The 55,664-nt window shown below is 62.1% G+C and carries 56 protein-coding genes and 1 riboswitch (2 of these 57 running past the window's edge); of the genes, 34 read left to right on the plus strand and 22 right to left on the minus strand.

Features of this window, described 5'->3' with window-relative positions:
* From dhaL to AF337_RS08775, 8 genes are all read right to left on the minus strand, one after another.
* On the minus strand, positions 1-434 hold the 5' portion of the coding sequence (dhaL, locus tag AF337_RS08740; protein ID WP_049731829.1) for a dihydroxyacetone kinase subunit DhaL. The gene continues 187 nt to the left of window position 1, outside the view; only the first 434 of its 621 coding nucleotides appear in the window; the start codon lies at positions 432-434; the stop codon falls past the left edge of the window.
* 47 nt (positions 435-481) lie between these two features.
* Complete coding sequence (locus tag AF337_RS08745; protein ID WP_049731830.1) at positions 482-2,122, minus strand: dihydroxyacetone kinase subunit DhaK; 1,641 nt, start codon at positions 2,120-2,122, stop codon at positions 482-484.
* Positions 2,123-2,175: 53 nt separating this feature from the next.
* A complete protein-coding gene (locus tag AF337_RS08750) occupies positions 2,176-3,204 on the minus strand; it encodes an ABC transporter ATP-binding protein (RefSeq protein WP_049731831.1) in 1,029 nt (342 codons plus the stop codon).
* Entirely contained in the window at positions 3,197-4,294 is a 1,098-nt protein-coding gene (locus tag AF337_RS08755; protein WP_049731832.1) for an ABC transporter ATP-binding protein, read from the minus strand. The genes AF337_RS08750 and AF337_RS08755 overlap by 8 nt, the downstream gene beginning before the upstream one ends.
* Before the next feature lie 3 nt (positions 4,295-4,297).
* Positions 4,298-4,510 (minus strand): hypothetical protein, encoded by a 213-nt coding sequence (locus AF337_RS08760; protein WP_049731833.1) that lies wholly within the window; start codon positions 4,508-4,510, stop codon positions 4,298-4,300.
* Positions 4,507-5,460 (minus strand): carbohydrate ABC transporter permease, encoded by a 954-nt coding sequence (locus tag AF337_RS08765; protein ID WP_049731834.1) that lies wholly within the window; start codon positions 5,458-5,460, stop codon positions 4,507-4,509. The genes AF337_RS08760 and AF337_RS08765 overlap by 4 nt, the downstream gene beginning before the upstream one ends.
* Positions 5,457-6,425: a carbohydrate ABC transporter permease gene (locus AF337_RS08770; RefSeq protein ID WP_049731835.1), complete on the minus strand. Its 969-nt coding sequence runs from the start codon at positions 6,423-6,425 to the stop codon at positions 5,457-5,459. The genes AF337_RS08765 and AF337_RS08770 overlap by 4 nt, the downstream gene beginning before the upstream one ends.
* 119 nt (positions 6,426-6,544) lie before the next feature.
* Positions 6,545-7,870 (minus strand): ABC transporter substrate-binding protein, encoded by a 1,326-nt coding sequence (locus AF337_RS08775; RefSeq protein ID WP_012484181.1) that lies wholly within the window; start codon positions 7,868-7,870, stop codon positions 6,545-6,547.
* 533 nt (positions 7,871-8,403) lie between these two features.
* Between AF337_RS08775 and AF337_RS08780 the strand changes: the two genes are divergently transcribed.
* The 5 genes from AF337_RS08780 to AF337_RS08800 all read left to right on the plus strand — a co-directional run bounded on the left by AF337_RS08780 (position 8,404) and on the right by AF337_RS08800 (position 14,793).
* A complete protein-coding gene (locus tag AF337_RS08780; RefSeq protein ID WP_049731836.1) occupies positions 8,404-9,849 on the plus strand; it encodes an MFS transporter in 1,446 nt (481 codons plus the stop codon).
* A gap of 231 nt (positions 9,850-10,080) precedes the next feature.
* A complete protein-coding gene (locus tag AF337_RS08785) occupies positions 10,081-11,145 on the plus strand; it encodes a histidine kinase dimerization/phosphoacceptor domain -containing protein (RefSeq protein ID WP_049731837.1) in 1,065 nt (354 codons plus the stop codon).
* An 83-nt stretch (positions 11,146-11,228) separates the two neighbouring features.
* Positions 11,229-11,780 (plus strand): DUF924 family protein, encoded by a 552-nt coding sequence (locus AF337_RS08790; RefSeq protein ID WP_049731838.1) that lies wholly within the window; start codon positions 11,229-11,231, stop codon positions 11,778-11,780.
* Positions 11,781-11,870: 90 nt separating this feature from the next.
* On the plus strand, positions 11,871-14,414 hold the full coding sequence (locus AF337_RS08795) for a mechanosensitive ion channel family protein (protein WP_049731839.1): 2,544 nt from the start codon (positions 11,871-11,873) through the stop codon (positions 14,412-14,414).
* A 112-nt stretch (positions 14,415-14,526) separates the two neighbouring features.
* On the plus strand, positions 14,527-14,793 hold the full coding sequence (locus AF337_RS08800; RefSeq protein ID WP_049731840.1) for a hypothetical protein: 267 nt from the start codon (positions 14,527-14,529) through the stop codon (positions 14,791-14,793).
* A 6-nt stretch (positions 14,794-14,799) separates the two neighbouring features.
* Here AF337_RS08800 and arsC read toward each other — a convergent pair whose 3' ends face one another.
* The 4 genes from arsC to AF337_RS08820 are packed head-to-tail and all read right to left on the minus strand — an operon-like array spanning position 14,800 to position 17,115.
* A complete protein-coding gene (arsC, locus tag AF337_RS08805) occupies positions 14,800-15,222 on the minus strand; it encodes an arsenate reductase (glutaredoxin) (protein WP_049731841.1) in 423 nt (140 codons plus the stop codon).
* Between the two features lie 2 nt (positions 15,223-15,224).
* A complete protein-coding gene (arsB, locus tag AF337_RS08810; protein WP_049731842.1) occupies positions 15,225-16,298 on the minus strand; it encodes an ACR3 family arsenite efflux transporter in 1,074 nt (357 codons plus the stop codon).
* Positions 16,299-16,303: 5 nt separating this feature from the next.
* Entirely contained in the window at positions 16,304-16,762 is a 459-nt protein-coding gene (gene arsN2 / locus AF337_RS08815; protein WP_049731843.1) for an arsenic resistance N-acetyltransferase ArsN2, read from the minus strand.
* Positions 16,759-17,115 (minus strand): ArsR/SmtB family transcription factor, encoded by a 357-nt coding sequence (locus tag AF337_RS08820; RefSeq protein ID WP_049731844.1) that lies wholly within the window; start codon positions 17,113-17,115, stop codon positions 16,759-16,761. Before AF337_RS08820 ends, arsN2 begins: the two co-directional genes overlap by 4 nt.
* 42 nt (positions 17,116-17,157) lie before the next feature.
* On the opposite strand from AF337_RS08820, the gene AF337_RS08825 reads away from it, so the two are divergent.
* From AF337_RS08825 to AF337_RS08835, 3 genes are all read left to right on the plus strand, one after another.
* Positions 17,158-17,682, plus strand: a complete 525-nt coding sequence (locus AF337_RS08825) for a DUF6428 family protein (protein ID WP_049731845.1) — start codon at positions 17,158-17,160, stop codon at positions 17,680-17,682.
* A 118-nt stretch (positions 17,683-17,800) separates the two neighbouring features.
* Positions 17,801-18,304: a DinB family protein gene (locus tag AF337_RS08830; RefSeq protein WP_049731846.1), complete on the plus strand. Its 504-nt coding sequence runs from the start codon at positions 17,801-17,803 to the stop codon at positions 18,302-18,304.
* A 20-nt stretch (positions 18,305-18,324) separates the two neighbouring features.
* Positions 18,325-18,993, plus strand: coding sequence for a TetR/AcrR family transcriptional regulator (locus AF337_RS08835; RefSeq protein WP_049731847.1), 669 nt, complete (start codon positions 18,325-18,327; stop codon positions 18,991-18,993).
* Here AF337_RS08835 and AF337_RS08840 read toward each other — a convergent pair.
* Positions 18,922-19,905, minus strand: coding sequence for a hypothetical protein (locus tag AF337_RS08840; protein WP_049731848.1), 984 nt, complete (start codon positions 19,903-19,905; stop codon positions 18,922-18,924). The two genes, AF337_RS08835 and AF337_RS08840, sit on opposite strands and share 72 nt — an antisense overlap.
* Positions 19,906-20,156: 251 nt before the next feature.
* On the opposite strand from AF337_RS08840, the gene AF337_RS08845 reads away from it, so the two are divergent.
* Positions 20,157-20,987, plus strand: a complete 831-nt coding sequence (locus tag AF337_RS08845; RefSeq protein WP_049731849.1) for a response regulator — start codon at positions 20,157-20,159, stop codon at positions 20,985-20,987.
* A 186-nt stretch (positions 20,988-21,173) separates the two neighbouring features.
* Entirely contained in the window at positions 21,174-22,505 is a 1,332-nt protein-coding gene (locus AF337_RS08850; RefSeq protein ID WP_049731850.1) for a diguanylate cyclase, read from the plus strand.
* Positions 22,506-22,560: 55 nt separating this feature from the next.
* On the opposite strand, the gene AF337_RS46475 is transcribed toward AF337_RS08850, so the two are convergent.
* Complete coding sequence (locus tag AF337_RS46475; protein ID WP_049732036.1) at positions 22,561-23,583, minus strand: GlxA family transcriptional regulator; 1,023 nt, start codon at positions 23,581-23,583, stop codon at positions 22,561-22,563.
* Between the two features lie 411 nt (positions 23,584-23,994).
* Between AF337_RS46475 and AF337_RS08860 the strand changes: the two genes are divergently transcribed.
* Positions 23,995-26,787: a DEAD/DEAH box helicase family protein gene (locus AF337_RS08860; protein ID WP_049731851.1), complete on the plus strand. Its 2,793-nt coding sequence runs from the start codon at positions 23,995-23,997 to the stop codon at positions 26,785-26,787.
* A gap of 93 nt (positions 26,788-26,880) precedes the next feature.
* Here AF337_RS08860 and AF337_RS08865 read toward each other — a convergent pair whose 3' ends face one another.
* A complete protein-coding gene (locus tag AF337_RS08865) occupies positions 26,881-27,081 on the minus strand; it encodes a hypothetical protein (RefSeq protein WP_049731852.1) in 201 nt (66 codons plus the stop codon).
* Between the two features lie 278 nt (positions 27,082-27,359).
* Here AF337_RS08865 and AF337_RS08870 point away from each other — a divergent pair, with 278 nt between their 5' ends.
* From AF337_RS08870 to AF337_RS08880, 3 genes are read left to right on the plus strand one after another with little or no spacing between them, the layout of a single operon-like run.
* On the plus strand, positions 27,360-27,593 hold the full coding sequence (locus AF337_RS08870) for a DUF2171 domain-containing protein (protein WP_049731853.1): 234 nt from the start codon (positions 27,360-27,362) through the stop codon (positions 27,591-27,593).
* Positions 27,594-27,646: 53 nt separating this feature from the next.
* Positions 27,647-27,856 carry a hypervirulence associated TUDOR domain-containing protein gene (locus tag AF337_RS08875; protein WP_049731854.1) on the plus strand — a complete coding sequence of 70 codons (210 nt, stop codon included), beginning with the start codon at positions 27,647-27,649 and terminating at the stop codon, positions 27,854-27,856.
* 32 nt (positions 27,857-27,888) lie between these two features.
* Positions 27,889-28,074: a DUF3008 family protein gene (locus AF337_RS08880; RefSeq protein WP_049732037.1), complete on the plus strand. Its 186-nt coding sequence runs from the start codon at positions 27,889-27,891 to the stop codon at positions 28,072-28,074.
* A gap of 35 nt (positions 28,075-28,109) precedes the next feature.
* Here AF337_RS08880 and AF337_RS08885 read toward each other — a convergent pair whose 3' ends face one another.
* Positions 28,110-28,829 carry an MgtC/SapB family protein gene (locus tag AF337_RS08885; RefSeq protein WP_049731855.1) on the minus strand — a complete coding sequence of 240 codons (720 nt, stop codon included), beginning with the start codon at positions 28,827-28,829 and terminating at the stop codon, positions 28,110-28,112.
* A gap of 234 nt (positions 28,830-29,063) precedes the next feature.
* Here AF337_RS08885 and greA point away from each other — a divergent pair, with 234 nt between their 5' ends.
* Positions 29,064-29,546, plus strand: coding sequence for a transcription elongation factor GreA (gene greA / locus AF337_RS08890; protein ID WP_049731856.1), 483 nt, complete (start codon positions 29,064-29,066; stop codon positions 29,544-29,546).
* Positions 29,547-29,671: 125 nt separating this feature from the next.
* Positions 29,672-29,944: a hypothetical protein gene (locus AF337_RS46245; protein ID WP_425287884.1), complete on the plus strand. Its 273-nt coding sequence runs from the start codon at positions 29,672-29,674 to the stop codon at positions 29,942-29,944.
* 40 nt (positions 29,945-29,984) lie between these two features.
* Here the strand turns inward: AF337_RS46245 and AF337_RS08900 are convergent, their stop codons facing one another.
* Complete coding sequence (locus tag AF337_RS08900; protein WP_049731857.1) at positions 29,985-30,878, minus strand: LysR family transcriptional regulator ArgP; 894 nt, start codon at positions 30,876-30,878, stop codon at positions 29,985-29,987.
* A 101-nt stretch (positions 30,879-30,979) separates the two neighbouring features.
* On the opposite strand from AF337_RS08900, the gene AF337_RS08905 reads away from it, so the two are divergent.
* Positions 30,980-31,588, plus strand: coding sequence for a LysE/ArgO family amino acid transporter (locus AF337_RS08905; protein ID WP_049731858.1), 609 nt, complete (start codon positions 30,980-30,982; stop codon positions 31,586-31,588).
* Between the two features lie 44 nt (positions 31,589-31,632).
* On the opposite strand, the gene AF337_RS08910 is transcribed toward AF337_RS08905, so the two are convergent.
* The gene (locus AF337_RS08910) at positions 31,633-31,917 is read right to left on the minus strand and encodes a hypothetical protein (RefSeq protein WP_049731859.1); all 285 of its coding nucleotides are present in this window, start codon (positions 31,915-31,917) and stop codon (positions 31,633-31,635) included.
* Positions 31,918-31,992: 75 nt separating this feature from the next.
* On the opposite strand from AF337_RS08910, the gene AF337_RS08915 reads away from it, so the two are divergent.
* Both AF337_RS08915 and AF337_RS08920 read left to right on the plus strand, forming a co-directional pair.
* Positions 31,993-32,934 carry a LysR family transcriptional regulator gene (locus AF337_RS08915; RefSeq protein WP_184343505.1) on the plus strand — a complete coding sequence of 314 codons (942 nt, stop codon included), beginning with the start codon at positions 31,993-31,995 and terminating at the stop codon, positions 32,932-32,934.
* A 99-nt stretch (positions 32,935-33,033) separates the two neighbouring features.
* Entirely contained in the window at positions 33,034-33,189 is a 156-nt protein-coding gene (locus AF337_RS08920; protein ID WP_003540537.1) for an entericidin domain-containing protein, read from the plus strand.
* A gap of 76 nt (positions 33,190-33,265) precedes the next feature.
* On the opposite strand, the gene AF337_RS08925 is transcribed toward AF337_RS08920, so the two are convergent.
* Together AF337_RS08925 and AF337_RS08930 are read right to left on the minus strand one after the other, a co-directional pair.
* Positions 33,266-33,616 carry a hypothetical protein gene (locus AF337_RS08925; RefSeq protein ID WP_049731861.1) on the minus strand — a complete coding sequence of 117 codons (351 nt, stop codon included), beginning with the start codon at positions 33,614-33,616 and terminating at the stop codon, positions 33,266-33,268.
* Between the two features lie 34 nt (positions 33,617-33,650).
* Positions 33,651-34,652: a glycine betaine ABC transporter substrate-binding protein gene (locus tag AF337_RS08930; protein ID WP_184343503.1), complete on the minus strand. Its 1,002-nt coding sequence runs from the start codon at positions 34,650-34,652 to the stop codon at positions 33,651-33,653.
* A gap of 733 nt (positions 34,653-35,385) precedes the next feature.
* On the opposite strand from AF337_RS08930, the gene AF337_RS08935 reads away from it, so the two are divergent.
* From AF337_RS08935 to AF337_RS08945, 3 genes are all read left to right on the plus strand, one after another.
* Positions 35,386-36,840, plus strand: coding sequence for a cobyric acid synthase (locus tag AF337_RS08935; protein ID WP_049731862.1), 1,455 nt, complete (start codon positions 35,386-35,388; stop codon positions 36,838-36,840).
* Positions 36,841-37,059: 219 nt separating this feature from the next.
* The gene (locus AF337_RS08940) at positions 37,060-37,830 is read left to right on the plus strand and encodes an SDR family oxidoreductase (protein WP_049731863.1); all 771 of its coding nucleotides are present in this window, start codon (positions 37,060-37,062) and stop codon (positions 37,828-37,830) included.
* 217 nt (positions 37,831-38,047) lie between these two features.
* Positions 38,048-39,133 (plus strand): adenylate/guanylate cyclase domain-containing protein, encoded by a 1,086-nt coding sequence (locus AF337_RS08945; RefSeq protein WP_049731864.1) that lies wholly within the window; start codon positions 38,048-38,050, stop codon positions 39,131-39,133.
* A gap of 20 nt (positions 39,134-39,153) precedes the next feature.
* Here AF337_RS08945 and AF337_RS08950 read toward each other — a convergent pair whose 3' ends face one another.
* On the minus strand, positions 39,154-40,944 hold the full coding sequence (locus tag AF337_RS08950) for a chloride channel protein (RefSeq protein ID WP_049731865.1): 1,791 nt from the start codon (positions 40,942-40,944) through the stop codon (positions 39,154-39,156).
* Between the two features lie 227 nt (positions 40,945-41,171).
* A riboswitch (cobalamin riboswitch) is annotated at positions 41,172-41,568 on the plus strand.
* A 302-nt stretch (positions 41,569-41,870) separates the two neighbouring features.
* On the opposite strand from AF337_RS08950, the gene cobU reads away from it, so the two are divergent.
* From cobU to cobO, 4 genes are read left to right on the plus strand one after another with little or no spacing between them, the layout of a single operon-like run.
* Positions 41,871-42,395: a bifunctional adenosylcobinamide kinase/adenosylcobinamide-phosphate guanylyltransferase gene (gene cobU / locus AF337_RS08955; RefSeq protein WP_049731866.1), complete on the plus strand. Its 525-nt coding sequence runs from the start codon at positions 41,871-41,873 to the stop codon at positions 42,393-42,395.
* A gap of 4 nt (positions 42,396-42,399) precedes the next feature.
* Positions 42,400-43,449, plus strand: coding sequence for a cobalamin biosynthesis protein CobW (gene cobW, locus AF337_RS08960; RefSeq protein WP_049731867.1), 1,050 nt, complete (start codon positions 42,400-42,402; stop codon positions 43,447-43,449).
* Between the two features lie 4 nt (positions 43,450-43,453).
* Entirely contained in the window at positions 43,454-47,479 is a 4,026-nt protein-coding gene (gene cobN, locus AF337_RS08965) for a cobaltochelatase subunit CobN (RefSeq protein ID WP_049731868.1), read from the plus strand.
* Complete coding sequence (cobO, locus tag AF337_RS08970; protein ID WP_049731869.1) at positions 47,476-48,111, plus strand: cob(I)yrinic acid a,c-diamide adenosyltransferase; 636 nt, start codon at positions 47,476-47,478, stop codon at positions 48,109-48,111. The genes cobN and cobO overlap by 4 nt, the downstream gene beginning before the upstream one ends.
* A gap of 37 nt (positions 48,112-48,148) precedes the next feature.
* Here cobO and AF337_RS08975 read toward each other — a convergent pair whose 3' ends face one another.
* Positions 48,149-48,934 (minus strand): TSUP family transporter, encoded by a 786-nt coding sequence (locus tag AF337_RS08975; RefSeq protein ID WP_049731870.1) that lies wholly within the window; start codon positions 48,932-48,934, stop codon positions 48,149-48,151.
* Between the two features lie 148 nt (positions 48,935-49,082).
* On the opposite strand from AF337_RS08975, the gene AF337_RS08980 reads away from it, so the two are divergent.
* The 8 genes from AF337_RS08980 to AF337_RS09015 all read left to right on the plus strand — a co-directional run.
* Positions 49,083-49,502: a cobalamin biosynthesis protein gene (locus AF337_RS08980; RefSeq protein WP_049731871.1), complete on the plus strand. Its 420-nt coding sequence runs from the start codon at positions 49,083-49,085 to the stop codon at positions 49,500-49,502.
* Positions 49,503-49,571: 69 nt separating this feature from the next.
* Positions 49,572-50,522, plus strand: coding sequence for a nucleoside hydrolase (locus AF337_RS08985; RefSeq protein WP_049731872.1), 951 nt, complete (start codon positions 49,572-49,574; stop codon positions 50,520-50,522).
* A gap of 189 nt (positions 50,523-50,711) precedes the next feature.
* Positions 50,712-51,551, plus strand: a complete 840-nt coding sequence (cobA, locus tag AF337_RS08990; protein ID WP_049731873.1) for a uroporphyrinogen-III C-methyltransferase — start codon at positions 50,712-50,714, stop codon at positions 51,549-51,551.
* Positions 51,548-52,855 carry a cobyrinic acid a,c-diamide synthase CobB gene (locus AF337_RS08995; RefSeq protein WP_049731874.1) on the plus strand — a complete coding sequence of 436 codons (1,308 nt, stop codon included), beginning with the start codon at positions 51,548-51,550 and terminating at the stop codon, positions 52,853-52,855. The genes cobA and AF337_RS08995 overlap by 4 nt, the downstream gene beginning before the upstream one ends.
* The gene (gene cobD, locus AF337_RS09000; RefSeq protein ID WP_049731875.1) at positions 52,852-53,874 is read left to right on the plus strand and encodes a threonine-phosphate decarboxylase CobD; all 1,023 of its coding nucleotides are present in this window, start codon (positions 52,852-52,854) and stop codon (positions 53,872-53,874) included. Before AF337_RS08995 ends, cobD begins: the two co-directional genes overlap by 4 nt.
* Complete coding sequence (cbiB, locus tag AF337_RS09005) at positions 53,871-54,851, plus strand: adenosylcobinamide-phosphate synthase CbiB (protein WP_049731876.1); 981 nt, start codon at positions 53,871-53,873, stop codon at positions 54,849-54,851. The genes cobD and cbiB overlap by 4 nt, the downstream gene beginning before the upstream one ends.
* Before the next feature lie 93 nt (positions 54,852-54,944).
* Positions 54,945-55,145, plus strand: a complete 201-nt coding sequence (locus AF337_RS09010) for an ECs_2282 family putative zinc-binding protein (RefSeq protein WP_049731877.1) — start codon at positions 54,945-54,947, stop codon at positions 55,143-55,145.
* Between the two features lie 148 nt (positions 55,146-55,293).
* On the plus strand, positions 55,294-55,664 hold the 5' portion of the coding sequence (locus tag AF337_RS09015; protein ID WP_049731878.1) for a L,D-transpeptidase. It continues 58 nt past the right edge of the window; 371 of the gene's 429 nt are visible here — the first part of the coding sequence; it begins with the start codon at positions 55,294-55,296; its stop codon lies beyond the right edge, outside the window.

The raw sequence follows: 55,664 nt of genomic DNA on the forward strand, positions 1-55,664 counted from the left end.
GACCGCTTCTCCAGCGCGGCATGCACAGGATAGAGCACGTCGAGCAATGTCTTATCGCCGGCATGCGCCCGCCCGCGCCTTGCGACGGCATCGATCGCCTGTTTCAGTACCAGCGAAAAATCGGCCTTTTCCTCGCTTTTGCGCAGCTCACGGCCGATCTCCATCAGCAGCGTGCCGTAGAGCGGGCCGGCCGCACCGCCGACATTCATCACCAGCGTCAGCCCGATCTTTTCCACGGCGTCGGGGAAGGGCAGGCTGGACAGGCTTTCGCCTTCGGCGCTCACCGCCTCGCAGCCGCGTCGCATGTTGGTTCCGTGATCGCCATCGCCGATGGCCCGATCGAGCGCGCAGAGATGATCGGTGTTTTCCGCGATCGTCGCGCGGCACACCTCGATCAATCCCGCAACAAGCATCGGTTCCGCCTGCACTGTCATCCTCCCTATCGCCGCATCTGCCGCACGGCTCACAAACTTTACTCCGGTCAGGCGAAGCTTGCCACCACGCCGAACGCGCCGGCAACCGCGACGGCACCGGGATCGGCAACGCCCACCAGATCTCGTTCGCCGACATAGGAGGCGCGTCCGGCGCCTGCCTTCGTCATCGCCTTGGTCGACTCCGCACCTGCTGCTGCGGCGCTCGCCGCTGCGGCGACATCGCCGGAGGCGAGCGCCTGCAGGGCAGGCGACAGCGCATCGACCATCGTCCGGTCGCCGACTGCGGCGCCGCCATAGAACGTCATCCTGTCGAGTCCGGCAAGGAGTGCGGCGGCGAGGTCGGCTTTGTCAGCCATGGCCTTTGCCGCAGCGGTGAAGAAGATCGACAGCAGCACGCCGCTCGATCCGCCCATGCTGGTGCCGAGGATATCGCCGAGCGAGGCAAGTGTCGCCGCCGGCCGGTCGAGCGGCAGCGTGTCGAGGCGGGCAAGCACACTGCGGGCGCCTGTCGCCACCGTCGAGCCGGTATCACCGTCGCCGACGCGGCCGTCCAGCCGATTGAGTTCGCTTTCCTGCGAGATAAGATGCTCGCAGAGCGCCGTGATCAGGCGGCGGTTGCGGGCGTTCTCCCCGGCCACAACAGCGCCGTTCAATTCGGCCGCCGTCCTCGGTGCGGCGATGATCCGGATCTCGTGGCGTTCGACGGCCGGCATCCAGGCATGCGGCTCGACCGCTGCCATCAGCGCCGCCTCGCGAGCGCCATCCAGCCCGATCAGCGACAGCGAGAAACCGTTCATGTTGAGCGCGGTCATCATCGGCCCCGGGCCGATGATCATCCGGACGTGGCGGCCAAGCGGCGAGGACAGCACGGCATTGGCAATCACAGCCATTTCGAGCGGCGGCACCGCGCCGAGATTGTTGATGAGGAGGGCATGGCTTGCCCCCTCGCGCAGCGCGGGCGACAGGCGGGCCACCATGGTGGCGACGATATCGGCGACCGGCTGCAGCGTGATGCGCTCGACGCCGGGCTCGCCGTGGATGCCGAGGCCGAGTTCGCCTTCGCCCTCGCCGAGGCGGTCCTCATGCGCCTGGCCGGGCACGCTGCAGGTGGAGAGAGACACGCCGAGCGAGACGATGTCGCCGGCAGCAGCTGCGGCGTGGGCGGCGACCGTCTTCAGGTCGTCGCCCCTTTCGGCGTGATAGCCCGATATCTTATGAACGAACAGCGTGCCCGCGACGCCGCGCGGCTGGTTGATGCCGGGAATGGCGATGTCGTCGGCGACGATGACCATCTCGACGTCGAAGCCCTCGGCGCGCGCCTTTTCGGCGGCAAGGCCGAAATTCAGGCGGTCGCCGGTATAGTTCTTGACGATCAGCAGCGCGCCCTTCGGGCCGGTCACGGCGCGGATCGCCGTCAGCACGGCATCGACGCTCGGCGAGGCGAAGATTTCGCCGGATACGGCTGCTGTCAGCATGCCCTTGCCGACGAAGCCGGCATGAGAAGGCTCATGGCCTGCGCCGCCGCCTGAGATGATCGCCACCTTCGATTGGTCCCAGTCTGCGCGCAGGATCACCTTGATGTCGGGAAAGCTGTCGAGGCGGGCGAGACGATCGCTGCCGCTCGTCAGAAGCAGACCGTCCAGAGCTTCGGTAACGATGCTTTCCCTGCGGTTGAAGAAGTGTTTCATCGATTGAGACCCGTCTGTTTGTTTTTCATGCCGTTGTCATGCCTGTTTGGCGGTCAGGACAGGCGCTGTCCAGCCGCATCGAAATAAAGCGGATCGCGCAGCGTCAGGCTGATCCGGTCGCCCGGCGCGATCGACCGATATGGATCTGCAAGTGTGACGAGCTTGTGATCGCGCGCAGGCTGCCTGGGATCGGCAACCCTGATGTGCAGATGGTTCTGGTCGCCGAGATGCTCGATCCAGTCGATCTCGGCATTGGCATCCTTGCCGACGATGATGTCGAGATGCTCGGTGCGGGCGCCGACCGTCTTCGTGCCGGCCGGCGGCTTGCCGCCCGGAAGCAGGTCCGCCGGCAGAAGGTTGATATGCGGCTGGCCCAGACGGGCGGCGACATGCAGGTTGGCGGGATTGCTGTAAATCTCGCGCGGCGTTCCCACTTGCATCAACCGCCCCTCGGCAACGATGCCGATGCGGTCGGCCATGGTCATGGCTTCCACCTGGTCGTGGGTGACATAGAGCAGCGTCGAGCCCAATTCCTTCTGGATGCGCTTCAGCTCCAGGCGCAGTTCGGCGCGCAGCTTGGCGTCGAGCGAGGAGAGCGGCTCGTCCATCAGATAGATCGCCGGCCGGCGCACCAGCGCCCGGCCGATGGCGACACGCTGCATCTCGCCGCCGGAAAGCCTGGTCGAGCGGTTCTCCAGCTTGTGGTCGATCCGGACCATACGCGCGACCTCGCGCACGCGCCGGTCGATCTCCTCCGCGCTCAGCTTGCGGACCGGCGCCTTCAGCGGGAAGGCGAGGTTTTCGTAAACCGTCATGTGCGGATAGAGCGAATATTGCTGGAAGACGAAGGCGACGTCGCGCTCGGCGGGCGCTTCGGCGGCGACATCGCGGCCGCCGATCTCGATGCGGCCGCCATCCGGCTTTTCGAGGCCGGCGATCAGCCGCAGCGTCGTGGTCTTGCCGGCGCCCGTGGGACCTAGCAGCACGACGAACTCGCCATCGCGGATCGACAGATCGAGATCGGCCAAGGCCTGGGTACCGCCGAAGCGCTTGTTGAGGTTTCTGAGGACGACATCAGCCATGCCGGGTCTCCTGATAGAGCTGGGATGGGACCGCGCGGCCCGACGTGCAGTCGAAGAGCGCGAGTTTTTCCGGGTTGAATTCGAGGCCGACGGTCTCGCCGATCCGGAAGCTGCGATTGGCGGGAACGCGGGCCTTGATCAGGCCGCCCCGGGTTTCCACGGCCACGACCTGGTTGGTGCCGAGATATTCGCTGCCATAGACGGCGCCGCGCAGCCGCGAGGCGTCGCTGAAGCGGATATGCTCCGGCCGCACGCCGAGCGCCAGCGCGCTTTCGGCCATGTCCTGATGGATCTCGGGAACGGCGACATCGACGCCGTCGAGCAGGATGGAGCAGTCACCGCTTTTCAGGCCCGAGGTGAAGCGCATGAAGTTCATCGGCGGCGAACCGATGAAATCGGCGACATACATGGTCGCCGGCTTGGCGTAGATTTCCTGCGGCGTGCCGAACTGCTCGATGACGCCATGGTTCATGACGGCGATCTTGTCGGCCATCGCCATCGCCTCGTGCTGGTCGTGGGTGACGTAGACTGTCGTGGCATGGATGCGGTTGTGCAGTTCGCGCAGTTCATGGACCATGATCTCGCGGAACTCGGCGTCCAGCGTGCCGAGCGGCTCGTCCATCAGGAAGCATTTCGGCCGCCGGACAATGGCGCGGCCGAGTGCCACGCGCTGCCGGTCGCCGCCGGCGAGGCCCGATACCGACCGGTCGAGAATATGATCGATCTGCAGCAGCCGAGCGGTCTCTTCGACGCGCTGACGGATTTCGGCCTTGGCCATGCCCTGCGACAGCAAGGGGAAGCCGATATTCCTGCGCACGTTCATATGCGGGTAGAGCGCGAAGAGCTGGAAGACGAAGGCGATGTCGCGGGCGCTGGCGCGGTTGAAGGTGACGTCCTCGCCGTCGAGATAGATCTTGCCGCTGCTCGGCAGCTCGAGGCCGGCGATCATGCGAAGCGTGGTGGTCTTGCCACAGCCCGAAGGCCCGAGCAGCGCCAGGAACTCGCCGTCATGAACAGTGAAGTTCGAATCCTGGACGGCGACGAAGCTGCCGAACTCCTTGCGGAGATTTTCGATACGGATATCCGCCATGGTTCACTCCGGGAATTTCGAGACGATGATGAACATGACAGTGCCTGCAAGCAGGGTGACCAGCGAGTAGGTGTAGAGCACCAGCAGGAAGGGCTGGAACAGCATCAGGAAGCCGAGCCCGATCAGCGCGGTGGCAATGGCCTCCATCGGGCCGCGACGCAGGAAGAACGGCCGTTTCGGACGGGCAGGGGTGCGTGTTTCGATCAGGTGGGTCATTTGCGGACGGCTCCGAAGGTGATGCCGCGCAGCAGCTGCTTGCGCAATAAAATGGTGAAGACGAGGATCGGGATCAGGAAGATCGTCGTGCCGGCGGCAACGGCCGGCCAGTCCTGCCCGCCTTCGCCGATGATTGTCGGGATGAAGGGCGGCGCGGTCTGCGCCTCGCCCGAGGTCAGAAGGGCGGCGAAGGCATATTCGTTCCAGGCGAAGATCAGGCAGAATATCGCGGTGGCAGCGATACCGGTCGTGGCCTGTGGCAGCACCACCTTGCGGAAAGCCTGCAGCCTCGTATAGCCGTCGATCATCGCCGCTTCCTCGTATTCGCGCGGGATTTCGTCGATGAAGCCTTTGAGCAGCCAAACGGCGAGCGAGACGTTGACGGCAGTATAGAGCAGGATCATACCCACGGCCGTGTCCGACAGGCCGAGCTCGCGATACATCAGGTAGATCGGGATGGCGACGGCGATCGGCGGCATCATGCGCGTCGACAGGATGAAGAACAGCAGGTCGTCGGCAAGCGGCACCTTGAAGCGCGAGAAGCCATAGGCGGCGAGCGTGCCGAGGAAGACCGCGAGGAAGGTGGAGCCGAAGGCGATCACCAGCGAATTGACGAAGCGCGGCACGAAATTCGACGGACCGGCGATCACCATGTTGCGCTTGCGCGTCACCTCATCGCAGGCGCCGACCGGCGCCGGCAGCGAAGCGATATAGTCAGGGGTCTGCCGGGTGCGCGTCGTGAACAGATTGCAATAGCCTTCCAGAGACGGCGTAAAGACGATCTTCGGGGGATAGCTGATGGAATCCGGCGGCGACTTGATGCTGGTCAGGAAGATCCAGACGAGCGGGATGAGGGTGATCAGCGCGTACAGCACGACGATCGTCCCGGCGATGCGCTTGCTGGAGGGGCTCGGTACGACGACCGAATGGGCTGAGTTGGCGGCGCTCATCGTTGCTTCACCTTGTTCAATGCCTTGACGTAGATGTTGGCGAGGCCGAAGACCGCGACGAAGAGGATGATGGCGAAGGCCGAAGCCCGGCCGGTCGCCCAGCTTTCGAAGGCGGTGCGCTTCAGCGTGATCGAGGCGACCTCGGTAACCGAACCCGGCCCGCCGCCGGTGAGCAGCGTCACCATGTCGAACATCTTGAAATTCTCGATGCCGCGGAAAAGCACGGCGAGCATGATGAAGGGCAGGGCCATCGGCACGGTGATCGACCAGAATTGGCGCCATGGCGAGGCACGGTCGACTTCTGCCGCCTCGTAGATATAGTCGGGGATCGAGCGCAGGCCGGCGAGGCAGATCAGCATCACATAGGGCGTCCACATCCAGGTATCGACGATGATGATCGCCCAGGGTGCCAGCGTGACGTTGCCGAGCATCTGGATATCCGAGGTCGGAATGCCCGATACCAGCGAGACGGCATAGGCGAAGAGGCCGATCTGCGGCTCGTAGAGAAAGCGCCAGAAATTGCCGACCACGGCGGGCGACAGCATCATCGGGATCAGAATAATCGTCGTCCAGAAGGCATGGCCGCGGAACTTGCGGTCGATCAGATATGCGAGGGTGAAGCCGATCACCGTCTGCAGCACGATCGTCCAGAACACGAAATGCGCGGTGGTCTGCATCGCCTGCCAGATATCGGGATCGTTGAGAACGCGTTGGTAGTTTCCAAGGCCGACGCCCTCGACCGGCGCATTCGGCCGGTTGGCGCGGTAATTGGTGAAGGAGAGATAGACCGCCCAAAGCAGCGGGAAGATGTTGATCGCCAGCAGCAAGGTGATGGCCGGCGCAATGAACAGCCAGGCGATCGCCCTGTCGGAGAGGCCGCGGACGCGCCGGGCGACCGAGACCGGCGTTGCCCTTGCTGTCGCATTGGCCGCCTTCTCGACAATGGAGGAATGGGAAATGGTCAATTTTTCACCCGGTCTATTGCGATATGGAAGATCTGGCGGCCCGGCTCGTCTGCCGATCCGGGCCGCCATCCTGGTGAGGATGGCGCGCAGAGGGTTGCCGCCTGTCCCGTCGTCCGGCACTAGATCTTGCCGTCGTCCTTGAAGACGTCGCTCCAGTCTTTCACCAGGCCGTCGAGCGCTTCCTTGGCGGTGCCGTTGCCGGCGACCACGTAGTTATGGACCCGCTTCTGCATGGCCTGCAGCAGCGACGCGTAGCTCGGCTCGGCCCAGAAGTCCTTGACGATCGCCATCGAGTCCAGGAAGGCCTGGGCATAGGGCTGGCTCTTGGCAAAATCCGGCGCGTTGACGACGGAGTTGAGGCAAGAGAACCCGCCGAGCTCCCACCATTTGGCCTGCACATCGGGCTGTGCGAACCATTTGATGTATTGCAGGGCGGCGTCGCGTTTGTCGGAATAGGAGACCACCGAGATGCCCTGGCCGCCGAGCTGGGCGAAATGCGCCTTTTCAGCCGGATTGGGGAAGAAGCCGATCTTGTCGCCGCCGACCTTCTCGTCCTTGTAGAGCCCGGGCCAGGTGAAGGCGAAGTTCATCTGCATGGCGACCTGGCCGGATTTGAAGGCGTCGGCGGATTCGACCATGTAGACGTTCGAGCTGCCGGGCGGTGTGCAGCAATCATAAAGGGACTTGTAGAATTCCAGTCCCTTGACCGCATCGGCCGAGTTGACGAAGCCTTCCATGTCGTAGGGCTTCTTCGGGTTCTCGTACTGGAAACCCCAGTCGTAGAGGACGTTGGTCACGCCCATGGTAATGCCTTCGGAACCGCGCTCTGTATAGATCGAGGCGCCGTAGACGGTCTTACCGTCAATCTCGCGCTTCTGGAAGAATTCTGCGATCTGCTTCAGTTCGTCGTAGGTCTTCGGGGCTGCGAGATCATGGCCGTATTTCGCTTTGAATTCCTTCTGCAGTTCCGGTTTTTCGAACCAGTCCTTGCGGTAGGTCCAGCCGACGACATCGCCCATGGCAGGCAGTGCCCAGTAGTTCGGTGTGTTCTTCGGCCATTCCGAGTAGCCGACGACCGTCGCCGGCACGAAGTCATCCATCTTGATGCCTTCCTTGTCGAAGAAGTCGTTGAGCTTGACGTAGTGGCCGTTCTCGGCCGAGCCGCCGATCCACTGGCTGTCGCCAATAATGAGATCGCAGAGCTTGCCGTGGGAATTCAGCTCGTTGAGGAAGCGGTCGGCATAACTCGTCCAGGGAACGAATTCGAACTTCATCTGCGTGCCGGTCTTGGCGGTGAAGTCCTTCGACAGCTCGACCAGCGCATTGGCGGGGTCCCATGCGGCCCAGCACAGCGTCAGTTCATCGGCTTTGGCGAGATTGGGCAATGCCGACGACATAACGAATGCCGCAGCCAGCCCCAAAAGGGCTTTCGATGTTTTCTGCATAAGGTCCTCCCAGAACCAAGGGCCGGCTCCCCGCCGGCGTCGCATGTTCACCCATTTCAGAGAATGCTCACATGAACTCCTCAATCATCATGTTTAGCAATATGTTTAGTGATAACTCTTTTTATAAACATTGCAAGCGGCAATCGTTGCTGCAGTGCACAGGAGACTCGCCATGCGGACGAGAACTTTGCGGACCAATCGCATCGCTTTCCGGAAATTTCCTTCGCGAGTGTACCGATACGGCGAAATCTGGCCTCGCTGCGCAACGTACCTCAGGCTATGGACGTCACGCCGCTCCTGTTTTCCCGGGAGCGGTTCAAACTTGGCCTCGCTCCGGCGGGGCCTTTTTCTTACGCGGGCCGCCACATCGGGAATATTCCCGCGCAGTGCGAGATTTAGCCTTTCAAGCCTGAGGCAACGAGCGTATGCACCCGGTGCGCGGTTCGTATCCGCGTATCCCCGCGCGGCAGATCTCCGATCGGCTTCCTTCCTGTTTTCCTGCCGCGGTATCCAGAATTTTCATTGGCAGATCGATGGCAGCGGCAGAGACGAGCGAGAATGAGCAAGAGGCGGCAAGCGGCCGCCAGGCGAAGATCGTGGCGCTGGTCGTTGCCGTTTCCTTCTTCATGCAGATCCTCGACGGCACGATCGTCGCTACCTCGCTGCCGCAGATGGCGGCGAGCTTTAACGTTCAGCCGGTGTCGATGAGCATCGGCATCACCGTCTACATGCTGACGATGGCCGCTTTCATTCCGCTGTCGGGCTGGCTCGGCGACAGGTTCGGTGCGCGCCGTATCTTCCTGATGTCGATCGCCGTCTTTACCGCCGCTTCGCTGTTCTGCGGGCTGTCCGGCAGCCTCACGGAATTCGTGCTTTGGCGCGCCGTCCAAGCTGCGGGCAGCGCGCTGATGACGCCGGTCGGGCGCATCATCGTGCTGAAGAACGCCCGCAAATCCGAGCTCGTCCAGGCGATCGCGCTGATCACCTGGCCGGCGCTGACCGCACCCGTGGTCGGCCCGGTGCTCGGCGGCTTCATCACCACCTATGCCAGCTGGCACTGGAACTTCCTCATCAACATTCCAATCGGCATTCTCGGCATGGGCCTCGCGCTGCGCTTCGTGCCGGAGCAGCGGGAAATCGATCCCGGCCGGCTTGATCTCGTCGGCTTCGTTCTGAGTGCTGCAGGCCTGACCTTCCTGCTCGCCGCCCTGGAGCTTTCGGTCAAATGGGACGGCGGGCTTTTGCCCGTCACGCTTATGCTTGCAGCCGGTATCGTGCTGTCTGTGATGGCGATCCGACATTTCCTCGCCGTCGATAATCCGCTGCTCGACCTTTCGGCCTTCCGCGTCCAAACCTTCTCGATGTCGACGCTGTCGGCGGGCACGGCCTGCAGGGTGGCGATCAATGCGACGCCGTTCCTGCTGCCGCTGCTGTTCCAGCTCGGTTTCGGGTTGAGCTCGATTGCCGCCGGCACCTATCTGCTCGTCTATTTCCTCGGCAATCTCGGCATGAAGACGGTGACGACGCCGCTCCTGCGCTTCTTCGGCTTCCGCACTGTGTTGGTGCTCAATGGGCTGATCGCGGCGCTTTCGATCGCCGCCTGCGGTTTCCTCACGCCGGATACGCCGCAGTTTGTCATCCATGCGCTGCTTTTCCTTGCCGGCCTGTCGCGATCGATGGAATTCACCGCGCTGAACACGCTCGCCTTCGCCGATATCGGCCCGGCGCAGCGAAGCTCGGCCTCGACGCTGTCGAGTATGCTGCAGCAGGCGTCGATGCTGCTCGGCGTCGCGGTGGCCGCGGCCGTGCTCAATATCGCCTCTGCTCTCAGGGGCGCCGACAATCCCGCGCTTGCCGATTTCCGCTGGGCTTTCGTCGTGGTCGGCGTGATCGGCGTCATCTCGTCGCTGCGCTTCCTGCAGCTGCCGTCGGGGGCGGGTGCCGAAGTATCCGGCCATCGGAAATTCCAGAAAAATTAGCCTGCCTGCGGAACCAATCGGGCCGCTCGGCGCATCGGCATTTCTTTTCAACCTTTCCGTTTCCCGATCTCCTTCAACGGCTTCCCGTCATCCTCCCTCTGCGCCGCCTGCGACAAGGGCGAGGGATAACCCGCTGTTTACCGCAGGCGGCCAATGCAATAGGACATTGCCATGCGGGCGACTCGGACGCTTGCCGGCGGTCGTCGCTGCGAGAGAAAGCCGGGAGACGGAATGAGCAATTCTAGCGGCGATGCGGATGCCCTGATCCACATCCTCTATATCGATGACGACGAGGGGCTCGCCCTCTTGATGCAGAAGAACCTTGGCCGGCGCGGCTTTTCGGTCGAATGGGCCGAGAACGGTGCTGCCGGCCTTGCCAGGCTCGGCGAAGGCGGCTTCGACGCCGTCGTGCTCGATCATGTCCTGGCTGACGAGACCGGCCTCGACATTCTGCCCTGCATCACGGCGCTGCCGGATCATCCGCCGGTTATCTATGCGACGGGTTCGGACGATACCAGCATCGCGGTCGCGGCGCTCAAGGCCGGCGCCGACGACTACATGCTCAAGGGGGTCTCGGCCGATTATTTCGACCTGCTCGCCGCTGCCCTAGAACAGGCGCTGGAGCGGGCGCGTTTTCGCCGCGAGACGGCGCAGGCGCAGGAGGTGATCCGCCAGCAGCGCGACCTTGCCGAAATGCTGCTTGCCGAGGTCAATCACCGCATCGCCAACAGCCTCGGCCTCGTCGGCGCGCTGATCCGCATGCAATCCTCGATGACCAAGGACCAGGTGGCGATCGATGCGCTGCACGAAACGCAGATGCGCATCAACGCCATCGCCAGCGTGCACCGCCGGCTCTATACCAACCGGCAGGTCGGCTCGGTGCAGGTCGACGAATATCTGGACAGCCTGCTCACCGAACTCGAAGCCTCGATGCGCGACGACAAGCGGCCGCATCGCATCGTGCTGACTGCCGAACCGGTCAATCTGGCGACCGACAAGGTGATCACGCTCGGGCTGATCGTCAGCGAACTCGTCACCAATGCCTTCAAATATGCCTATCCGGACCGCGTGCCGGGCGAGATCCGCGTTTTTGTCGATCAGACGGACGAGGCGCTGAGGCTTGTCGTCGAGGATGACGGGGCGGGGTTCGATCCGGAGGGCCCGGCGAGGGGAACCGGGCTCGGCGCACGTATTCTGACGGCCATGGCTGCGAGCTTGAAATCGGATTTCGCCTATGATCCCGGACATGACGGGACAAAGGCGACGCTGGTGTTTTCGTTGGGCGAGGAGAAGTAGGGGCGCACTTCACACAATTATCTGTTTCTCTACAATATCTTACCGACATCGCATTATCAAACATAACGTTAGGGAAGTCGAACATGACGACGATCCGTACGCCGCGGGAAGTTTACGATTTCTGGTTTGTCCGATGCGGCCGGGAGCTGTGGTTCCGGCCACCGGCGGAGCTCGACGTCGAGATCCGCGAGGGTTTTCGCGAGACGCATCTTGCCCTTGCCGCAGGCATCAGTGACGAGTGGCGGGCGGATGCCGAAAGCCGGCTTGCTGCCGTCATTGTGCTCGACCAGTTTTCCCGCAATATTTATCGCGGCACGCCGCTAGCCTTTGCGACCGATGGGCTGGCGCTTCGAGAGGCCAAGCTCGCGCTTGCCGCCGGCGCCGACCAGGCGGTCGAGACCGCCTGCCGCACCTTCTTCTATCTGCCGTTCGAACATGCCGAAAACCTTGGCGAGCAGAAACGCTCGGTGGCATTGTTCAGCGCCCTCGGCGACGCGGAATATCTGGATTATGCGATCCGCCATCGCGATGTGATCGCCGCCTATGGCCGCTTTCCGCACCGCAATGCCATGCTCGGACGGGAGTCGACGGCTGGGGAGCGCGATTATCTCTCCAAGCCCGGCGCCGGCTTCTGAACCTTTCCAGGAGTTTCCGCCATTCTGTCGCCTTTCTTTGCTAGGAAAAGCTGGAATTCCATCCCGACGACAACCTTTCCGGAGGCGCTTTTGCCGCTGAGGTCCATCCTGCTTCGCACCATTCTTCTCGTGACGCTGGCGTTTGCCGGCGCGCATTTCGAGGGTGCCACGGCCTTCGCGCAGGAAGCGCAGACACAGGCAGCGCAGACACAGGCAGCCGCGCCGGCACCGGTGGATACGCCGTTCGACCAGGCAGCGAAGGAGATCGAGAAGGCGAAGACGGAGCTTGTCGCCCTTCAGGACAGCGTCAAAGGGAATGCGGACAATGACGATGCCCTGGTCGGGCTTGCGACCAAGGCCGACGAACTCAGCCGCGCCGTCATCACCATATCGGTCAATCTCAGGCCGCGTTTCGACCAGATCAAGAACCGGCTTTCCGAGATCGGCGATCCGCCGAAGGATGGCCAGCCTCCCGAAGCCGAGATCGTCACCCAGGAGCGCAACGCGCTCGCCGCCGAGCGGGCGCAGATCAATGCGGTGACGGGCGACGCCGAAAACCTGTCGATCGCGGTGACGAAGCTCGTCAACGAGATCATCGAGATGCGGCGGCGGCTTTTTGCCGACACGCTTTTCAGACGCACCGAGATCTCCGTCTCGGTGCTTGATGATGCCGCCGGCGCTTTCGTGCACGAGACCGGCGAATTCTCGCAGGCTTTGTCGAGCTGGACCTCTTTCGTCTGGAAGTTCAAGCGTTTCCCGCTGTTTGCCGCGATCTTCCTGTCTCTCGCTTCGGCGCTCATTCTGCTCTCCGGCAGCTACCGACTGTTCGGCGCCTATCTGCGCCGCGACGAGGCGATCGAGAACCCGTCCTATATCGGCCGGCTGTCGATCGCCTTCTGGTCGACGCTGATCCGCACGCTGGCACTTGCGGTCCTGCTCGTCACGTCGTTCTTCTTCCTCAACAGTTTCAATGTGCTGCGGCCCGACATTGCGCCGGTCATCGGTGCGCTGTTCGGGACGATCGGGCTCGTCTATTTCGTCGGCCGCTTCGTCAACGCCATCTTCGCGCCGCACGAACCGCACTGGCGGCTGGTGCGGCTTTCCAATCTCGGCGCACGCTCGATCGGCTACTGCCTGCTGGCGATGGCTATCATCAACGGGCTCGATTATTTCTTCGGCTCCATCGGCGAAGCGATGGGCTCGCCGCTGGTGCTGACGGTCGTTAGAAGCCTGATCGCCGCATTGATCATCGGCATGATCCTGATCGTGGCCTCCTTCGGCAAGCCGATGCTGGCGAAGAACGGCGATCCCGATGCTCCGGGCCGGCATTGGCCGCGCGGCATGGCGATCATCCTGCGCGTCGTCGGCGCCGGCCTGATCGTCACGGCGCTTGCGGGTTACGTCGGGCTGGCGCGCTTCGTCGCCACCCAGCTCATCATCACCGGCGCTGTCGTCGCCACCATGTATGTCGGCCTGCTTTCCGGCAAGGCGATCTCGCGGCAGGAAAGCTTCGGCGATACCTTCTTCGCGCGCTTCCTGACGCGCCGCTTCAATCTCGGGCCGGTGGCGATCGACCAGGCCGGCCTGCTCGTCGGCCTTGCCATCTATGCGGTGGCGCTCGTCGTCGGCGTGCCGTTGATCCTGCTGCTCTGGGGCTTCCATGTGCAGGACCTGCAGCTCATCGCCTACCGGCTGTTCACCGAGGTCAAGCTCGGCGGCATCAGCATCTCGCTGCTCGGCATCTGCACCGGCATCCTGCTGTTTGCCGGCGTCTATCTCCTGTCGCGCTGGCTGCAGCGCTGGCTCGACAGCAATGTGATGGCGCGCAGCCATGTCGATCTCGGCGTGCGCAATTCGGTCAAGACGGGCATCGGCTATCTCGGCGTCGGCATGGCGGCGATCATCGGCGTTTCCTCGGCCGGCATCGATCTGTCCAGCCTGGCGCTCGTCGCTTCCGCGCTTTCGGTCGGCATCGGTTTCGGCCTGCAGAACATCGTCTCCAACTTCGTCTCCGGCCTGATCCTGCTCGTCGAGCGGCCGTTCAAGGTCGGTGACCATGTCGTATCGGGCACGGCCGAAGGCATCGTCAAACGCATCTCGGTGCGCGCCACCGAGATCGAGACCTTCCGCAAGCAGTCGATCATCGTGCCGAATTCGGAGCTGATCAACGGCCTGGTCGGCAACTGGACGCACCGCAACAAGATTGGCCGCTCGGAAATTCCGGTTTCTGTCAGCTACGATGCCGATCCGCAGCAGGTGATGGATATTCTGCTCGAGCTGACGGCCAAGATACCGCTCGTCATGCGCAATCCCGAGCCGCAGGTGGAGTTCCTGCGCTTCGGCCCCTATTCGCTTGATTTCGAGCTGCGCTTCTTCCTGGCAGACATGGGCGACGGCATGACGGTGCGCAACAATCTGAGGATCGAGATCCTCCGGCGCTTCAAGGCCGAGGGCATCGAGATCCCGCTGCCGCAGAGCGACCTCACCATCCATCGCGATGCCGCGCCGGTCCTTGCCAATGCCGCCAAGGAGCGGACGGACGGCCAGGACGATCCAAAGAACAAGCCCATCGAGGACGAGGAGCGGCCGGTGCGGCAGCTGCGTGGGCGGACTGCGGATGGCCTGAAGAGCTGAACGGCTCATTCAGCCATCATTCACAGGTCTATGTGCATGATCTCCACCATCGGGATTGCTGCCGAGGGCAGCACCGATCGTTCGAGGGGAGGGCGCGCCCGCGCCGCCGCACATGATGGCAAGGTTTGCCGCCGTTCTGCTTATCCCGCTGCTTGCCGCGCCCGCGGCGGAAGCCGCATCCATCACCAACACCGATCCGGCAGCCGTGGTGCTCGTCATCACCGAGAGCGGCCAGCGCGTCGAAGTCGTGGTCGATGCCGGCGCTTCGGAAAACCTCTGCGCCTCCGGCTGCTTCATGACGACGCCCGACGGCGACCGCATCGGGCTCGACGGCGGCGAGACGATCGAAATCGTCAAGGGCTCGGCCGTCGTCAAGTAAGCGGGATCAGACGATCCGCTTGCCCGCGGCGTCGAGCACTTTCTCGCCGTCTTCCTTGGTGAAGGCGCCCTTGTGGGTCTCCGGCAGGATTTCCAGAACCAGCTCGGAGGGCCGGGACAGACGGGTGCCGAGCGGTGTCACGACGAACGGCCGGTTGATCAGGATCGGATGCGTGAGCATGGCGTCGAGCAGCTGGTCGTCGGTCAGATCGGGATTGTCGAGGCCGAGGTCGGCGTAGGGCGTATCCTTCTCGCGAATGGCTTCCCGCACGGTGAGGCCGGCATCGGCAATCATCCGGGCCAGTTCCTGACGCGACGGCGGGGTTTCCAGATAATCGACGACGGTGGGTTCGATGCCGGCATTGCGGATCATCGCCAGCGTGTTGCGCGAGGTGCCGCATGCCGGGTTGTGGTAGATGGTGACGTTCATGATCAGGCTTTCGTCGTTGAGGTGATTTTCGAAGCGGACACCGAGCGCACAGCTGCGCCGCGCTCGTACCAACCTTTGCTCCGGTTGACGATCCAGACCACGGACAACATCACGGGCACCTCAATGAGCACACCGACGACGGTGGCCAAGGCTGCACCCGAGTTGAAGCCGAACAGGCTAATGGCCGCCGCAACGGCGAGTTCGAAGAAATTCGATGCGCCAATCAGCGCTGATGGTCCGGCAACGCAATGTTCCTCGCCGGTCGCCCGGTTCAGCAGATAGGCCAGTCCCGAATTGAAGTAGACTTGGATCAGGATCGGAACGGCCAGCATCCCGATCACTGCGGGCTGCGCGATGATCTGTTCACCCTGGAAGCCGAACAACAGCACCAAAGTTGCCAGCAGCGCCAAAAGCGAAAGCGGCTGGAGAATGTTCAGGAGGCGGTGGAGGGAAGCGGCCGAGCCACCGGCGAGGACACTTCGGCGCAGAAGCTGTGCGGCGGCGACCGGTAGCACGATATAGAGCACCACGGAAATCATCAACGTGTCCCAAGGTACGGTAATCGCCGAAAGACCGAGTAGCAGTCCGACGATCGGGGCGAAGGCGACGACCATGATGGCGTCGTTGAGCGCCACCTGAGACAGCGTGAAATGCGGCTCACCCTTGGTAAGGTTCGACCAGACGAACACCATGGCGGTGCAGGGTGCAGCTGCGAGGATAATCAGGCCTGCGATGTAGCTGTCGATCTGGTCGGCCGGTAGCATCGACCGGAAAAGATAACCGATGAACACCCAGCCGAGCAGCGCCATTGAAAAGGGCTTCACGGTCCAGTTGATGAGGAGGGTCACACCAATTCCGCGCCAGTGGCGGCCGACCTGGCCCAGCGCCGCGAAGTCGATCTTGATCAGCATTGGAATAATCATCAGCCAAATCAGTGCCGCCATCGGAATATTGACCTGCGCAATCTCGGTCGATCCAATGAGATGGAACACGCCGGGCATCAAATGCCCAAGAGTGACGCCGACCGCAATGCAGAGAAACACCCAGACGGTGAGATAACGTTCAAAGCTGGACATGGTCGTTATCCCTCCAACGTTTTGGCGAGCAATAGTGCTGAGGCTGGGCACAGGCTAATTGCTTGGCGGGTTTGCAGGATAGCGGCGGGTGCTCTCGCGCGGTCGATCGGCGTGAAGCCAAGCGTCTCAAAGAACGGAGCAGCGTTGGTGGTCAGCAGGTAGGCGGTGCGAGCGCCCTCTGCGTAGGCGCGTCTGAATAGGAGATCGGTAGCACGGCGGCCTAGGCCTATGTGACGATTGGCCGGGGTAATGACCACGGATCGCAAAAGCACACTGTCTCCATACAATTCATATCCACAATAACCCACGGTATCGACGCCCTGTGCAATTCGGAAAAAAGTCCGCCCGGTTTCGTCAATATCATCAGTCGGGAGGTCGGCGCTTTCGAGGGCGCTGCGTAGGTCGTCTTCATGTCCCGCAATTGGCAGGAGCGCCAGCAAGGTGTCGATTCGGTCCGCGGTCATTGGAATTTCCCCTCAATTTTAGGGGAACAACAGGCGGCGACCTTCGCGGCAGGTGCGCAGATCTCGGGGTTTCCACCGCAGCAATCTTCCATCAGAAAGCGGATCAAGCCGCCGAGCCTCTCATAATTGGCGGTGTAGATGATCGAGCGGGATTCGCGCTGCTGGGCAATCAGGCCGGCCCGTTCCAGCTCCTTCAGATGGAAGGAGACGTTGGATGGCGAGACCTCCGCCTTTTCGGCGATGGCGCCCGCCGCCATTCCGTCCGGACCGGAGACAACCAGCATGCGGATGATGTGCAGGCGCGTTTCCTGCGAAAGCGCGCTGAATGCGGCGAGGGCTTGACGTTGATCCATATTTCAATAATCCTTGAATAATTGAAATGAGGATTAGCCGATATGAACGCTATCGACAACCGAAAAATCCAAGAAAACGATATCAGCCTCGGCACACTGCTCGATATGCTCGCCGGTCAAAAGGACGTGCCGCTGATTTTCTACTACGATGGGGAGCCGGTGAAATCAGGCTACCATATCACCGAGGTCAAGGCGGGCCAATTCGCGGGTCTCGATTGCGGCGCCAATCCCGAGGCTTGGACGGAGATCTTCATCCAGCTCTGGGATATCGAGGAAGACAACCGCAAGCACATGCCGGCCGGCAAGTTCTGCGCCATCGTCCGCAAGGTGACGGAGCATGTGCGGCTCGACGCTTCGGCCAAGCTCACCTTCGAAGTCAGCAACGGCGTGCGGCCGATGCAGCTCTATTGCGCGGCGATGCCGGTTCTCCGCGCCGGCGCCGTGCATGTGGCGCTTTCACCGCGGCCGGCAAGCTGCAAGCCGCGTGACCGGTGGCTTGCCGAAGAAAATAGGCAGGCCGCGGCCTGCTGCGGCCCATCAGCGGCAGGAAGCGCCTGCTGCGCCTAAGAAGGGACGAAATAGCGACTTGACGCGGCAGATCATCCATTGACTGACCATCAGTCAGTCGGATAAATGGAGGCGCCGGCGACATGTCGGCGCCGCCCGTTTCATCCCGGAGATCGCCATGAGCGCCAAGACCCTGTTGAACTCCCTGTTCCGCTACAAAGCCAGCGCCGACGGCGAGCTTCTCGACGCGCTGAGCGCGCTCGGCGAGGAGGCGCGGTCGGATGTGTTTCGGTCGGCCCTTCGCGTGCTCAATCATGCCCACCTCGTTGACCGCATCTTCGCCGCCAATCTTCAGCGGCTGGATCATTCCTTCACCGCGAGCTGGAGCAGCGAAGCGCCGCCATTGGCGCAGCTGGCCTCCGATATCCGCGAGACGGACCGCTGGTATATCGACTACACCGCGCGCATAGCGCCTGACGAAATGGAGGAGGTCGTCGGCTTCACCTTCACCGATGGCGGGCGCGGGCGTATGTCCCGCGAGGAGATGCTGGCGCATGTGGTGACGCATGCCGGTTATCATCGCGGCGAGGTCGGCCGGCTGCTGCCTGATATCGAGAGCACCGCGATGCGCGACGTGTTTACCGGCTACCTGCACAGGGCCGATCCCGCGCGCCGTCAATGAGCGCGAATCCAGTCCCGCCGATGTCGATCGATCCTGTTGCAAAACCGAGAACCAAGCCTGCTGAAGAGCGGCGCGACGAACTGATGCACTCGGCCGAGCGGCTTTTCATGGAGAAGGGCCTGGAGCAGACCACTATCGAGGAGATCACGGCCGGGGCCGGGGTCGCCAAAGGCACCTTCTACCTGCAGTTTTCCTCGAAGGCCGATGTTCTCCTGGCACTGCGCACTCGTTTCGTGCAGGGCGTGCTCGATGGCATCGTCGCGGCGGTCGCGGAACGACAGCAAACGGATTGGCGCGGCAAGCTCGCCGCCTGGTCGATGGCATGCGCCACCGGCTATCTCGACGCGGCCGGGCTGCATCATCTGGCCTTCGTGGCCGAGCCCCCGGCAACGCGGGAAGGGCTTTCGCGCAACATCCTGATCGACCATCTGAGCGAACTGCTCGCCGCCGGGGCAGGCGGGGATGGCTGGTCGGTCGATGATCCCGGCTTTACGGCGGTATTCCTGTTCAATGCCCTGCATGGCGTCGTCACTCAGCCGATCGGCGAGACACCGGCTGATCGCGCCGAATTGCTGCGCAAGATCGAGGCGCATTTCCTGCGCACGCTGGGCTTGGCGTCAGGCATCGATTGCGAACTGAGCGTCCCACCATTTGAGCACCCGCATCGCACGGAGCGTGATCCATCGTGAGGGCTCGCCTTGCCCGTCGTCGACATCGAACCACACACGCCCCGGCAGGCTCCAGTCGAGCGGCCAGCGGCCGTCCTGAAGGCGCCGGGAGCGCAGATGCTCGATCGCCTCGCCGAGGCGCGGATCGGGAGCGGCACCGGTCAGGATGGCACTGGCGCGGAAATAATCGAGGGCGCGCAGGATGTCGTAGCGCCAGCGGTTCGGATGCAGGAACTGCAGGAAATTTTTGTCGGCCGGCTCGCCGGTGCCGAGACGGCAGAAGAGGTGACGCTCGAGCAGGAATTCCTCGCCCGTCCGGCGCGCCTCGCGAGATCGTAGCGTGCCGCCGGTCCATTTCTCGAGCTCCAGCAGTCCCTCCAGCACATTGATGGTGCTGGCGAAGGAGGAGCGGTGAGAGCCGTTGATCCTCTCGCAGTTCCAGCCGCCGTCGTCGAGACGCTCGCCGACCAGCCTGTCGACGATCGGCGAGACATCAATGCCGAAATAAGCGCCGTCCGCGACGGTGCGACCGTTGATACATTCTTCGACTTCGCCTTGCCAATAGGGCTGGCCGCCTTCTTCCCAACGGGCATTGGCGCCGATCAATTCGACGGTGCGTCTGGCCTGCTCGCAGGCGGGATCGAGACCGAATTCCCTGAGTTGCGACAGCGAAAAGGTCGTGGCCGTCCACGGCTGGCCGTGCTCGCGCCACTCCTGGGGATCGAAACCGGCGGGCAGGAAGGCGCCGCCCGCCCATTGCCCATCCTCGTCCCGGCAGGCAAGCAGCCTAGCGCCCCAACCTTCGGTCTCGACTTTCGCCCGCTCGGCCATCCAATTTCGCTCCGGGGCGTCAAGCAGGTCGCGCATCACCTGCCACCGGATCGACGGGTCGGAATCGAGGAGCCATTCGATCACCGGTTCGGATTGGGTCATGGGGGAACCTCTCGGAGGGTCGGTCGCAGCGTGTTTATAATCGCTTCGCAGGGTGATGGCTGATCGGTGTGCCCTGCGGCTGGAGTTGATCGGCGTACCGCGGCTGATTTCTTAATCATATCTGCAAGAAATCCGAGGCAGCCTCTTCCGGCCGCTTCTTCGGTTCATATCCAGGCGCGCCGATTAATAATTACTCAAATCAATTGATGTACCAATTTGATCCGGGGACAGATTTACATCAAAGGTTTGCTATGGCGTTTCTAGGTATTTCGGGGATGCAATATTCCGGGGAGATGTTTGCCGGTGCGCGTATTATTGTCGCGGAAGATTCCAACGTATTCACCTCGATGATCAGCAAACGTCTCAAGGAGCTGTTCGACATTGACGTCGAGATCTGCCGCAGCTTCGAGGATCTGCAGTTTTCCTACGACAAGTCTTCCGATCCGATCACGCTGGCAATCTCGAACATCAACCTGCCGGGCGCCGAAAACGGCGAGGCGCTCGAATATCTGGTCGATCTTTCCATACCCACAATCGTCTTTACCGGCACCTTCCATGAAAGCATGCGCGACAAGCTGATGGCCAAGGACATTGTCGATTATATCCTCAAGGACAACATCTTCGCCGTCGACCTTCTGGCGGAATCGATCTGCCGGTTCCTGACCAATCATCGTCACCACGTGCTGATCGTCGACGACAGCGCGACGGCCCGCGCGCTGTTGTCGAGCCGGCTGAAACGCTACAATTTCCGTGTCAGTACCGCCGAGAACGGCGCCAAGGCGCTGGAGATCCTGAAGGCCAACCGCGATATCGGCCTGATGATCACCGACTACAACATGCCCGACATCGACGGCTTCGAGCTGACGCGGCGCATTCGCTCCAATATCGGCTCGCACGAGCTGCGCATCATCGGCGTTTCCTCCTCCTCGAACCGGTTGCTTTCGGCGCGTTTCCTGAAGGCCGGCGGCAATGATTTCATGCTGCGCCCGTTCATCGACGAGGAGTTCTACTGCCGCGTCAACCAGAACCTCGACACGCTGTTGCAAATCCAGTCGATGCGCAAGGAGCGGGCGGTTGCCTGACGGCCCTTCCAGTATCGGCGTCGCCACAGGCGCGGAGACGACGGCAGTACACCGTCGTCGAATTTCTGCAATTGCAAGTAACGCCGCTATTTGTCCCCTTCACGCGCGCAGGCCTCTCGGTTATCGTTCGCCCCGCCGGGAAGAGGGCCGAGTCGAGGCCATCGGACGCATGGGAGATTAGCGGCTGTGGCTTTTCAAGCGGATTTTCAGCGGGATGGCATCGGGCTCCGCTCCGGGGGGCTCAAAATACTTCTGGTTGAAGATTCCCGGATGTTTTCCGCCGTGCTTTGCCATCGGTTCCAGACCGAACTGGGCCTTGCGGTCAAATCCTGCCCCTCGCTAAAGGCGCTTCGCAAAGAACTTGCCGAGGACGGTCACGGCTACACCATGGCTGTCGTCGATCTCAACCTGCCGGATTCGCCCTATGGCGAAGCGCTCGACTGCACGATCGAGCACGATATCCCGGCAATCGTCTTCACCGCCACGTTCGATCTCAACACGCGCAACAAGATCATGGAGCGCAATGTCATCGATTACGTGCTGAAGGACAATGAATTCGCGCTCGACAATCTGGTCGCCACCGTCCGCCGCGCGATCTCCAACCGCAAGACGCGGGTGTTGGTCGTCGATGATGTCGTCTCCGCGCGCCGGGTGCTGGTCGATCTGCTGAAGGCGCAGCAATATCTCGTCGTCGAGGCAAGCTCAGGGCTTGAGGCGCTGGCCGCTCTCGAGGCCTACAGCGATATCGAACTGGTCGTCACCGACCACCACATGCCCGATATGAGCGGCTATGAACTGACGCGGCGTATCCGCCATCGTTTCGGTTCCGACAGGCTGCGCGTCATCGGCGTTTCCGCCTCCAACGACCGCATGCTGTCTGCCAGTTTCCTCAAGGCCGGCGCCAGCGATTTCGTCTACCGGCCTTTCGTCGCCGAGGAGCTGCAATGCCGCATCGCCAACAATGCCGAGACGCTGGCGCAGATGCGGCAGCTGAGGGCGGCGGCGGCCTGCGACTACCTGACCGGCCTCTACAACCGCCGCTATTTTTACGACAACGGCCCGAAGCTGGTGAACGAGTGTCTGCGGCTGAAAGTGCCGAGTTCGGTGGCCATTCTCGATATCGATCATTTCAAGCGGCTGAATGACACCTATGGCCACGAGATCGGCGACAAGGTGCTGAAGGCTGTCGCAAACAGGCTGTTCACGATCTTCGACGGCAGCGACAATCTTCTCTCGCGGCTTGGCGGCGAGGAATTCGCCATCCTTTTCCCGCAGATGGATTCCCTTGCTGCGACCAAGCTTTGCGACGAAATTCGCTCCGACATTTCCCGGCTGAAAGTCACCGCCGACGACGAGGAACTCGGCGTCACGATTTCGATCGGCATCGCCGAAATCGAGGGCTACGAAACCTTCGAAAACTATCTCAACGCCGCCGACCAGTTCCTCTATATGGCTAAGCACAGGGGCCGCAACCAGGTCTATTCCGACGCCAGGATGACGGAAGAAGCGGCGCAATAAGGTATTCAGGCGAGGCGCCCCCCTTTCATGTCAGGCGGCGCGCTCTTTCAAACTCTCAGGCCGCGACCGCCTGCTGGCGCGCGGTCGCCATGGTCATCTTGCGCTCAGCGCGCTCCTGCTGCGGCGAGCGATGGTAGAGTTCGCGATAACACTTGGAGAAATGCGAGGCCGAGACGAAGCCGCAGGCGACCGCGACCTCGACAACGGGCATCGAGGACTGCACCAGAAGATGGCGGGCACGGTCGAGGCGGATTTCCAAATAGTAGCGGGCCGGCGAGCGGCCCATCTCCTGGCGGAACAGCCGCTCGATCTGGCGGCGCGAGAGGCCGGCACCGTCGGCGATCTCGATCAGCGACAGCGGCTCGGCCAGATTGCCTTCCATCAGTTCGATGATCGACAGCACCTTGGCGTTCTGCACGCCGAGACGGGCGCGAAGCGGCAGGCGCTGGCGGTCGTGCGGGTTGCGCACGCGGTCGGTCAGGTGCTGTTCGCAGATGCGGTTGACGAGGCTTTCGCCGAAATCCTCGCCGACGAGGTTCAGCATCATGTCGAGCGAGGCGGTGCCGCCGGCGCAGGTATAGAGATTGCCGTCGATCTCATAGAGATCGGCATAGACTTCCGCCTGCGGAAAGGCTTCCGAAAAGCCCGGCAGGTTTTCCCAGTGGATGGCGCAGCGCTTGCCGTTCAAAAGCCCTGCCTGGGCCAGCACATGCGCGCCCGTACAGAGGCTGCCGACGGCGACGCCGCGATTGTAGCATTCGCGCAGCCAGGCATTGACCGACTTGTTGTTGAATTGCTCGACATCGATGCCGGAACAGACGAGCACCATGCCCGGCCGGTTTTCGCCGCCGAGATGGCGGCGCTCCTCGGCGAGCGAGGAATTCGCCTCGACGCCGATGCCGCAGGAGGAATAGACCTTCTCCCCGTCGAGGGAGGCGAGCCGCCAGCTATAGGCCTGATAGCCGAGCATGCGATTGGCGATGCGCAAAGTGTCCACGGCCGCCGAAAAGGGCAGCATGGTGAATTGCGGTACCATAAAGAAGACCAGCGAACGCTTCTTGATCTGCATCCTGTTCATAGCGAAATCCATGCTCGAGGAACGATGACATATTCGTTGCGCGGAATGCGTCGCGCCGATGTCCTGAAAGCGACACTGACATGGAAAAATGCGGCCGGGAAGAGCAAATATGCGACATTGACCGCGTTTTGACCGGTTAAACCGCTGGAATAGGGACGGGCCGGATGCGGGTTGCGTTATAGAGGACTGAAATTCAAGTCTGAAGACGGCTGAGGAACGAATGGGCGCGCACGAAAAAGGCGGCGTTGCGTGATGCTGACGCCGCCCTCATCTTGGGAGGCGGATGCCGTTGAAACTTCCTCTAGACACTGACGTTGCATGAACCACGCCAAGATGATGCAATGCCACTGAAGAATTTTAGTCGCAGTTTTCACAGTGGCTCGTCGCATTTAATCTAAAGGGCAGAATTGAATGAAGGACCTCGCTTTTCAGGGCACCTGGCGAGCTTATCAGCAGAAGATACTTGATGATCTGACAAATCTCATGAGCGATGATGGTTTGCATATCGTCGCAGCGCCCGGCTCAGGCAAAACGATTTTGGGCCTTGAAGTGATGCGCAGGCTTGGTGAGGCGACCTTGATCTTGGCCCCGAGCAAGACCATCAGGGATCAATGGTCGCAGCGGCTACGCATGATGTTCCTGCCCGCCAATGCTGGTGAACCGGACTGGATTTCTCATGATGTAAGAGCGCCTCGCACTATCACGATTATCACCTATCAGGCTCTGCATGCGGCGTTCTCGGGTCATACGGCCGAGGAAGAAATTATAGACAGTGAAGAGGAGGGCAGCGACGGCGTGCAATCCGTCGAAACGGGCAAGCAGGAGACGGAGAGGGCGAGAAAGAAAATCATCGCGAAGCTGCGCGAAGAGAAGGTTCGCACCCTTGTGCTCGATGAAGCGCACCACCTTAGAAACGAGTGGTGGAAAGCGCTGACGATGCTCAAGGAAGCATTGGGCAAGCCCACGGTCGTAGCGCTAACCGCTACACCGCCCTATGATGTGGATCCCCTGGAGTGGGACCGTTATCAGGCGCTTTGCGGGCCGATCGACGGTGAAATTTCCGTGCCGGAACTTGTGCTGCAAGGCGATCTTTGCCCGCATCAGGACTATGTCCACTTCAGCCTGCCGAGCGAGTTGGAAGCACAGAAGCTGGCAGAGTTTCGCGCGCAGATCGGAGACTTCATCGAGGCGCTGCTCAAAAGTGCAGAATTCAAGCAGGCAATTCTGCACCATCCATGGATTACCCAGCCGCTCGAGAATGTGGAGCATATACTGGATGATGCACGCTTTTTCTCCAGCATGCTGGTCTTCCTGAATGCGCAATATGTCGACTTGCCGCAATCGACTCTCGACATTCTCGGCGTCAAGGCGCGCGAAATACCGGATCTGACGCTTGAATGGATAGAGGTGTTGCTGAACGGCGTCATCTACACCTATCGCAACGATTTCGAAGAAGCGGAACAAGTACTCCGCCTCCAAGAAGGCAAGCTGAGGGACATCAGGGGAGTCGAGCACGGCAGAGTGCGGCTAACGGATGCGCGGTCGGTTCAGAAGCTGCTGGTATCGAGTGTCAGCAAGCTCAACGCGATCGTCGATATCACCCGGCTCGAAAGCGCGTCGATGCGTGACGAACTCCGTATGGTTATCCTTTCCGACTACATCAGGAAGGATGCGTTGCCCACCGGCCCCGCGGACCTTCCGCCCATCGAGAGGATGGGTGTCGTGCCGATCTTCGAGACGCTGCGGCGGTCCGGACTTGATCTCAAGCTCGGAATTCTGACCGGGAGTCTCATTCTCATTCCGGCGGAATCAAAAGTAATTCTTGATGAGATCGCAGGCCATCTTGGCATCGGTAGGGAACATATCCGTTACCAACAAACGGCATTCGATGCCGGCTTTCTAGCCGTTGAAATCAGCGGTGCCCTGAGCCGCAATAGCGTTCATATGATCACCGAATTGTTCAATCGCGGTGGGATCACGGTTTTGGTCGGCACGCAGGCATTGCTGGGTGAAGGATGGGACGCCCCCTCCGTAAACACTTTGATACTGGCAAGTACGGTGGGATCATATGTACTCTCCAATCAGATGCGAGGCCGCGCCATTCGCACAGACCCCCGAAGCCCTCAGAAGGCCGCGAACGTCTGGCATCTGGCGGTCATCGACCCTGAGAAGTTTGAGCAGAGAATACCGCTGCGGTTCGGGAGGAAATCGACCGATAGAAAGGCGCCCGATCCATTTGATACCATGACGATAGACTTGGGCAGCGACGTCGATGCGCTGAAACGCCGATTTTATACCTTCGAGGGTTTGTCCTTCGGTGAGCATCCGTCGATCGAAAGCGGCTTTCACCGGCTGATGCTCGGTGCCGCAAAATGGAATGCGCGGGGTGTCGACGACATTAACAAAATAATGGAACGCGGCGCTGCAGACCGCGAATCACTGAAAGTCCGATGGCATAGCGCGCTGCGTAGCTATCGTGCTTTTCCGAGGATGCAGGAAACATTGGAAAGCAACTATGCCCCCAAGGGGCTGCTCAACTGGAATACGACCAAATTTCTTTATGCGCAAAGCGCCGCCCTTGCGGGAATGATCTTAAGCGCATTCCTGGACACGCTTTCGGATATGGATATTCGTTTACTCGAACAACTGGCGCTGTTCCTATTCGTTATGTTCTCAATGATGGCTATCTATTGTTTGCCGGGCGCATTCAAAGCCAGTCTGTTGCTGCTGCGGAATGGCTCCCTTGAGGGAAGCATGAAGCAGGTGGGGAAAACCGTTCTGGAGACGCTGCATAATATGAGCGTCATAAGGAGCGAGCTTGGAAAAATGAGCGTCGAGGCAACGCTCGACCAAAACGGCATCATTTACTGCCGGCTTGAGGGTGCTACGACGATCGAACGATCTCACTTTCTCGACGCTCTGCGAGAAGTTCTCGTTCCACCACAGAATCCTCGCTACATTCTCGTCAGGTCGTCAAAATTCTGGCGGCTGAACCGGGTGGATTATCATGCAGTCCCTTCGATCATCGGTCGGAAAAGGGAGGATGCCATGCATTTCGCCCAGCTGTGGGATCGCTACGTCGGCCCTTCGGATCTCGTCTACACGCGCAGCGCACAGGGCCGCCTGACGCTACTCCAATTTCGCGCGAAATCGTTTGCTTCGGCATTTACCAGGAAAACAGATAGAGTCAGCCGTTGGGAGTGAAAGCCGGGGCGAATCCTACGCGTTCTGAAGATGGAAAAGGCGGCGCCGCTTGATGCAGACGCCGCCGTCATCTTGAGAGGAATGTCGCATTCATTAAACGGTCCGGTGTTTGTTGTCGTCCGTGCTCGGCCAGCCAATGTCCTTGCGGATGTCGAAGGGCATGGCTTCGATTTCGCGGGCGGTCCGCCAGCGTGTCCAGGCAAGCACGAGCTTGCGGGCATGATATGCAAGATCGAAGCGGCCTGCGCCGGAGGTGAAGGGCTTGCCGCCACCGCGATAGGTGAGCGTGGTCATTTTCCGGTTCCTTTCTTTAGGTCGGGGCATGGTCATCGATGGGAGGTTCGTCCATGTCCGTGATCACAATATGGGCCTCCGGGACCCATCATTCAAACGAATAGAGCTTATGGATAACATCAGAGATATTGAATGATCAGCGTTTGCCCGAGGGGCCGACGCGCTGAACTTTGCGGGGTTGCAAAATGCCAAATCGAGGCACGGAGAGGCGACTCGGAACTAAGTCCGCTCCACCTCGTTGCCGCTTCGTAGTTGACAATGACGCAAAGGAGGAAACGATGATTTCCGCAGATCAGATTCGCGAACATATGGAAGTGCTGACGGCCGACGGCACTCATGTCGGGACGGTCGATCATCTCGATGGTCCCACCCGCATCAAGCTGACGAAAACCGACTCGGAGGACGGCAAGCATCACCTGATCCCGATCGATTGGGTCGATCACGTCGACGCGCATGTTCACCTGTCGAAAAACGCCAGGGATGTCCGCAGCCAGTGGGCCACCATCAACTGACGAGCGGTCGGCTGCGGCTTTTGCCGCAGCCTCCTCGCCGCAAGGAAACCCACATGTCCAGGCAATTGAAAAAGGGCGACGAAGTGAGCTGGGATACCAGCCAGGGAAAGACCGAGGGCAGGGTGGTCAAGAAGCAGACCAGCCCGACGAAGATCAAAGATCACACGGTGAAAGCGTCGCCGGCGGAACCGCAATATATCGTCCAGAGCGACAAATCGGGAAAACGAGCCGCGCACAAGCCAGACGAACTCAGGAAGCTTTGAGAGCGGTTGATGCCAACGAGAAGGAGATCGATATGCCGGCCAAGTCCAAGGCCCAGCAGAAGGCGGCGGGTGCCGCACTCTCGGCCAAGCGCGGCGAGACGCCCAAGAGGGAGCTGAAGGGTGCTTCGAAGCAGATGGAGGAATCCATGAGCGAGAAGCAGCTCGAGGAGTTCGCATCCACCAAAAGAAAGGGTAAACCGGAGCACGCCTCCAAATAGGTCGAGACAGCGGTAGCGACGGCGGCGGCGTCCGTTCACGTCGTCGTAGAATGCATCGAAAAATTCGCGACCTCGTGCGTCTCGGCGACGGCGAAAAGAATTGCGCGTGCTGATGCATCCGGATCTTTCGCCATCCAACGCAATTCGAACGTCACCCCGATCCGGCCATCTTCGGTCTGTCCCAGCGAAACGAACAATGCGCTGCATTCAAGAGATCCCAGCACATCTGACAGGTCGGGAATATCGGCGCTCGAGCCGTAGACGACGAGCGTCGCCTTGCGTTCGCAGCGCAGCCAGGTGTCCAGGCGTTTCAGCGGCGACAGCACGATGAAGGCAACGACGGTTGCCACTGTCCCTGTGACGATCTGGCCGCCGCCGAAGCAGAGACCGACCACCGTCATGAACCACAGGGTCGCCGCCGTGGTGACGCCGGTCATCATGTCGCCGCGCCTGAGGATTGCTCCGCCGCCGATGAAGCCGACGCCTGTGAGGACGCCGAGGGGAAAGCGCAGCACGTCCATCTGCGTGAAATAACTGAAGGTTTTCCCGTAGGTCGACAGAAGCAGGTTCGCCTGGACCATCGCAATGCAGGCGGCAAGCGCCACCAGGATCGTGGTCCTGAAGCCCGCGGCATGGCCGCCGCGCTCGCGGTCGAGGCCGATAAGGCCGCCGGCAATCACCGTCAGCATGATGCGGGCGGCGATATCCCACCAGCTAGGCGTCAGCGGCATGACGTCGGTCAGGAGCGAAGGCATGTCTCGCTCCAGACTTCGTCATGGCCTTTCCGCTGCTCGCCGGGCATTCGATCCTCCTCAGCCTCGATGCATCAGGGGTCTGAACGCCATGCGGCGCAGGACGCTCCCCATTGCCGGCGTCGCCGCCGACAGGTCGAGATTGGCGGTTCGGCTGCAGCCGGTGTATGTATGGTCTCAAATATGGGCGGTTCGCCCGTCAACTAAAGGGCACCGCGCCCAAAACGGAGTATAGAATTGGCCGTCGCCTTCACCAAGGAAGAGAGTTTCGAAACCGCTTCGGAAACCCTGCTGCCCGATCGTCCGGTTTCGCCGCATCTGAACCTGGTCACGGAGGCGGGGTTGAAGGCACTGGAATTGCAGTTCCAGCGGGCGCGCGAGGCCTATGATGCAGCGAACCCCATCGAAGACGTCAACGAACGGCGGCGGCAGGCGGCGGGTCCTTTGCGCGATCTGCGCTACCTCGCGGCAAGGCTGCGCACCGCCCAGCTCATGCCTGACCCCACGTCAATTGCCATTGTCGCCTTCGGCAGCACGGTGACCTTCAGCCGTGACGACGGGCGCGTGCAGACCTATCGGATCGTCGGCGAGGACGAAGCCGATCCCAAGGCCGGATCGATTTCCTATGTCTCGCCGGTGGCCCGGTTGCTGATGGGAAAGGCGGTTGGCGATGTGGTGGAAACGGGTGGCCAGGAGCTGGAGATTATCGCTATCGCGTAGGGGCGCAAAGCGCACCGGGTTTGGCGATGCGCAATGATCAATACAAAAATGGTACCGAGAAGTGCTTTATTCGTCGGACGTTTCCCGATCGCGGCCTAGAAGGTGACATTCCACCATCGAAAGTCATGCTTATGGTCAGCGCAATTTCCAGTTCTGCGTCCACCCTTTTGAGTTCAGCCGCGTCAACCTCGTCTTCCAGTTCGTCCGATCAGCTCGCTTCTCTCGATGCGCAACTTGCCGGAAAGAAAGCAGCGCTGTCGCAGACACAGGACGAGGAGAAGAAGGCCACAATCGAAAAATCCATCGAGACGCTGGAAGCCAGGATTGCCAAGCTCGAGGCGTCCGAGAGCAGCAAGACCGAGGCCAGCGAGTTCGGCAGCCGCACGGCTTACGTATGACAGCGCCTGCTTTGAGCCGCTGTTTGTTCTGAGCGACGCTTCAGAGATTGCGCTTGGCCACGGTGATGACCTCGCGCGTCAGTTCCGCCAGGCGATCGGCGGCGAGACGGTTTATCTGCCAGTAGAGCGGGACATCGAGCGGCGTGTCGGGAACGAGTTCGACGAGCCGTCCCGAGGCGAGATGCTCGCGGGTCAGCTGGGTCGGGTTCATGCCCCAGGCCATGCCCGAAAGGGTGGCCTCGACGAAACTTTGCGGCGACGGCAGCCAGTGGGTGGGATAATCGAGATCGTGTCCGAATGTCTGCCTCACCCAACTGCTCTGCAGCCTGTCCTTCTGGTTGAAGGTCAGGGCAGGCGCGTTGCGGATCGCCTCGTCGGTGACGCCATTCGGAAAGTGGCGGGTGACGAAGTCCGGTGTTGCTGTGGCGTGGTAGCGCAACACGCCGAGGGCAAAGCGCCGGCATCCGCGGACCGGTTTTTCCAGGCTGGTGACGGCTGCTATCACCCGCCCGCGCTGCAGCCATTCGGCGGTGTGATCCTGGTCGTCGACGGCGATGTTCAAGAGATGGGAAGAGTTCCTGGCGAAGTTCGACATGGCCTCGACGAACCATGTCCCGAGGCTGTCGGCATTGGTCGCGATCTGGAGCGTCACCCTTTGGCGTGGCTCGTCGGGATGGACGAGAGCCGGCAGCTGCCCGAAGAGTTCGGCTTCGAGCATGCCGACATTCTCCATATGGCGGCAGAGCCATTCTCCCTTTTCGGTCGCTGTGCAGGGAGCGCCTCTGACGATGAGGACAGTGCCGAGGCGCTCTTCAAGCTGCTTGACACGCTGCGATATGGCCGACGGCGTGACGTTCAGCACGGTCGCAGCTTTCTCGAAGCTGCCCGTCTGGACGATTGTTGCGACGGCGCGGAGAGCGGGATAGTCGAGCATGGATTAGATATGCTTACTTTGGATAAGTTGGTTTAATTAGCCTAATTCAACGAATGGCGATACTGCAACCCCCACCGAAGTCTGGGGCGTTTGCCGAAACGATGAATTTTTCGATCTATTTTACCGGCCTGATGGTGGGCCTCAGCCTGATCGTTGCGATTGGCGCACAGAACGCCTTCATCTTGCGCCAGGGCCTGCGCAACGAACACGTGTTCGCCGTCTGCTTCGCCTGCGCCTTGTCGGATGCAGTGCTGATCGTGCTCGGCGTCACCAGCCTGCAGCAGATCGCCCGCTTCATGCCGTGGCTCGATCCGGTCATGCGTTATGGGGGAGCGGCGTTTCTGGCCTGGTATGGGGCGAAAAGCCTCTATTCCGCCCTCCGGTCATCCGCGACCCTGGCCGCAGCGGAGACCAAAACGGCGAGTTTCCGGCAGACGCTCGCGACCTGCCTGGCGCTCACCTGGCTCAATCCGCATGTCTATCTCGATACGGTCGTGCTGCTCGGCACGATCTCGACGCGCTATCCCGGGCAACAGGCTTCGTTTGCCGCGGGGGCGGTGACAGGTTCCTTCCTGTTCTTCTTTTCCCTCGGCTATGGCGCGACATGGCTGCGGCCGATCTTCTCGAAACCTTCATCCTGGCGGATGCTGGAAACGCTCGTCGCTTTCATCATGTGGATCATCGCGTTCAAGCTGCTGGGCGGGATGTGATCGCCGCTCGACCGGCGAGATCTGCTGGATCCGGCGGTTAATGGTCAGGGGGTGCGGACGATCAGAAGGGCGCGCAAGCTTTTTGATGGACGGATGTTTCCGGATGTGCGCATCCGATAAGGCACGCCGATCCTACAATCTTCAGCAGCGGTTCGGCTAGCGGCGGAGGCGGCGACCGTCAACTCTATCTTGGGCTGACAATCAGCCAGCAGATGCGACGGAAAACGCCTCAGCTGCCGGAGCGCATGCTCATGGTTCGCATCCCTGCGCCTCTGCGACTTGAACGCGGAAAGAGCCTGTACGATATTCCAGATGCTCATGTTCCACATGTCGGGGCCTCTTTTTGCTGCATCGGCTGCTGACCCCTCGAAATATGGCGCGCGATTGACATTCAATCAAACAAAATGATATTGGGTTATAAATCAGAAAAATTGAAAGATGCGACGATGAGCCTTCCCTTTCGCCGTCCCATTCCGCTGCTTGACAACGATGTGCTGCGTACCTTCGTCGCCATCGCCGAGACAGGCAATTTTTCCACAGCCGCGGAGGCGGTCTTCCGCACGCCGTCGGCAGTGTCGATGCAGATCAAGAAGCTTGAGGAGCAACTGGGCGCGACGCTGTTTTTGCGTGACGCCCGCTCGGTATCGCTGACGCGCCATGGCGAAATGCTGTTGTCCTACGCCCGCAATATCCTGGCACTGTCGAACGAGGCGGTGTCGCGCTTCATCATGCCGGAACTCAGCGGTGTCGTCAGGCTCGGCGCGCCGGAGGATATCGGCGAGCGGCTGCTGCCGAGCATCCTGAAGAGTTTCGCCGAGAGTTATCCCGGCATCATGGTCGACGTGACGATCGACATGAGTATGGGCTTGAAGAAGCGCATGGAGGAGCAGCGGCTCGACCTGGCCTTGATCAACTGTGCGACGCGGCCGTTCCCCACAGGCGGCGAGGTGGTATTCCGTGAGCGGCTGGTCTGGGCCGGCGCCCGGTGCGGTTCGGCACATCGTCGCGATCCGCTGCCGATCTCGATCTGGGAGGATGGCTGCATCTGGCGCCAGGAGGCTCTTTCCCAGCTCGAACGCAACAAGCGGCACTATCGCGTCGCCTATCTCAGCGGCCACACCATGGCGCAGCGCGCCGCCGTGCTCTCCGATCTCGCCATTGCGCCGCTGCCGCTGTCCTATATCAATGAGGACATGGCGATACTCGGCCCGCAGGAAGGCCTGCCGGAACTCGGCGCTTTCGATATCCGCCTGCTGACCGCTTCGCAGGTGTCGGGGCCGATCGAGACGGTGGCCGACAGCATTCGCGGCGCCTTCGCCGAGAGAGCGAAGGCGGTCGCCGCCTGATGATCTCGTTCAGGCGTTGAACCTTTTGTCCCCTTGTGCGTTATCGGCGCGAACGGCATAAGTCCCGTTCGGGGTTGATTTCAAACAAGGATATTCGAAATGACGACAACGGCCAAAATTGCCGCAGCCTTGATGGTTCTTCTTGCCCTTTCCTCCTGCGGCAACACGATTCGCGGCATAGGAAAAGATACGGCAAACACCGTGAACGCTACCCAGGATGCCGGCCGCTCGGTTGACCGCGCCGCAAAGAAGTAATGATCGTTCAGATTTCCTCTGGGGGATCGCCGGATCAATTAATTGACCGGGACCGGATCAAATTGACCGGGCCGGATCAAGGGTTGACCGGGGGATAAGCCTTTTCCAGGCCGCCGGATCGGTCAAGACCGGTCCGGAAGGCCTGGTAGGCGGGATGCTGGCTTGAGCGGGCAGTTTCCATCAGCCGGATCTGCAGTCGATCCGGCGCTTGAGCTCCGAGCCATACTCCGAGATTTTCGAGCTTCAGCGAGTTCAGGAACCGCGAACCGGCTGCCAGATCGAGATGGCGGCGCAGGCCGTCAAGCAGGTTGTCGTCCTGAGCGACATTTTCCATGAGCAGCGTCAGATATGATTTGTCCGTCTCCGACAGCGCGGCGAGCTTTTCCGCAACGGTATCGCGGTCGGGAAAGGGAACGTTGCCTGTCATCTCGAATCGTCCATGCTTGATGGTGTTTTCGCCGTTATAAGCTCGCCTTGACCTTCTCGGCTATATCGGCGGGAACCCATTTCATCCATAGGCCCTCGTAATTGCGAAGGAAATGGATCGCGGCATCCTCGTTGCTCTCGCGGTTTTCGTCCTGCCAGGCAAGCACCTGGTTGATCGTCTGATTGTCCCATTTGCGGGTTTTGAGATAGGTGGTGACAGGCCCGGCACGGCTGGCAAAAGACCTGGTCATCAAGGTGAAGGCGCGCGACACCGGGTAGGAATTGAGTTCCGGCCTGATGCAGCCGGCAACCGCCGTGCAGCGGTCCCACTCGGCCTTGTTGTGGCCGACGCCGAAGCTCAGCCGCGTCATGTCGTATTTGCCGAGGATAGCCGTCGGCGCCCAGTAATAACCGAGCCAGCCGACCTTGTTGTCGAAGGCGTGGGCGATCGAAGCGTCCAACTGTTCGGGGCTGCCGGTCTCGACGAGTTCGAAGCCTTTCTTGTCCGCGGCAAGCGCCTTGAACAGGTTGGTGGTCGATATCTGGCAGCTCCAGTCGGCGGGACAATTGTAGACCGCGCCCTTCGACGCACCGTCTTCGGCGGGGAAAAGTTCCGGATGCCTCATTGCATCTTCAACCGAGCGGATGTCGGGATTGGCGTCGGCGATGAATTTCGGGATCCACCAGCCCTCGACGGCGCCGTCGGCCAGGATCTCGGCTCCCTGCACCAGCCGGCCGGTGTTGACGGCCTGATCGAGCAAGGCCCTGACGGAATTGATCCAGTATTCCGAGGCAATGTCGGGGGTGCCCTTCTCGTTCATCGAGGCAAAGGTCGGCAGGGTGTCGCCGTCGACGATGGTGACGGAGCAGCCGTAGCCCTTTTCCAGGATGATCTTGTCGAAATTCGCCGCAATGCCGGCCGAGGCCCATTTCATCTCAGCGATCGAAACCTTGCCGCATTCTGCGGCTTCGGCCGGCACGACGGTAGAAAGAGCCGCGGCAAAGACGGCCGGAATCAGAAACGTCTTCATCGTCATTCCCCGAATTCTTCTTTACAGCGCCGCGTCTTTTGCGATGCGCTGAGGACGCTGTGAGGCTTTGAATTTATGGACGCACAGCCGGGGCGGAAAATCAGCCGCAAGTTTCTCCGGCGCCCGAAGGGAAATGCCTTGCGGGCGATGCCGCGACAGACATTTCCGGTTCACGAGCGCCTTTCGTCCTTGCGGGCTCCGGCAGCTTATCGCAGGTCATGGCTCGAAAATGGCGTTTTTGGGAAGCCTACGCGTTCGCGCGCAGAAATCAACTATCTTCTGCTGATGGTTGTAAGACTAAATGCTTGAATTCCAATAATTTATCTCAACATCCCGAAAATGGCCCCTTTGAGCGAACTGCACGCTCTTGGCGATCGCCGGCGGATCTTCGGCAGAAATTTCGGCGAGTAAGTCAAAAAAGATCGAAATTAACATTTGCGTAAGCCTTCAATAACTCTCCGGTAAGAATGTGCCGTTATCAGTTGGGTCGTGGCGGCAATGACCGCCGCTTCTCCGGTTCAGGTAGTGCGTTCGGGGAAAGCGAGCTTCGCCGTGTAGGGGCGAAGACGCCAGAGTTTTCGGCAAACCGCGCAGAGCTAAGGCCATGCGCGGTTTTCGCGTTTCTGCGGGAAGCTTGAGCAGGGTCACGTCCTGACTCAGGGCAGATCTTGACCGAGGGCACGCCTTGACCCGGCGTCGTCGCCCATTGTAGGCCTCGCCTCAGCGAAAGGCGGCCACCATGGCAAGAGCGATCATGCTGCAGGGAACCGGCTCGGATGTCGGAAAGACGGTGCTGGTCGCCGGTCTTTGCCGGCTGGCGGCCAATCGCGGGCTTACTGTGCGGCCGTTCAAGCCGCAGAACATGTCGAACAATGCAGCGGTTGCCGATGACGGTGGCGAGATCGGCCGGGCGCAGTGGCTGCAGTCGCTGGCGGCGCGCGCGCCGTCCTCGGTGCACATGAACCCGGTGCTGCTCAAGCCGCAATCGGAAAACGGCAGCCAGATCATCGTGCAGGGCAGGGTATTCGGGCAGGCGAAGGGGCGGGACTATCAGCGGCTGAAGCCGCAGCTGCTCGGCGCGGTGCTGGAAAGCTTCGAAAAAGTCGCTGCGGGCGCCGATCTCGTTATCGTCGAGGGTGCCGGATCGCCGGCCGAGATCAATCTCAGAGCCGGCGATATCGCCAATATGGGTTTTGCAACGCGTGCCGGCGTGCCTGTCGTGCTCGTCGGCGATATCGACCGCGGCGGTGTCATCGCCTCGCTGGTCGGCACGCATGCAATCCTCGATGAGGGCGACCGGGCGATGATTGCGGGCTATATCATCAACAAGTTCCGCGGCGACATCTCGCTGTTTGACGACGGCATTCGCGCGGTCGAAGGCTTTACCGGCTGGCCGTGTTTCGGCGTCGTGCCGTGGCTGCCGGGTGCGGCACGCCTGCCGGCCGAAGATTCGGTCGTGCTCGAACGGCTGGCAAAGGGCGGGGCGGGCGCACTGAAGATCGCTGTGCCGGTGCTGCCGCGCATCGCCAATTTCGACGATCTCGACCCGCTGCGGGCTGAACCGGACGTCGAACTGGTCTTCGTGCGATCAGGCGAACGGCTGCCTGCCGATGCAGGCCTGGTCATTCTTCCCGGCTCGAAATCGACGATATCGGATCTCGCCGACTTCAGGGTTCAAGGCTGGGACCGGGATCTCCGGGCGCATGTCAGGCGCGGCGGCCGGGTGATCGGCATTTGCGGCGGTTACCAGATGCTCGGCCGCACGGTGCATGATCCGCTCGGTATCGAGGGCGGGACGCTCAAGGCGCCAGGGCTTGGGCTTCTCGACGTCGAGACCGAGATGGTGCCTGAAAAAATCGTGCGCAACAGCCATGCCCGCTCGACCGAATACGACGCGCCGCTTGTCGGCTACCAGATCCACCTCGGCATCACCCACGGCCCGGATTGCGACCGGCCTTCGTCCATCGTCGATGGAGCACCCGACGGGGCGCTTTCGGCCGACGGCCGGATCATGGGCACCTATCTGCACGGGCTCTTCGACAGCGACGCCTATCGCGCCTGGCTGCTTCAAAGCTTCGGCCTCTCCGGCGAGCGGCGGAATTACCGCGAGAGCGTCGAGCGGGCGCTGGATGAGATCGCGAGCGACCTGGAGAAGCATCTCGATGCCCGCTGGCTTGCGGAGTTGCTGGGGTAGGGATGGATGTGTGTCGGGCGGGGATTGCTGCGCTGCCTTGCTCTCGCTGGAAGGAGGTCCCCTACGATATGTGTGGTTGATCAGAGGTGGGCGCTATCGAAAGAAGAGATGCTCAGAGCACCAATTTGCGTCCAACGTCTGCCTTTCCGCACTTGCCAAATTAGTTGACTGAGTCCATTAATTCTCCCCACGAGAATCCGGGCGAGAGCGACGAAAACCATGAGCGTATTGGATAGATTTTCACTGGCAGGTCAGGTGGCGCTCGTGACCGGCGGCGGTCGTGGTCTGGGTTTCGAGATGGCACGTGCCCTTGCAGAGGCCGGTGCCCATGTCATCGTTACCGGACGCACGGCGGCGACGCTGGAAGACGCAGTCCGGATCATTCGTGCCGCCGGCGGCACAGCGGAGGCTGTCGCCTTCGACGTCGCCGACCGCGAGGCACAGCGTGCTGCGATGGCCGATATCGAAAGGCTTCACGGCCGTCTCGACATTCTGATCAATAATGTCGGCGCCCGTGACCGGCGGCCGCTGGCCGAATTCGATGATGATGCCATCATCGAACTGCTGCGCACCGACCTGGCCGCCGCCATGACGCTTTCGCGGGACGCTGCCGTGCTTATGAAGCGGCGCAATCACGGCCGCCTGATCGCGGTGACATCTATCAGCGGTCATGTCGTCATGCCCGGTGACTGTGTCTATCCTGCAGCAAAACTGGGTCTGACCGGCCTGATGCGCGGTATGGCGGTCGAATTCGGTCCGCATGGCATCACCAGCAACGCGATTGCGCCCGGCTGGTTTGCCACCGAGACGAACGCGGCGATGGCAGCGAACGAGGAACTGATGCCCTTCGTACGCCAACGCATCCCGGTCCAACGCTGGGGACGCCCGGACGAGATTGCCGGCGCGGCGCTGTTTCTTGCAAGCGGCGCCGCTTCCTTCGTCAACGGCCACGTGCTGACTGTCGACGGTGGCATGACAGTCAGGATGTGAGCCGTCATCGACGGCTGGAAATATCGACGGGGGGCGACTATCAATTGATAGGGCGGCAGCCCGGTTCGGCATCGCCGCCCATTTGCCCGATTTGCCGTCATAAGATTGCGCCGGCTCATGTGGAGGTTCGAAAATTAGCGACCATATTCAATGGATTATAGAGCAGGGAATCACCAGCGAGCATATTGGCGACCTCGTTTCCGGCCTATGCGAGCGGCTGATTGCGGACGGGTTTCCGATCTGGCGGGCGAGTATCAGAATGCCGTCCCTGCATCCCATGTATCGCGGCGTCGCTGCCAATTTCATGCGGGGCGGTGAGACCGTCCTTGAAAATGCCGAGCACGGCAGCGAGACGGAGCGTGACTTCGAGAAGACGCCGATCTTCTACCTTTTGAGCCGCGGCGAAAGAACGGGGCGATGGAATTTGGCGAACGGGGAGGGTCTCGATTATACCGAGCTGAACGAATTCGCGCTTTGCGGGGGCACGGATCACGTGATCAGCCTTTTCGAATTCCCGAAGGAAGTCGCGCTGCGCGGACTTGGCTTCTCGCTGACGAGCGATGCGCCGGGCGGATTTTCCGACGATCAACTGGCGATCGTTGCGGCGCTGTTCCCAGCGCTCGGGCTGGCGGCTTACCGCGTGGCGGTTTCGAAGACCGCGAGCGACATTCTCGCGGTCTATACCGGCGCCAGGACGAGCGCGCGCATCCTTGCCGGCGAAACCCGCAGGGGAATGGGCGGCTCCATCGATGCCGCCATCCTGCTGGCCGACCTGCGCAATTTCACGGCTTTGACCGAGGTTTATCAGCCAGGCGAGATCGTCGGGTTTCTCAACGAGCATTTCGAGCTGATCGGCCGGCATGTCGAGGAAAATTCCGGCGAGATCCTCAAATTCATGGGCGACAGCGTGCTGGCGATCTTTCCGACCGAGGCAGAGGACCCGCAAAAGGCCTGCAGGGCGGCATTGGCTTCGGCGCAGAATCTGCTGAAGGCCAACGAAGAGCTCAATCGCGAGCGGACATGCAACGGAGGCCCCGATATCGGCGTCGATGTGGTGCTGCATCTCGGCGAGGTCTTCTACGGAAATGTCGGCGCCCACGGCAGGCTCGACTTCACGGTGATCGGCAGGGCCGTCAACGAGGCTTCGCGGCTGGAGAAGCTCTGCGGCACGCTTGAGCAGCACCTGCTGCTGTCGGAGAGTTTCGCGGCGACCTGTGCCGTGGCTTGCGAGTATCTCGGATCGTTCGCATTGCGCGGGGTTTCGAAGCGGGCCGACGTGTTCAAGCTCGCCGACGCGGGGTAGCGGCGGCGCAAGCGATGGGATCAGATCTCGCCTGAGACCTCGCGGCGGCGGCGGTCGAGTTCTTCGCTGTAGCGGCGCAGCGTATAACTTTCGCTGAGTTGGCCGATCACCTTGCGTTCGATCAGGTTGTTGACGACGGCGAGCGCTTCGCTTTCGCTCTTGTCAAAGATCGCCGCCGCCTGCCTGGCATTCATCTGCGGCTGCAGGAAATCGTTGCGGTAGTGGATGAAATCGGCCAGCGTCTTGCCCTCGTCCTGGGTGTCGGTCGGGTTGGCGTAAATCTCCGGCACCAGCACGAGGCCGGCATATTTGTCGCTCTCCTCGACGAGGATGACGCGCTGGGCCGAGCCGATCGGGAAGGCCTGCTTGAATTCCTCCAGTGAAATGCCCGCTCTTGCCGTCTTGACGTCGGCGCGCATCAGCTTGTCCACCGTCAGGTTGCGGATCCAGCCGACGTCGTGGGCGCTGCGGATGCTTTCGCCGCGCAGATGGAAGCGCCATGTGGCGAAGGAATAGCCGAAGGTCGAGCGCACGACGAGCGAGGAGGTGATGACGGCGGCGAGCACCAGCACGGTGATCGGGAAATCGCCGGTGATTTCGAGCGCTAGGAAGGTCATCGTCAGCGGTCCGCCGATGACGGCGACGGCAAGCGAACTCATGCCGACTACGGCATAGATGACGGGCGTCAGCGTCGCAGCGGCGAAATAAGGGCCGCAATAGGCAAAGAGCTTGCCGAGCAGGGCGCCCATGAACAGCGAGGCGAAGAACAGGCCGCCCCTGAAGCCGGAGCCGATCGATATCGCCGAGGCCAAGGATTTCAACAGGAAGAGGCCGATCAGCGCCGGGATCGCTACCTCGCGCGAGAGGTTGAGATGCAGCGCGCCGTGGCCGGCCGAAAGCACTTGCGGCGAGATCATCGCCAGCAGCCCGACGACGATGCCGCCGAGCGCGGGACGGAAGGGCGGGGCGATCGAGCTCTTACGGGCCAGTTCCTCGACGAAGGAGACGCCCTGCATGATCAGGATGCCGACGCCGGCGCAGAAGACGCCGAGCAGCAGCGCCGGGATATAATCGGCCGGCACGACCGAACCGAAGCTGCCGATATCGATGGTGAAATCGCCTTCGGCGAGCAGCCTTGCGATCAAAGTGGAAACGAGGGCGGAGACGACGACCGGGGTGAGCGACACAATCGTATAGGTGCCGATGATCAGCTCGAAGGCATAGAAGGCGCCGGTCAGCGGCGCGTTGAAGGCGGCGGCGATCGCGCCGGCCGCGCCGCAGCCGACGAGGATGCGCAGATCCGAGCGGCGAAGCTGCAGCTTCAGGCCGAATTTCGATGCAAGGCCGGCGGCAAGCTGGGTATAGCCAGCTTCCAGGCCGACGGAGGCGCCGAAGCCGTTGGAGATCAGGTTCTGCACGGCGACGATAACGCTGTCGGTCAAGGACAGGCGGCCGCCATGCAGGGCATTGGCCTCGATCGGGTCGACCATCGGTTTCTTGCGGCGTTTGGCCAACACGAAGAGCAACAGTCCGAGCAGAATGCCGCCGATGACGGGGGCGGTCAACAGCAGCATCTTGTCGTCGATCACCGACGAGCTCAGCCTTTCACTGTCTGGTATGCCGAAGACCAGCTGATGCAGTTCGTTGGAGACGAAGCTCATGCCGGTGACGGCAAGCCCCGAGGCGATGCCGACGACGGCGCCCGCCAGCGACAGGCCGACTTCGCTGCGTCGCGTCAGCGCCCGCAGCCGCCCCGGATCGAAGAAAACACGCAGCGCCCGGAACCGGCGCCGATCCAATTTCATAAGCATGGCAAGACAACTAGGCAGGAGGAGGCCCGGTCAAGGGCGATGGCGCAGACCGCTTGCGATGTAATTGCGGCGAAAAGCTGGCGCCCGGGTCAAATATTTATGACGTAAGTATCTGATAAATGACGATGTTTTAGGTAGAGTAAGTCGTGTTGCAAGCGTTGCGCCGACTGGCTGGCCGTTCCCGATCGTATCGGCCGGTTGACTTCACCCCTGAGCTTGCCTAACCATCCTAGGATATAACGGATGGTTCCGGATCGGTGTTACGCCATTCCGGATGAAAAGGGAATGTGACGGGGTGGACCCACACCGGGCGCCTTCATCACAGCCGACCCCGCGACTGTAGAGCGGTCAGGGTCTTCCATCCGGCATCGAGCCCTTTCGGCCGGCAGTCTGCAATGGTGCAGGCGGGCGGGACGGGCGACATGCCGGAAAAGCCACTGGACATGCATGGTGATCAACCGGGGTCGGACGCCTCTATTTCTACGAATCGTCCACCTCTTCTCCGATGCAGCCGGGAAGGCGAGGCAGATTCGCTGGCACGATCAGGGGCGACCGGATTCCGGTCTGCCCCGATCGCGGCCGACAACCGTGAGCCAGGAGACCTGCCATTCGTGCCGGGCGAGAAGCCCAACCCTGGGCAAGAGACCCGCTGCCAGCACGGAGGTTGTTTTGGCTGTACGATTGAATTCGGCGCTGCCTCGTGCGGTGCGACGCTGCGATCTCACCTTTTCCCCCGCGGGGAGAAGGTGGCCCGAAGGGTCGGATGAGGGGGCCGCACGGCACCTCCGTCATTTTGCCCTTCGCTTGCGCTCAGTGCATTCGCGGCTTTGCCGCTCACCCCCTCAACCGCCTGCCGGCACCTTCTCCCTGCTGGGGAGAAGGTGGATGTGGCACCGCCGCGCCCTCTCTAGCGGGAGCGCTTGCGCATGACGACCGCTCTCTCGAACACCACCTTCATCCTCGGCGGCGCACGCTCCGGCAAATCCCGCTTCGCCGAATCTCTTGTCGTGTCGACCGGCCTCGATCGTCACTACCTCGCGACCGGCCGGGCGTGGGACGAGGAGATGCAGGCACGCATCGCCCAGCACAGGGCCGATCGCGGTCCGTCTTGGACCACACATGAGGAACCGCTCAATCTTGTCGGCACGCTCGCCGCCATCGACGGCGAGGGGCGTATCGTGCTGATCGACTGCCTGACGCTCTGGGTCACCAATCTGATGATGGAGGGGCGCGAGATGGCGGGGGAATTTGCAGCACTCGCCGATTTTCTGCCGCGCGTAAAGGCGCGGCTCGTTTTCGTTTCCAACGAGGTCGGCCTTGGCATCGTGCCCGACAATCGCATGGCGCGGGATTTTCGCGATCATGCCGGCCGTCTCCACCAGATGATCGCGGCGAACGCCGCCGAAGTCTATTTCATCGCGGCAGGCCTGCCGCTGAAAATGAAGGGTTAAATCCATGAACCAGCAGAAGATTCCCGCAACCGTCATCACCGGCTTCCTCGGTGCCGGCAAGACGACGATGATCCGCAACCTGCTCACAAACGCCGGCGGCAAGAAGATCGCGCTCATCATCAACGAATTCGGCGATCTCGGCGTCGACGGCGACGTGCTGAAGGGCTGCGGCGCGGAGAATTGCACTGAGGACGACATCATCGAGCTGACCAATGGCTGCATCTGCTGCACGGTCGCCGACGACTTCATTCCGACGATGACGAAACTGCTCGAACGCGAACAGCGCCCCGACCATATCGTCATCGAAACCTCGGGCCTTGCCTTGCCGCAGCCGCTGGTTGCGGCTTTCAACTGGCCTGACATTCGCACCCAGGTGACCGTCGACGGCGTCATCACGGTGGTCGACAGCGCCGCTGTCGCCGCCGGCCGTTTCGCCGACGACCACGATGCGGTCGAGGCGGCGCGCGGCGCAGATGAATCGCTTGATCACGAAAGCCCGATCGAGGAGTTGTTCGAGGATCAGCTCACCTGCGCCGATCTGATCGTACTCAACAAGACCGACCTGATCGACGTGGCCGGACTCGGCCGGGTGCGTGATGAGGTCGCCTCCCGCACCGCACGAAAGCCTGCGATGATCGAGGCGAGGAACGGCGAGGTGCCGGCCGGCATCCTGCTCGGCCTCGGCATCGGCACGGAGGACGATATCGCCAACCGCAAGTCGCACCACGAGCTGGAGCACGAGGACGGTGTGGCGCACGACCACGACGAATTCGACAGCTTCGTCGTCGAACTCGGCGCAGTCGCCGACATTGCCGGCTTCGTCGAGGCGCTGAAGGCCATCATATCAGCTCATGACGTGCTGCGCCTCAAGGGGTTCGTCGACGTTTCAGGCAAGCCGATGCGCCTACAGCTTCAGGCCGTCGGCAGCCGCATCGACCACTATTTCGACCGCGCCTGGACGCCTGGTGAAAAGCGCGGCACGCGTCTCGTCGTTATCGGCCTGCACGAAATGGATCAGGATGCTGTGCGGATAGCGATCGAGGCGCTGGCGTAACCCCATGCATCTGCTTCTGGCCCAGCAGGGAACGATCAGCGACGGCGAGGAGGCGATCGACCTCGGGCAGACGCCGGGCGATATCCTGTTCCTGTCGGCTGCCGACAGCGAGCTTGCGGCGGTCGCGACCGCCCATCAAGCGCGTGGTGGACCGCATTCGCTGCGGCTCGCCAGCCTGATGAGCCTCAAGCACCCGATGTCGGTCGATACCTATGTCGAGCGCACGGCGCGACACGCCAGGCTCATCGTCGTACGTGCGCTCGGCGGCGCCAGCTATTTCCGCTATGCGCTGGAGGCGCTGCATGCGTGTGCGGCCCGCAATGGCACGCTGATTGCGGTGCTGCCGGGTGACTCCAGGCCGGATGCAGGGCTGGCGCCGTTTTCGAACATCGCCTCCGATGATCTCGATGCGCTCTGGGCCTATCTGATCGAGGGCGGTGATGCCAATGCGCGCGCCTTTCTCGATTATGCCGGGGCGATGCTGTCGGGTGCGGAGAAGCCGGCGCCGGCGGTGCCTCTGATGAAGGCCGGCATCTGGTGGCCGGGGCGGGGGCTGATCGGGGTCGATGAGTGGCGGCGGGTTGCCGCTAGTATGTCTTCTTCGTCTTCTGAGGTTGTGGCACCCCCCTCTGTCCTGCCGGACTATCGGGGTCGAGCCGCGGGTCTCGACCCGTCCTTCGGACCCCCCACAAGGGGGGAGATCAGGGATGAGAGGCCTCGCTCCATCTCTTCAGCCGAAAGTGCGGCATCTTCAGGCGTTTCTTTTGTTGGAGGCCCAAGCTACTTGCCGATCTCCCCCCTTGTGGGGGAGATGTCCGGCAGGACAGAGGGGGGCGCCCCAAGCTCTATGGAAGAGGTGGGATTTTCCCCCATCGTCGCGATCAGTTTCTACAGAGCCCTCGTGCAGAGCGGCGAAACCCAGCCAATCGAAGCGCTGATCCAATCCTTGCAAGCGCTCGGCCTCAGGCCGCTGCCAGTCTTTGCCTACAGCCTCAAGGATCCCGTCTCGACCGGCATTCTCGAAAGTGTGTTTGCCGCGGTGAAACCCGATGTCGTGATCAACACGACCGGCTTTGCGGTTTCCGCACCCGGCGCCGACCGGCAGCCGACAGTGCTGGAGGCGAACGGGGCTGTGGTGCTGCAGGCCATCCTGTCGGCCTCGTCGCGGGAGGCATGGGCCGCCTCCTCGCAAGGCCTGTCGGCGCGCGATCTCGGCATGAATGTGGCGCTGCCCGAGGTCGACGGCCGCGTGCTGGCGCGGGCGATCTCCTTCAAGACGGCGGCGCGTTACGACGCGGCCGTCGAGACCAACATCGTCTCCAGCGAACCGGATGCCGGCCGGGTGGGGTATACCGCGCAACTTGCCGCCAACTGGGCGCGGCTGCGCGCCACGCCGGCACGCGACCGGCGCATCGCGCTTATTATGGCGAACTATCCGAACCGCGACGGCCGGCTCGGCAATGGGGTCGGCCTCGATACGCCGGCCGGCAGCGTCGAGGTGCTACGGGCGATGGCGGCAGCGGATTATCCGCTCGCCGACATTCCAGCCGATGGCGATGCGCTGATCCGGCATCTGATGCAAGGGCCGACCAATTCGGGACATGACGGCCGCGTCATCCGCGAGACGTTATCCCTGAGTCGTCACAACAGTTTCCTGGCGTCTCTTCCCAACAAGATTCAGGATGAGGTGAGAGGCCGTTGGGGCGATCCCGAGAACGATCCGTATTTTCGCGAGGGCGTGTTCGCCCTGCCTTTCGCCCGTTTCGGCGGCGTTCTGGTCGGCATTCAGCCGGCGCGCGGCTATAATATCGATCCAAAGGAGAGTTATCATTCGCCGGATCTCGTGCCGCCGCACGGTTATCTCGCCTTCTATGCTTTTCTGCGGCGCGAGTTCGGCGCCGACGCCGTCATCCACATGGGCAAACACGGCAACCTCGAATGGCTGCCGGGCAAGGCGCTGGCGCTGTCGGACGCGTGTTATCCCGAGGCGATCCTCGGGCCGCTGCCGCATCTTTATCCCTTCATCGTCAACGATCCGGGCGAGGGCACGCAGGCCAAGCGCCGGACTGCCGCCGTCATCATCGATCACCTGACGCCGCCTTTGACGCGGGCCGAGAGCTACGGGCCGCTCAAGGATCTGGAAGCGCTGGTCGACGAATACTACGAGGCATCCGGCGGCGATCCCCGCCGCATTCGCCTGCTCAGCCGGCAGATCCTCGATCTCGTCACCGATATCGGCCTCGACCGGGATGCCGGCATCGTCAGCGGCGAAAGCGAAGGCGAAGCGCTGAAGAAGCTCGACGCCTATCTCTGCGACCTCAAGGAAATGCAGATTCGCGATGGACTGCATGTGTTCGGCGTTTCGCCGGAGGGGCGGCTGCTGACCGATTTGACCGTGGCGTTGGCGCGGGTGCCGCGTGGTCTGGGCGAGGGCGGGGATGCGAGTTTGCAGCGGGCGATTGCGGGGGATGTGGGGGTGGGCGGCGTGCCTGTAGCTCCCACATTCGACCCCCTCGACTGCGACATGGCCGCCCTCTGGACCGGCCCACGTCCCGCCATCCTCGCAGACCTCCTCGACGCCCCCTGGCGCACCAACGGAGACACTGTCGAGCGCATCGAGCTGCTGGCGGCGAAGTTCGTTGCCGGTGAGATGGAATGCCCGACTCTCTGGTCCCAAACCAGATTGGTGCTTTCCGAGATCGAGACCCGTCTCAAGCCTTCGATCCTTGCCTGCGGCCCGGCTGAGATATCGGGCCTGCTTGCCGGCCTCGACGGCCGCTTCGTGGCCCCTGGCCCCTCCGGCGCGCCGACGCGCGGGCGACCCGATGTGCTGCCTACCGGCCGAAATTTCTATTCGGTCGATAGCCGCGCCGTGCCGACGCCGGCGGCTTACGAACTCGGAAAAAAATCCGCCGAGCTGCTGGTGCGCCGCTATGTGCAGGATCATGGTGAATGGCCCGATACCTTCGGGCTGACCGCCTGGGGCACGTCGAACATGCGCACCGGCGGCGACGATATCGCCCAGGCGCTGGCGCTCATCGGCGTCAAGCCGCTCTGGGACATGAGTTCACGCCGCGTCACCGGCTATGAGATCATACCGCAGGCCGTGCTTGGGCGGCCGCGTGTCGACGTGACGCTCAGAATCTCCGGCTTCTTTCGCGACGCTTTTCCCGAGCAGATCGCCTTGTTCGATAAGGCGATCCGCGCTGTCGGCGCGCTTGAAGAGGACGAGACCGACAATCCGATAGCGGCGCGCATGCGCGGCGAAGCGGCAAGACTTGCGGAGACCGGCCTCGACGCGGCCTCGGCGAAACAGCGGGCCGGCTACCGGGTCTTCGGCTCGAAGCCCGGCGCCTACGGTGCCGGATTGCAGGCGCTGATCGACGAAAAGGGCTGGGAGCGGCGCGCCGATCTCGCCGAGGCCTATCTCGTCTGGGGCAGCTATGCCTATGGCGCCGGCGAGGAGGGCAAGGCCGAACGCGGCCTGTTCGAGGAGCGGCTGCGCTCGGTGCAGGCCGTCGTTCAGAACCAGGACAATCGCGAGCACGACCTGCTCGACAGCGACGACTATTACCAGTTCGAGGGCGGCATGGCGGCGGCGGCCGAACAACTGACCGGCGCGCGGCCCTCGATCTATCACAATGATCATTCCAGGCCGGAAAAGCCGGTGATCCGTTCGCTGGAGGAGGAGATCGGCCGCGTCGTGCGCGGGCGTGTCGTCAATCCGAAATGGATATCGGGCGTCATGCGCCACGGCTATAAGGGCGCGGCCGAGATCGCCGCCACCGTCGACTATCTCTTCGCTTTCGCGGCGACGACGGGCGCTGTCGGCGCCCATCATTTCGAGGCGGTCTATCAGGCTTTCGTCATCGATCCCGCTGTGCGCGATTTCATGATGGAAAAGAATCCGGCGGCATTCGAAGAGATGACAGCGCGGCTGTGCGAAGCGATCGACCGCAGCCTCTGGACGCCGCGCAGCAATTCGGCCCGGTTCGACCTGGCCATACAACAGAATGAGGTGAGCCGATGAGCGACGAGATCCCGGACAACGCAACGGGCAAGGATGATGCGCGCCATGCCGAGAAGATGGCGAAGAAGAAGGCCGCGCGCGACAAGATCATGGCGACCAAGACCGACGGCAAGGGGCTGATCATCGTCCATACCGGTAAAGGCAAGGGCAAATCATCCGCTGCCTTCGGCATGATCTTCCGCCATATCGCCCACGGCAAGCCGTCGGCCGTCGTGCAGTTCATCAAGGGCGCGATGTGGACCGGTGAACGCGATCTGATCGAGACGCATTTCTCCGATCTCTGCCAGTTCCACACGATGGGCGAGGGGTTCACATGGGAAACGCAGGACCGCGCCCGCGACGTCGCCGCGGCTTCGGCCGCCTGGGAAAAGGCCAAGGAACTGATCCGCGACGAGCGCAATTCCATGGTGCTCCTCGATGAAATCAATATCGCGCTGCGCTACGATTATCTCGACATCAACGAGGTCATCGCCTTCCTGAAGAGCGAGAAGCCTGCGATGACGCATGTCGTGCTGACGGGGCGCAACGCCAAGGAGGAACTGATCGAGATCGCCGATCTGGTGACCGAGATGGAGCTGGTCAAGCATCCCTTCCGCTCCGGCATCAAGGGTCAGCCGGGGGTGGAGTTCTGAGGCGTTCGACGACGATGGACGAGATTAGGTTCGGCGGCTAGACGCCGAGCCAGACGCGCAGCGGATTTGCCGGATCGGCGAGCAGTTTGACCGCAAGGGCGACGCAGACGATGACGAGGAGCGGCTTGATCAGCTTCGAGCCGATGCGCATGGCAAGCCGCGAACCGAGCTGCGCGCCGAGGAACTGGCAGGCACCCATCAACAGGCCGATCTTCCAGAGGATCGCGCCGAAACTTGCGAAGACGATCAGCGCGCCGAAATTCGAGCCGAGATTGAGAAGCTTGGTGTGGGCGGTTGCCTTCAGCACGCCGAAGCCGGCGAGCGTGACGAAGGCGAGCATGAAGAAGGAACCGGTGCCAGGGCCGAAGACCCCGTCATAGAAGCCGATGGCCGGGACCAGCGTCAGGCCGAAGGCGAAGGGCGTGATGCGGCGATGGGTGTCGACGTCGTTGAGGTTCGGCTTGACGGCAAAGAAGATCGCGATCGACAGCAGCAGCACCGGCATGATCGCCTGCAGCACCTGTCCGGGCACGATCGTGGCAAGGGCCGCGCCGAGCGCCCCGCCCATGACCGCCATCAACGCCATCGGCAGCTGTTCGTCAAGCTGCACATGGCCCTTGCGGGCATAGGCGAGCGTTGCCGAGGCTGCGCCGAAGATCGATTGCACCTTGTTGGTGCCGAGCGTCTGCAGCGGCGGAATGCCGGCGATTAGCATGGCGGGAACGGTGATGAGGCCGCCGCCGCCGGCAATCGAATCGACGAAACCGGCAAAGAAGGCCGCCGCGCAGAGCAGCAGAATCAGATGAAGAGCAATGTCAGGCAAGATGGTATTCCGGAGGGGCTTTCGGGTGGCTTTGTTGCATTTCCCATCCCAAGCTGCAATGGCTGGCAGAGCATGATGCTGAAAAGCAGGAGCGGTTTTCCGACGGCATCATCTTCTGAGACACAGCTGAGCGTATTCGACGGCTTCCATGAGCGACATTCCCTTCGATCCTGTACGGCGCCACGTGCTCGGGCTCGGCTGCGAGCGCGGGACGGCGCCGGCCGAAATGCTGGCACTCGCCATCGCGGCGCTGGAGGCGGTGGGTATCGGCGGAGATGAGCTTGCTGCCGTCGCCTCCATCGACAGCCGCAGGCATGAGCCGGCAATCCTTGCCGTTGCCGAGCATTTTGCAGTGCCGGCGTTGTTCTTCGATGCGCGGCGGCTGGAAGAGGAAACGCCGCGGCTCAAAAATCCCTCCGAGATCGTCTTTGCCCGCGTCGGCTGCCACGGGGTGGCGGAATCGGCGGCACTGGCGGCTATTGGCCGGGATGCGGAACTCTTGCTCGGCAAGATCAAATCCGCGCATGCGACAGCGGCGGTCGCCCGCATCGGGTTGCAGAAAGCCTGACGGGCGTTATGGTGGCGGCAATTCGCAGCGCCGTCCGGCAGCTCGCGGTTTACATATAAAGGATATTTCATGCACAAGGTCATTTATGACACGGACCCGGGCGTCGACGACGCCATGGCGCTTCTTTTCCTGCACCGCCATCCCGAAATCGATCTGATCGGCATCACCACGGTTTTCGGCAATGCCTCGGTGGAGACGACGACGCGCAATGCGCTCTTCCTCAAGCGCGAATGGAATATTCCGGCACCCGTCGCCAAGGGCGCCAGCGTCACCATCGACCCCTCGCGCGCTGAGCGGGAATGGCCTTCCATGGTGCATGGCGACAACGGCCTCGGTGATATCGAGGTGCCCGGGACGATCGACCTGCCGCTCGATCCACGCCCGGCGCATCGCTTCATCATCGACACGGTCCGCGCCCATCCGGGCGAGGTGCGCCTTGTGGCCGTCGGGCGGATGACCAATCTGGCGCGGGCGCTGAAGGAAGACCCGGAGATTGCGAGGCTGGTCAAGGACGTTGTCATCATGGGCGGCAACTTTTATGTGCCGGGCAATGTCTCGCCGGTCGCCGAGGCCAATATCCATGGCGACCCAGAAGCCGCCGACATCGTCATGACCGCGCCCTGGAAGGTCACCGTCATCGGCCTCGACGTCACCTCGATCACCACGATGAGCCGCAGCTATCTCGGCGAGATGGCTGCCAGGGGCGACGGGGCGGTGAAGCTGCTAAACGCGCTGTCGCAGTCCTACATCGATTTCTACAAGCATGCGGTCGAGGACGGCATGATGGTGCATGACAGCTGCGCCTCGGTCTATGTCGTGGCGCCGGAGCTGTTTTCGTCGATATCGGGCGCGGTGCGCGTCGTCTGCGGCGGCGTTGCCGACGGTCAGACCATCGTCAAGCCGGACGGCCGCCGTTTCCCGCCGGGCGACTGGGATGGCCTGCCCAGCCAGGTCGTCTGCACCGGCATCGAATCGGGGAAGGTCATCGATCTCATCCGCGACACGCTGCTTACCGCTTGACGCTTGGGAGGCCGGCTGCATTGCGGCCGGCCTTCGCGACCATATGATAATATATTCATATTGTTATTCGGGTTTTTCGAGAATTCGAATCCGCTTCCTCGCAAAGTGAGTCACGGTCATCTCAGCAACTTCAAGTGAGGCGGGGCGCGCGGCGTTGACCTTGGCCTTTCCGGGGCCTAGATCAACAAAATGCTGAATAGCCAACTCTCCCATCTTCCGGCGCTGGAGCCGGGCAGCGTCTGGCTCGTTGGCGCCGGTCCCGGCGATCCAGGCCTCCTGACCCTGCTTGCCGCCAAGGGGCTTTCCCAGGCCGACGTCATCGTGCACGACGCGCTGGTCAACGAGGAATGCCTGGCGCTGGCGCGGCCGGAAGCGGTGGTGGAATATGCGGGTAAACGCGGCGGCAAGCCTTCGGCAAAACAGCGCGACATTTCGCTGCGGCTGGTGGAGCTGGCGCGCGCCGGCAAGCGGGTGCTGCGGCTGAAAGGCGGCGATCCTTTCGTCTTCGGCCGCGGCGGCGAGGAAGCACTGATGCTGGTCGAGCATAACATCCCCTTCCGCATCGTGCCCGGCATCACCGCCGGCATCGGCGGGCTCGCCTATGCCGGCATTCCGGTGACGCATCGCGACATCAACCACGCCGTCACCTTCCTCACCGGCCATGATTCCTCCGGCATCGTGCCCGATAGAATCGACTGGGATTCGATCGGCCGGGGCTCGCCCGTGATCGTCATGTATATGGCGATGAAACATATCGCAGAGATCAGTGCCAATCTCATCGCCGCCGGCCGGCCGCCGACCGAACCGGTCGCCTTCGTCTGCAATGCCGCCACCGGCCGGCAACAGGTGCTGGAAACGACGCTGGGGGAGGCGTCCGAAGCCATCGCCGCCTCCGGCTTCGAGCCGCCGGCGGTGGTCGTTGTCGGTGAGGTGGTGCGGCTCAGAGCTTCGCTCGACTGGCTCGGTGCGCTCGCCGGCCGGCGCCTGCAGCCCGATCCGTTCCGCCAGGCCGGCAAGGTGCTGATATGAGCGGCCTCCTGATCGCAGCCCCTTCCTCCGGCGCCGGCAAGACGACGGTGACGCTCGGGCTGCTGAGGGCACTGCGCCGGCGCGGCATCGCGGTCGCGCCCGGCAAGGCCGGCCCCGATTACATCGATCCCGCCTTCCATGCGGCAGCGAGCGGCACGCCTTGCCTGAATTTCGATCCTTGGGCGATGCGCCCGGAACTGATCTCGGCCAATTCAGCCCTTCACCGCTCCGGCGACCGCATACTCGTCATCGAGGCGATGATGGGTCTGTTCGACGGAGCGGCCGACGGAAAGGGAACCGCGGCCGATCTTGCCGCCCAGCTCGGTCTTTCCGTGGTACTCGTCGTCGACGCCTCGCGCATGTCGCAGTCGGTGGCGCCGCTGGTCTCGGGCTTTGCCGGCTTCCGCGCCGATGTCCGTGTTGCCGGCATCATCCTCAACAAGGTCGGCAGCGAGCGGCATGAGGCGATGCTGCGTCAGGCGCTCGAAGCGATCCGCATGCCTGTTGTCGCCATGATCGGCAGCGACAAGGCGCTTTCCCTGCCGGAGCGTCATCTCGGTCTCGTCCAGGCCGGCGAGCACGCGACCCTTGAGAATTTCATCGATCACGCGGCGGATGCCGTGTCCCAGAAGTGCAATTTCGAATTCCTGCTGCGCATTGCAAGGCAGGGGCTCAACCGGCCGTCGGCTGCCAATATCGATCGGCTGATGCCGTTGGGCGCCCGCATCGCCGTGGCGCGCGATGTCGCCTTCGCCTTTTCCTATGAGCATATGCTGCTTGGGTGGCGCCGCCGCGGGGCTGCTATATCCTTCTTCTCGCCGCTCGCCGATGAGGCGCCGGCCGGCGACGCCGATGCGATCTATCTGCCGGGCGGTTATCCCGAGCTGCATGCCGAGCGGCTCTCGCAAGCGCAGAATTTCCGTGCCGGCATGCTTGATGCGGCGGCGCGCGGCATTAGGATCTACGGCGAGTGCGGCGGATACATGGTGCTGGGCGATGGGTTGATCGATGCGGCGGGCAAGCGCCACGAAATGCTTGGGCTGCTGCCTGTGGTCACCAGCTATGCCGAGCGCCGGCGCCATCTCGGCTATCGCCGCGTGACGCCGCTCGACGGGGCCTTCTTCGCGCGGACAATGACGGCACATGAATTCCACTATTCCACCGTTGTCTCCGAGGGTGAAGGAAAGCGGCTGTTTGCCGCGCAAGATGCGCTGGGAACCGATCTCGGCACTGTCGGGCTCCGACGTGGCCAGGTGGCGGGATCCTATATGCACCTGATCGATCTTGCGAGAGCGGCCGTATGAGCGCGCCCATCGTCCATGGCGGTGGCATCACCGCCGCTGCCGCCGCCTTCGGCGGCAGGCCGGAAGACTGGCTCGACCTTTCCACCGGCATCAATCCGTGCCCCGTTGCCCTGCCTGACATTCCGCCAGGGGCATGGCACCGACTGCCGGACAGGCATCTCTTCGACGAGGCGAGGTTCGCGGCCCGCTCTCATTATGGCAGCGGAGAGATCCTGCCGCTGCCGGTGCCCGGAACGCAATCGGTGATCCAGCTTCTGCCGCGCCTGCTTTCGCAGGACAGGCAGGTTGTCGTGACGGACGATCGTATCGCCGTGGTGTCGCCGACCTATGGCGAATATGCGCGCGCTTTTACATCGGCCGGTTTTGCCGTCGATGCGGTCGGCGATGTCGCCGAAATCGGGGGCGAGCATCGGCTGGCCGTCGTCGTCAATCCGAACAATCCGGACGGCAGGGTCTGGCCAGTGGAAATGCTGATTGCCCTGCACGACAGGATGACGGCGGCAGGTGGACTTCTCGTCGTCGATGAGGCCTTCGGTGATACCGATCCGGCGCTTAGCCTCGCTGCCCGCGCGCAGGAGCTTCCCAACCTGATCATCTTCCGCTCCTTCGGAAAGTTTTTCGGGCTTGCCGGCCTGCGGCTCGGTTTTGCGATTGCGCGCGAGGATATTCTCGCCCGTTTCGAGAACTGGCTCGGCCCCTGGGCGGTCTCAGGCCCGGCGCTTTCGCTGGCCGCCTCACTGCTGCGGTCCGACGTCTCCGCGATCCGCCACTCTCTGGATGAACGCAGTGCCGCCCTGCAGGCGACGCTGGCCTCGGCCGGATTGCGGATCAGGGGAGGGACCGCGTTGTTCACCCTTGTCGCCGATAGCAGGGCGAGCGACATCTACACGCATCTTTGCCGGCATCATATTCTCGTCCGCAAGTTCGATTATGCGCTGGATTGGCTGCGTTTCGGCCTGACGCCGGATCCGGCGGCGGACAGGCGGCTTGGCGAAGCCCTTCAGGGATTTGAACGATGACGATCGACGAAAACCTCCTCGTGCTGCTTCTGGCGCTGCTGCTCGACCGGATCGCCGGCGATCCGCAATGGCTGTGGTCGCGCATGCCGCATCCTGTTGTCATTTTCGGCGCGGCGATCTCTTACGCCGACCAGCAGCTCAATCCCTCAAGTCTTACGGGCACCCAGCGCCGGATGAACGGCGTCGCAGCGATCGTGGCGCTGCTTCTGCTGTCGATCGCCGCAGGGCTCGTGTTCGACCGGTTCTTCGCGCTCTTCGGCCTTGCCGGCCTCGTGCTGGAGGCCGGGCTGGTGGCGATCTTTCTGGCGCAGAAGAGTCTTGCCGATCATGTCGCAGCCGTCGCTGCGGCCTTGCGCGGCGAGGGGCTGGCCGGCGGCCGGAGCGCCGTCTCCCGCATCGTCGGGCGCGATCCGGAGACGCTCGACGAGCCGGCCGTCTGCCGCGCGGCGATCGAAAGCCTTGCGGAAAATTTCTCCGACGGCGTCGTGGCGCCGGCCATCTGCTATGCGGTCTTTGGCCTGCCGGGCCTGCTCGCCTATAAGATGCTGAACACGGCGGATTCGATGATCGGCCACAGGTCGGAAAAATACATCGATTTCGGCTGGGCCGCGGCCCGGCTGGACGATATCGCCAACTGGCCGGCCGCGCGGCTCTCCATCCTGCTGATCGCCGCCGGCGCCTGGATCCGACGCGGCATGAGCCCCTGCCGCGAGGCGATCCGGGTGGCGGTGCGCGACGGCGGCCTGCACCGCTCGCCGAATTCCGGCCGGCCGGAGGCGGCAATGGCTGGTGCCCTCAACGTCCAGCTCGCCGGCCCGCGCATCTATGGTGGTGTCGTCGTGACGGAGCCGATGATCAACAATGCCGGCCGCGACGTCGCCACCGCCGGCGACATCGAGGACGGCGTGTCGGTGTTTTATGCCAGTTGCATGGTGCTTGCCGGTCTGATCTTCGGGTTGTTTCTGTGTTTTTTGTAGGGTGCCACGCACTGCGTCTATGCCCCAGTGGACAGCTCCGGCTCAAACGTTTATGCGAAGCGCCTCGTATCTCATCAGACCGGAAGCAGAGCGATGACAGTTCAGGTTGAATTACCGTGCCCGAAGTGCAAGAGCACCAAGATGAAGTTCGAGCGGCCGGAGATCCGCGAGACGGATATCATCACCTGTGCCGCCTGCGGTCATAATCTCGGCACGATGGCCTCCATCCGCGAGAAGATGAACAAGGCTTACCAGCGGCTCAACCGGCCTGCGGCGCCACGCAAGCTCCAGTGAGGCGGGCCGCTGTCTTGCGGCGGCGCTTCCGGCTGAAACGTGTTAAAATTGTGATTACCATTCGGATTAAAGCAATATAGAAAGTATTGCCGTAGTCTCTCTATCGTGAGGGCGCAATTAAACTGCGCGGGTGCGAAGAGGGGTTATCATGAAGACGATTTTAGCGGCCGCGGCCGCAAGTTTATTGCTGCAGTTTTCTCCCGTTGCCGCCGAGGCGGCGACGCTGGTCGCCAATATCAGCATCGGCAAGCAGACGATGACCGTCACCGAGAACGGCTTCGTCAAGTATCGCTGGAAGGTTTCGACCGCGCGCAACGGCTATGTCACGCCGACCGGTTCGTGGAGCGCCAAGTGGTTGTCACGCGACCACCGTTCCCGGAAATACGACAATGCGCCGATGCCCTATGCGGTGTTCTTCAACGGTGGTTACGCCGTTCACGCCACCTTCGACCTGAAGCGCCTGGGCCGGCCAGCCTCGCATGGCTGCGTCCGCCTGCATCCCGACAATGCCGCCGAGTT

Source organism: Rhizobium ecuadorense (assembly GCF_001187535.1).
In the GTDB taxonomy this organism is placed as follows: Bacteria; Pseudomonadota; Alphaproteobacteria; order Rhizobiales; family Rhizobiaceae; genus Rhizobium; species Rhizobium ecuadorense.

Excerpts from the sequence above, each read along its gene's own strand:
- AF337_RS08800 (WP_049731840.1), top strand. The coding sequence starts at position 14,527 with ATGATGGCAAGGTTTGCCGCCGTTCTGCTTATCCCGCTGCTTGCCGCG.
- AF337_RS08940 (WP_049731863.1), top strand. The coding sequence starts at position 37,060 with ATGAGCGTATTGGATAGATTTTCACTGGCAGGTCAGGTGGCGCTCGTG.
- AF337_RS08840 (WP_049731848.1), bottom strand. The coding sequence starts at position 19,905 with ATGACCCAATCCGAACCGGTGATCGAATGGCTCCTCGATTCCGACCCG.
- AF337_RS08765 (WP_049731834.1), bottom strand. The coding sequence starts at position 5,460 with ATGAGCGCCGCCAACTCAGCCCATTCGGTCGTCGTACCGAGCCCCTCC.
- cobN (WP_049731868.1), top strand. The coding sequence starts at position 43,454 with ATGCATCTGCTTCTGGCCCAGCAGGGAACGATCAGCGACGGCGAGGAG.
- AF337_RS08910 (WP_049731859.1), bottom strand. The coding sequence starts at position 31,917 with ATGTGGAACATGAGCATCTGGAATATCGTACAGGCTCTTTCCGCGTTC.
- AF337_RS08860 (WP_049731851.1), top strand. The coding sequence starts at position 23,995 with ATGAAGGACCTCGCTTTTCAGGGCACCTGGCGAGCTTATCAGCAGAAG.
- AF337_RS08760 (WP_049731833.1), bottom strand. The coding sequence starts at position 4,510 with ATGACCCACCTGATCGAAACACGCACCCCTGCCCGTCCGAAACGGCCG.
- AF337_RS08865 (WP_049731852.1), bottom strand. The coding sequence starts at position 27,081 with ATGACCACGCTCACCTATCGCGGTGGCGGCAAGCCCTTCACCTCCGGC.
- AF337_RS08775 (WP_012484181.1), bottom strand. The coding sequence starts at position 7,870 with ATGCAGAAAACATCGAAAGCCCTTTTGGGGCTGGCTGCGGCATTCGTT.
- AF337_RS08915 (WP_184343505.1), top strand. The coding sequence starts at position 31,993 with ATGATATTGGGTTATAAATCAGAAAAATTGAAAGATGCGACGATGAGC.
- arsN2 (WP_049731843.1), bottom strand. The coding sequence starts at position 16,762 with ATGACCGCGGACCGAATCGACACCTTGCTGGCGCTCCTGCCAATTGCG.
- arsC (WP_049731841.1), bottom strand. The coding sequence starts at position 15,222 with ATGAACGTCACCATCTACCACAACCCGGCATGCGGCACCTCGCGCAAC.
- cobD (WP_049731875.1), top strand. The coding sequence starts at position 52,852 with ATGAGCGCGCCCATCGTCCATGGCGGTGGCATCACCGCCGCTGCCGCC.
- AF337_RS08930 (WP_184343503.1), bottom strand. The coding sequence starts at position 34,652 with ATGACGATGAAGACGTTTCTGATTCCGGCCGTCTTTGCCGCGGCTCTT.
- AF337_RS08985 (WP_049731872.1), top strand. The coding sequence starts at position 49,572 with ATGCACAAGGTCATTTATGACACGGACCCGGGCGTCGACGACGCCATG.
- AF337_RS08785 (WP_049731837.1), top strand. The coding sequence starts at position 10,081 with ATGAGCAATTCTAGCGGCGATGCGGATGCCCTGATCCACATCCTCTAT.
- AF337_RS08825 (WP_049731845.1), top strand. The coding sequence starts at position 17,158 with ATGAACGCTATCGACAACCGAAAAATCCAAGAAAACGATATCAGCCTC.
- AF337_RS08920 (WP_003540537.1), top strand. The coding sequence starts at position 33,034 with ATGACGACAACGGCCAAAATTGCCGCAGCCTTGATGGTTCTTCTTGCC.
- AF337_RS09010 (WP_049731877.1), top strand. The coding sequence starts at position 54,945 with ATGACAGTTCAGGTTGAATTACCGTGCCCGAAGTGCAAGAGCACCAAG.
- AF337_RS08935 (WP_049731862.1), top strand. The coding sequence starts at position 35,386 with ATGGCAAGAGCGATCATGCTGCAGGGAACCGGCTCGGATGTCGGAAAG.
- AF337_RS08870 (WP_049731853.1), top strand. The coding sequence starts at position 27,360 with ATGATTTCCGCAGATCAGATTCGCGAACATATGGAAGTGCTGACGGCC.
- cobA (WP_049731873.1), top strand. The coding sequence starts at position 50,712 with ATGCTGAATAGCCAACTCTCCCATCTTCCGGCGCTGGAGCCGGGCAGC.
- AF337_RS46245 (WP_425287884.1), top strand. The coding sequence starts at position 29,672 with ATGCTTATGGTCAGCGCAATTTCCAGTTCTGCGTCCACCCTTTTGAGT.
- cbiB (WP_049731876.1), top strand. The coding sequence starts at position 53,871 with ATGACGATCGACGAAAACCTCCTCGTGCTGCTTCTGGCGCTGCTGCTC.
- AF337_RS08995 (WP_049731874.1), top strand. The coding sequence starts at position 51,548 with ATGAGCGGCCTCCTGATCGCAGCCCCTTCCTCCGGCGCCGGCAAGACG.
- cobO (WP_049731869.1), top strand. The coding sequence starts at position 47,476 with ATGAGCGACGAGATCCCGGACAACGCAACGGGCAAGGATGATGCGCGC.
- AF337_RS08820 (WP_049731844.1), bottom strand. The coding sequence starts at position 17,115 with ATGGATCAACGTCAAGCCCTCGCCGCATTCAGCGCGCTTTCGCAGGAA.
- AF337_RS08790 (WP_049731838.1), top strand. The coding sequence starts at position 11,229 with ATGACGACGATCCGTACGCCGCGGGAAGTTTACGATTTCTGGTTTGTC.
- arsB (WP_049731842.1), bottom strand. The coding sequence starts at position 16,298 with ATGTCCAGCTTTGAACGTTATCTCACCGTCTGGGTGTTTCTCTGCATT.
- AF337_RS08880 (WP_049732037.1), top strand. The coding sequence starts at position 27,889 with ATGCCGGCCAAGTCCAAGGCCCAGCAGAAGGCGGCGGGTGCCGCACTC.
- AF337_RS08830 (WP_049731846.1), top strand. The coding sequence starts at position 17,801 with ATGAGCGCCAAGACCCTGTTGAACTCCCTGTTCCGCTACAAAGCCAGC.
- AF337_RS08925 (WP_049731861.1), bottom strand. The coding sequence starts at position 33,616 with ATGACAGGCAACGTTCCCTTTCCCGACCGCGATACCGTTGCGGAAAAG.
- AF337_RS08900 (WP_049731857.1), bottom strand. The coding sequence starts at position 30,878 with ATGCTCGACTATCCCGCTCTCCGCGCCGTCGCAACAATCGTCCAGACG.
- AF337_RS08745 (WP_049731830.1), bottom strand. The coding sequence starts at position 2,122 with ATGAAACACTTCTTCAACCGCAGGGAAAGCATCGTTACCGAAGCTCTG.
- AF337_RS08875 (WP_049731854.1), top strand. The coding sequence starts at position 27,647 with ATGTCCAGGCAATTGAAAAAGGGCGACGAAGTGAGCTGGGATACCAGC.
- AF337_RS08835 (WP_049731847.1), top strand. The coding sequence starts at position 18,325 with ATGTCGATCGATCCTGTTGCAAAACCGAGAACCAAGCCTGCTGAAGAG.
- cobW (WP_049731867.1), top strand. The coding sequence starts at position 42,400 with ATGAACCAGCAGAAGATTCCCGCAACCGTCATCACCGGCTTCCTCGGT.
- cobU (WP_049731866.1), top strand. The coding sequence starts at position 41,871 with ATGACGACCGCTCTCTCGAACACCACCTTCATCCTCGGCGGCGCACGC.
- AF337_RS08780 (WP_049731836.1), top strand. The coding sequence starts at position 8,404 with ATGGCAGCGGCAGAGACGAGCGAGAATGAGCAAGAGGCGGCAAGCGGC.
- AF337_RS08885 (WP_049731855.1), bottom strand. The coding sequence starts at position 28,829 with ATGCCTTCGCTCCTGACCGACGTCATGCCGCTGACGCCTAGCTGGTGG.
- AF337_RS08980 (WP_049731871.1), top strand. The coding sequence starts at position 49,083 with ATGAGCGACATTCCCTTCGATCCTGTACGGCGCCACGTGCTCGGGCTC.
- AF337_RS08755 (WP_049731832.1), bottom strand. The coding sequence starts at position 4,294 with ATGGCGGATATCCGTATCGAAAATCTCCGCAAGGAGTTCGGCAGCTTC.
- AF337_RS08950 (WP_049731865.1), bottom strand. The coding sequence starts at position 40,944 with ATGCTTATGAAATTGGATCGGCGCCGGTTCCGGGCGCTGCGTGTTTTC.
- AF337_RS08845 (WP_049731849.1), top strand. The coding sequence starts at position 20,157 with ATGGCGTTTCTAGGTATTTCGGGGATGCAATATTCCGGGGAGATGTTT.
- AF337_RS08750 (WP_049731831.1), bottom strand. The coding sequence starts at position 3,204 with ATGGCTGATGTCGTCCTCAGAAACCTCAACAAGCGCTTCGGCGGTACC.
- AF337_RS08905 (WP_049731858.1), top strand. The coding sequence starts at position 30,980 with ATGAATTTTTCGATCTATTTTACCGGCCTGATGGTGGGCCTCAGCCTG.
- AF337_RS46475 (WP_049732036.1), bottom strand. The coding sequence starts at position 23,583 with ATGAACAGGATGCAGATCAAGAAGCGTTCGCTGGTCTTCTTTATGGTA.